The following is a 56272-nucleotide window of genomic DNA, read 5'->3' as shown; positions in this document are numbered from 1 at the left end:
CCGATCACCACAACGCTATCGCCTTTGGAAAAAGAAAACTGCCCCGAAAATAGATACTTAGCCAACAATTGGATGCTCCTCTGGATAGCGATAGGGCATGCGGTGCTCGCCCAGGGCCAGTGACGCCGCAAACGTGATGGTGCCGACCCGCCCGACATACATCAGCAGAGTCAGCATCAATTGGCTCGACTCAGGTAGATCGCCAGTGATTCCGGTGGAAAGGCCGACCGTACCAAACGCAGAGATGACTTCGAATATGACCTGGTCGGTAGGGAAACCAGTGTCGCGCAAGATAAACAGCGTCCCCAACACAATCATGGCGCTGCCAAGCACGAGCACCGTGATGGCTTGGCGTTGTGCTGAGGCGCCAACTCTGCGGCCAAATGCGTCACTGTCACTGTGGCCTCGAATTTCAGCAATAATCAGTATGGCCAGGATGGCGGCGGTACCGACTTTGACACCACCAGCGGTTCCCGCACTGCCGCCCCCCACAAACATCAGGAAGTAGTGAATTGCCCAACTCTCTTGGGTCAGCGCGCCGATATCAATCGAGTTAAACCCGGCTGTACGTGCAGAAACAGAAGCAAATGCCGCCGAGAGAATTTTATCGGCAAACGGCATGGGGCCGAGTGTTGCCGAGTTGGACCACTCAAACACCAGCAAAGTGAAAAAACCGCCCAGCAGCAGTATTGCCGTGCCCATCAGAGTGAGCTTGGTATGCAGTGACCAATGGCGGGGATCGTTGAATCTGCTACGCAAGTCATGCAGGACGGGAAAGCCGATGCCACCGATAACAATCGCGGCCATGATTGGTAGCAAGATAGATGCATCGGTGGCAAAGCGCGTCAGACTGTCCGGATAGATGGAGAAGCCCGCGTTATTGAATGCCGATACGGCATGAAACACACCGCTCCACGCTGCTTCAGCCCATGACAGGTCATAGGCCAGGTGTAATCGGAGGGTGAGCGACAGGGCAATAATGAGCTCCAGGGCAAATGTCACCACAAACACGAGTTTGGCCACGCTGGCAATGTTGCCCAACCCCAATGAGCGTGACTCGAACTGCGCGACCATTTTGGTGCGCAAACGAAAGGAGCTATTGACCATCAAGCCCAGCAAGGTCGCCACAGTCATCATGCCGAAGCCGCCTAGCTGGAACAGCAGCAGAATCACCGACTGACCAAAAATTGACCAGTAAGTACCGGTGTCCACCACTACCAGCCCGGTAACGCATACGGCCGATACCGCTGTAAAGAATGCAGTCACCCAGGGCGCAGTACTACCTTGGGCGTGGGATATCGGGAGCATCAGAAGAGCGGTGCCGACAAGTATTGCGGCCAGAAAAACCAAAGCGACAGCTCTGGCTGGATGAAGCAATGATTTCATTTAATGGTCGCCAGCAAGGTCGGGAGGCATGGACGAGAGCTGACGCGCATCGAGGGCCGCTTCTCAAAACAGGTATATCGGTAGCTCACAGGCACGGTAAGTTCAACTGTATTCCAGAACATAACCCTGCATGCCGGGCGCACCCCGGGAGCAAGTGGCTCTCTTATGCGAGAGCCGAGTCAAGTTCTGGATGCTACCCCAGATTCAATATCTACATGCCTTGCATGGCTGGCTGTGGGGTACAAATTTACTATTTTTTTACGCGTCGCCGGCCCCTTTGTTTCGAAGCTTTATGCTAATCACTCAAAAAAGGTGATATCCATGTGGGAGGCCGGTTGCCGGTGGGTAAGCGCGGTGTTTAGTCCTGAAATAGATTTGCACCAACGCCCATTTGCACTCGATTTGACAACCAATCGCATCAAAGCTGACCAGCTTGATGCTTTCCAAGCTGGAAACCACTTAATCAAATCCGACTGGATACGCAACAATAAAACGCCAGGATGGATAGGCGCTATCTACAGACTTAACGCCCATAGCAATAGTCTTATCAATGACAAAACCCAGCCAAAAATAAAATCAATCTCTCGCCCTGAAGTTCAGGCATTCCCAAAAAAAATATACAACTAATGATATTGAGCAATTACTACTTTTGATTTTATTGCTGCTCTGCCTGGTGACTCTTGTAACCTTATCAAAAACTTAGTGTGCTGCCCGCCGGACAAAACAAAGCCCTCGTAGAATTACGAGGGCTTTGTTGTTTCTCGGGTTTGATTTTCTATTACGACGAACATTTCGATCAGTCGAACTCCGTCGACCCGGAAAGATGCTCCCAAGCATCAATCTCCGCCTGAAGGCCCGCGATCTTTTCGCGCACCAACCTCACCGCATCCTTACCCAGCAACAGATGAACCGGTGGCTTCTCAGCAGCGACCAATGCCAACAATGCCAGCGCTGCTTTATGCGGATCGCCGGCCTGCTTGCCACTCTTCTCTTCACGCGCCTTGCGGACCGGATCGAACACCGGGTCGTAGTCACTCAAGGTGCGGCCCGACCGAATCATCGAGCGCCCCGCCCATTCAGTACGAAACGATCCCGGCGCCACGGCCGTCACGTGGATACCCAGGCTTTCCACTTCTTTAGCCAGCGCTTCGCTGACACCTTCGAGGGCGAATTTGCTGCCGCTGTAGTAGGCGATGCCCGGCAAGGTGATGAAGCCCGCCATGGAGGTGATGTTGATGATGTGCCCGCTACGCCGCTCGCGCATGCCGGGCAGAACCGCCTTGATCATGGCCACCGCGCCAAACACGTTAACGTCGAACTGGCGCTGCATTTCCGTCAGCGGTGACTCTTCGAGAATGCCTTCATGGCCATAACCGGCGTTGTTCACTAACACGTCGATCCGGCCCACTTCGCGCAGGATCTCGGCCACCAGCGGTTCGATTGCCGGGTAATCGGTGACGTCGAGCACGAACGCTTTGGCGCGATCGGCGTCCAGCGCTTCGAACGCGGCTCGCTCGGATTCGCGTCGCACCGTGCCCACCACCATGTGCCCCGCCGCCAGCGCTGCTTGCGAAAAAGCCAGGCCGAAGCCTGAACTGACTCCAGTAATCAGGAAAACCTTGTGAACGTCGACGATCATGTGCGCTCTCCAAATGAAAACGCCGTCGACATGGGTCGACGGCGCTGTGGACAGGTCAAGTCAAGTCTTAGTGACCGGCGCTCTGACCACCATCAACGTGCAGGATTTCGCCGGTGACGAAGTTGGCGTTGTCCAGGTACACGACCGCTTGCGCAATGTCGCTGATTTCGCCCATGTGCCCGACCGGGTGCAGGTTCCCCAGTGCTTCATGGGTTTCTTCGCCGTGCATCGGCGTCTTGATGATGCCTGGGGACACCGCGTTTACGCGGATGCCGCGCTTGGCGTATTCGATGGCCAGGGATTTGGTCGCGGCGTTCAGGCCACCTTTGGTCAGCGAAGCCAGTACCGACGGCACACCATCGATCGCGTGGTCCACCAGGCTGGTGGTGATGTTGACGACGTGGCCGCTGCCTTGTTTTTCCATCTCGGCGATGGCGAGTTGGGTGATGTAGAAGAAGCCATTCAGGTTGACCGACAGCACGGCGGCATAGTCTTCCTGTGTGTAAGCGGTGAACGGTTTGGCGACGAAGATCCCGGCGTTGTTGACCAGGGAATCGATGCGGCCGAAACGGGCGATGGTTTCACGGATGACTTGTTGGGCGACCGCCGGGTCGCCGATGTCGCCGGCCACGGTGAGGATGTCCGGGTCGGTGGACGGTTTGATCGAACGCGAAGTGGCGACAACTTTGTAATCCAGGTCACGGAAAGCCTTGACCATGCCTGCGCCGAGACCTTGGGATGCGCCGGTGATAACGATGACTTTTTTCGAATTGCTCATGATGAACCTCTACTAATAAATGATGGTTTGAAAAAGTAAGTAATCAGGCTTCAGCGGGGGCCGTCGCCATTTGTCGCAACATCTGTTCGTAGTACGCGACCGACTGCGAACCGGACACCAGGTGACGACCGTTCAGGACCATGGCCGGTACCGAGTTGATGCCGTGCTGGCGGTAAAACGCCTCAAGTTCACGCACTTCCTTGGCAAACGCTCCGGACGCCAACACCTCTTGCGCAGCCGCCGCATTCAATCCCGCGTCTGCAGCCAGACGAACCAGCGTCTCGCGATCACTTGGGTTCTGGCCTTCGCTGAAGTAAGCCCGCAGCAGGATCTTCTTCAGCTCGACTTGCCGACCTTCCTGCAACGCCCACAGCAACAGCCGGTGAGCGTCAAAGGTGTTGTAGAAGTGAGTGCGCTTCTCCAGATCAAACGTGAAACCGAGGGCCGCGCCGCGTTCGATCTGCATGGCTTTACCGGCAGCGACGTCCTCGGCAGTCCGTCCATATTTGCGCATCAAGTGCTCGACCGCTTTTTCGCCGACTGCCGGCATGTCCGGGTTCAACTCGAAGGGCTTGTAGGTCAACTCCACCGACACTTCACCGGCTACGTTCGCAATCGCTTGCTCCAGCGCCGTCGCGCCCAACGCGCACCACGGGCACACCACATCGGAGACAAAATCGATAGTGACGGTGGAAGTCATGACTTCCCCTCCGCCTCAGCCAGTTGCTTGCGGTACTGGGTGGTGGTGATGCCGGCGTAGCCCCAGTTATCGGTGTCGACTTCTTCGATCACGATGTGGGTCAGGTGCGGATCCTTTTTGAGGACGCGTTCCAGCGTTTCAGTGATTTCGGCGATCACCTGAGCTTTCTGCTCAGAGGTAACGCCATCGCGGGTGATGCGTACGCTTACGAAAGGCATGAGGAATCTCCAGTGACCTTCCCTTCGGAATGAATGGGTCGGCGTTGGAGCTCAATGTATGGGGTTGGTTGGAGGGGATAAAGGTGGGGGCGGGAACATCATTAGTTACGTTGTGTAATGAAAGGAAGTCGCCAGTAAAATGGCACTAAAAATGGAGCTATCAATCTTCATCACCGACTGCATCAAAAAGCTGGGGCTCAAACAAAGTGAAGCTGCCGCCAGGTTGAACGTGACCCAATCACGCGTATCCGAGTTAACCACCGGCAAGATCGAGAAATTTACGATCGATGCAATGATGGACATGCTGGATAGACTCGGCTTCCGCACCACGTTTACGTTGCCGTCCGACGATGACGGCGCGTTGCCGCAGATTGTCATTTCACAAGCACGTGCCTGCTAGACGTTGAAACCCATCTTTCGAAGCTCTCTTTTCAGCTCCTTCAACCGATCTTCCGCAACCGCCATTGCGTGACGATCGGTTCGATTCGTCGTTTTGACGAACGAGTGAAGAACGAAAATGGTATCCGCATACTTCGCAATGTAGATGCATCGGTATGCCGGGCTGCCATTGATGATCAACTCAATAACGCCCACCCCCACTGTGCTCGGCTGCTTTACGCATCAAAAGCCCCACAATCAATTGAGGACATTGTAGGAGCGAGCTATATTTCGAGGGAAACGCAATCAGCCAACGTCCACCGTTTCTACGGTGATTTGCTTGAGGGCATAAAACGGCGCAAGCGCCGCCTCATCCGCCGTAGCACCCGTAATCAACCGCCACTCCCGCTCAATCGGTGTCCAGTGCTGTTGCCTTGCACGGCCCAATTTATCGGTGTCGGCAAGAACGACAATCTGCGCCGCCCGTTTGATGATGCATTCCTTCAAATACGCCTGCTGCGCACTCGCCTCACACAATCCAAACTCCGCAACCACGCCATCCGCACCGAGGAAGGCTTTGTCGACGCTCAACCGGCTCAATGTCAGCTCCGCCAACGGTCCCAACGTGCTCATGCTTGAACCGCGCAGGTCGCCGCCGATCAAGGTCAGGCGCACGCCCGGTGCATTGGCCAGGGTCATCACTGCGAGCAGGTTGTTGGTGACCACGTGCACGTCTTGTCGCGAGCACAAATGATGAGCGAGCGCGGCGCAGGTGGTGCCGCCATCGAGTAGGACAGTATCGCCATCCTGAACGTGGGCCGCCGCCGCTTGGGCGATGGCGTCTTTCTGCTCCCACTGCGACGTCTTGCGTTCTTCCAGTGAAGCTTCCGGTTCGTGGACGCCGACCACGGCAGTGGCGCCGCCGTAGGTGCGCACCAGGTGCCGCTGTTTGGCGAGCATGGTCAGGTCGCGTCGCACCGTCGCTTCCGAGACCCCGAGCGCCGCGCTCAATTGCTCGACGTTGGCATCGCCAATGCGTACGAGATCGAGGATGGCGCGGTGGCGTTCGGAGGCTTTCATGGCGGGTCTCGGGCTGTGGGCGGTGGTCGATCTTACACGACAGCGCCCGTGCGCCTCATCCCCGTCGCGTGGCAAGCTCCGCACCCTGGCGCAATGCTTCGAGCAGGCTGCGTTCATCGGCGATGCCCTTGCCGGCGATGTCGAAGGCGGTGCCGTGGTCGACCGAGGTGCGGATCACGTCCAGGCCGACGGTCACGTTTACGCCGGCTTCAAGCCCCAGCACTTTGACCGGGCCGTGGCCCTGGTCGTGATACATCGCGACCACCAGATCGAAGTCGCCGCGACCGGCACGGAAAAACAGCGTGTCGGCGGGCAACGGACCAGTGACGTCGAGGCCGCGTTCCTGCAACAGCTTCACCGCCGGGATGATTTTTTCTTCCTCTTCGCCATACCCGAACAAACCGTTTTCACCGGCATGCGGATTGATCCCGCACACGCCAATGCGCGGCTTGGCGATACCAGCCTTGATCAAAGTCGCGTTGCCGCGTTCGATGGTGCGCTGGACCAGGCCCGGCTCGATCTTGCGGATCGCGTCGATGATGCCGATGTGGGTCGTGACGTGGATCACCCGCAGTTGCGGCGCCACCAGCATCATCGACACTTCGTCGACGTTGGTCAGGTGCGCGAGCATTTCGGTGTGGCCGGGGTACTTGTGCCCGCCGGCGTGCAGCGCTTCCTTGTTCAGCGGCGCGGTGCAGATCGCGTCGATCTGGCTAGCCTCGGCGAGTTGCACGGCACGGGCGATGTATTGATAAGCCGCGTCACCGGCGATGGGCGACAGCTCGCCGAACGGCAGGTCCTCGGGAATCAAATCGAGGTCGATGCAATCAATGGTGCCGGCCTCGTATTGCGCCTCGGAGGCGTCCTTGATGCGGCGCACTTTGGCGCTGCCACCGACGATGACATTGGCCTGCTCAAGACGACGGGCATCGCCGATCACCAGCGGCCGGCATTGTTGGTAGACGACGTCGTGAGTCAGGCTCTTGACGATGATTTCCGGGCCGACACCTGTAGCGTCGCCCATGGTGATGCCGATGATGGGAAGGTAGTTGCTCATAATGTTCATTCGAGTCCTTGGATTCGTGTGCGTTTGGGCGGGGAGCGATCGGCGCTATCGCTCAGGTGTTGCCAAGCCGCATACAACGCGTGATCGGTGCCGAACGCGCCTGCCTTGGTAACAATGCCGGGACGATGGCCCTGGCGGGAAACGGTCGGGCGGGCGTAGGCCACGCCGGCTTCGATTTCTGTCAGCAGTTGCAGGCTGTCGATCCCGACGGTGGTCAATATGGCCCGCGCCGTCTCGCCGCCCGTGGCGATGAGACCGCCGACCTTGGCGAAGTGCGGTTCCACCAGCGCGGCCAGCAGGGTCGAAAGTTGCGCGCCCTCCTGGGGATCGAACGCCTCGTCGCGGCCGATGCGCAGCAGCAGGTCACTCCAGCCGTCCAGTTGCTCGCCGATGCGCGCTTGCCAGAGCGTCCAATCGCTATGTGTTGTGCCTTGGCGCAGGACTTCTGGCGGGATGACCAATTCGCTGACCCCGCCACGTTCCTTGAGCAGTGCGCACTGACGCTCGCAGACACCGGACAGGCTGCCCACGAGTATCAAAATCGGCGCCTGACTTTTTTCGATGGCCTCGGAATCGAGGGTCGAGAACCGTGCTTCGGAGAAATCAGCAAGACTGGCAATTTCTCGCGCCAGGCCACCGGAACCGATCCAGAACAGCGGTTGATCCAGCGACGCGGTCATCCGCGCCAGCGTCATTAAGTCATCTTCAGTTTGCGCATCGACGATCAACGCTTGCGTGCCGCTGCGGGCGACCTCGGCAATGCGCCGTGCGAGGGCTTTTTCATTGCCGCGCAAGGTGTCGAGGTCAAGCTTCGCGGTACTCAGGCCGGCGTCGACGAGCATCGCTTCGACGTCGGCCGGGCGGTCGGCGTTTTCGAGTTTCCAGGTGTCGGTGGTTTCCAGCGGCTGACCGTTCACGAACACCCGACCACCGCGCAGCGTACGCCCGGTGGCAGGGAACGCCGGGGCGACGATGGCCAGGCCTGCCAACGGTTGCAGGGCAGCGACTTCCGCCGCCCAGTTACCGCGCAGGGTCGAATCGATTTTCTTGTACAGCCGCTGCCCCGGTTGGTGCAGCGCCTTGAACGCGGCGACGGTGCGCTCGGCGGCGTGCGCTGGTGAGAGGCGCCGGGTGTCCGTATCGGCGGCGATCACTTGCGCGTCAGCCTTGTCATTCAACGGGTCGAGCGTGACCACCGTTTGCAGCCCTGCCGTCGCAAAACCGATGGCGCAATCCGCCGCGCCCGACAGGTCGTCTGCGATGATCAGAATCCTCATCGCAAGGCCTCCTGCTTTTGCGGCTCGATCTCCGGGTCCGGTATGACGACGGGATTACGCTGCTGCACACGCTTGGCGACGGCGGCGGTGAGCAGCGGTGCGAGGATCGCAGTCACCACGACGCACGCCGCTACCAGAATGGTCGCACTCTTGGCGGCTTCGGCGTACACCGGGTTGGCCGCCGCGATCAGCGCGGGCACAGCTGCGGCATTACCGGCGGTGGTGGCCGCAGCAACACCGGCAACGCCAGTGCCACCGGTCAAACGGTCGGCAAAGAACAGCGGGATACCGGTCAGTACAACCACCGCAACACCCATGCCGAGACCGAGCAAACCGGCTTGCCAGACGTTATGCAAATCCAGGCTGGCGCCGAGTGCCAGGGCGAAGAACGGGATCATCACCGGAACGGCCTTGGCCAGAAAGTCGCGCATGTCACGGTCGAGATTGCCCAGCAGCATGCCGAGCGCCAGCGGCAGGATGCTGCCCACCAGCGTCGGCCAAGGGAATGCCGACAGGCCGGCGATGCCCAGCGTCACCATCGTCAGAAAAGGACCCGACTCCAGCGACATGACCGAGTACGCACCCACATCTTCAGAGCGACCGTATTGCCCCATCAGCGCCATGTACAAGCCGCCGTTGGTGTCGTTCATCGCAGCGACCACCGCCAGCGTTGAAATGCCGGCGAAGAGACCCGAGGAAATCGGCTGCTCGCCCAGAAAGTGCCCAAGCACAATACCAATCAGCACGGCGATGCCGACCTTTGTCGCCAGCAGCGTTCCGCCCTTTTTGAGCAGGTAAGGCGTGGATTTGATGTTGATGCTCGCGCCCATGCAAACGTAGAACACCGCGAGGATCGGTAACGCCCCGGTGAACAGTGCATTGGTGAATGAGCCGAAAAACTTCGGCGTGTCAGGCAGGAATGTTGCCACCAGCGAACCGATCAGCAGGGGCACGATCATCATGCCGCCCGGAATGCGTTCAATGGTGCGCTTGATAGGGATCTGGGCCACGAGGGTCTCCTTTTATAATTGTTGGGTAAGACGTGCTTCACCTCGAAACTGACTGAACCGATCACTCAATGATCATTTCAGTCAAATTTATCTTAGGGTATGGGTTTAGTTTGCGCAAACCAATCATTCAAATGATCGTTTCGATCATCCTTGGCGGAAAATCTGGCTTGGCTGGGCTACTCGAATGTTCTGTGGGCGCAGGCTAGAGCCTTGCAGCGCGCATAAAAAAGCCCCGAACCAGTCGGGGCTTCAGCCTTGAATCAGGCCTCGATGCTGCAACCGATCATCAGAAAATGTTGATCGGGTAATCCACGAACACGCGCACTTCGTTACCGCTGACGTTGTATTCGCTCGACTTCTGCGACACGCGCAGGATCGAGCTGCGCAGTTTCACGCTCAGGTCTTTGGCCGGGCCGCTTTGCACGACGTACTTGAACTGGTTGAAGATTTCGCGCTCGGTACCGCCTTCGCTGGTGGACGTGGTGATGTTGTCACCGCGCACGTAGGCGAAGTTATAGCTCAGGCCTGGCACACCGAAGGTGCTGAAGTCGAGGCCGTAGCCCAGCTGCCAGCTGCGTTCGTCTTCGGCGTTGAAGTCGGACCAGTAGGAGTTGGCCAGGTAGATGGTGTTGCCGCCGTCGCCGACGCGGTTTTGATCTTTCTGATAGCCGCCGTAGGCGTAGCCCAGGTTGCTGTCGCCGGTGCTGCGCTGGTGTGCGAGCGTGAACGAGTGCGGGCCGGTGGCGAAGGTGGCGGCCAGGCTCCAGATCTTGTTGTCGTCGCCGGTGATACCGTTGTCGCGCACGTAGGAATCGTCCAGCTTGGTGCGGTAGCCGTTGAAGTCCAGGGTCAGGGACTGATCCTTGTCGATCGGGAACACGTAGTTGGCGTTCACGTATTGTTTCTTCAGCACGTCTTCGACATCGGACGCATAAACGGCAGCCTTGAACTGTTCGGTGAACTGGTAGCTACCGCCCAAGACGTTGATCGACTTCAAGCCACCGCTGTCACGGCCTTCAGCGCTTTTACGCGATTCGGCGGTGAAGCGACCGGCGTTCAGTTCCAGGCCTTTGATCTCTTTGGAGGTGATCAGGGTGCCGGTGTAGCTTTCCGGCAGCAGTCGCACGTTGTCGTAGCTCAATACCGGTAAGACCGGCATTTGGTCGCCGTAGGTCAGCGTGGTGCTGGACAGGCGGAATTTGACTGCCGCGCCAGCCTTGGCCAGGTCATCTGCCGGTTCGCCGCTCGCGCCTTTTTTGAAAAAGTCGATGCCTTGCGCGCCGCTACGGTCTTCACTGCGCTCCAGATTGAGTGCGTACAGGCCGAAAGCATCCACGCCCACACCCACGGTGCCCTGGGTGAAACCGGACGAGAACGTACCGATGGCCGCTTGGCCCCACTCGGAACGATCCGGGTTGCCATCTTTGTAGTCGCGGTTCATATAGGCATTGCGCAACAGCACTTTGAGGCTGCTGTCTTCAACAAATCCCTTGGATTCGGCCTGGTCGTTAGCCATGGCCTGTGTAGCGCTCAATATCCCCAGAGCGATCAGGCTGATTCGCTTGTTCAACATTTTGTTTTTTTCCTTATTACCGGTTGATACGCGCTGTGTCGAACGGCTGAAACGGCGCTATCGCACTCTTTTTTCACCCCAAACAAAAAGGCCCGCCCACGAGGAAATCGTGGCGGGCCTTTTTCTTATTTTATGAGTCATGGCGGTTAGCCACAGGCGTAGGTCGGAATCGTAGCCGTGCCTTTAACGATGTGTCAATTTCATGAATCGTCTGTGAATAGGCGAAAATCGTCTAAGAAAATACTTGTTCAATGGAATCGATTGACGAATCGGTCGAAGGACCTTCCGCTCCTCTGTAATAACCTAGACATAATTGGAAACAATCCATGCGCGGAACTTCTCAAGAATAATTAACGGAAGTAAATAGCAAGCATTACCATTCGCAACCTACACGCTACAGCCTAAAATTCCTACGGATGCGTTCTTCAATGCCTGCCCCTTTTCGTCTTACGCCCTTCAGTCTTGGGCTTTCTGCTCTGCTGTCTGCCGGTTTTTCCTACGCTTCGCCCACCACTTTACCGGCCACGTCCATCAGCGCCGAAGCCGAAGCCGATGACCCTCGCGTCAAAGAAACCAGCACCGCGACGCGCACCGCCACCCCCGTGCGCTACGTGCCACAAGCCATCGACTCAATCAAAACCGCGAACGTCATGGATTACGGCACCAACGATCTGGGCACCGCGCTGAGTGGGATCCCCAACGTCAGCAGCGGCGCCGACACTCGCTTCGACAGCTTGCGCATCCGTGGCTTCGACGCCAGCAACGACTTCTACCTCGATGGCATTCGTGACGACAGCCAATACGTGCGCGACTTGCACAACATCGAACGTATCGAAGTCCTCAAGGGGCCGGCCGCCGTACTGTACGGCCGGGGCAGCCAGGGCGGGATCGTCAATCGGGTGAGCAAACTGCCGGAGTTCGGCCGTCGCTCGACCGTCGAAGCCCAGGGCGGCAGCGAAGATTTGCGCAGCCTTTACGCTGACCTGAGCACCGACCCGAGCGAAAACATCAGCCTGCGTCTGAACATGGGCAACATGGATGAGAACAGCTTCCGCGACGGCGTGAGCGGCAATCGCCAACTGTTCGCACCGTCGATGAGCTGGCAACTGACGCCGGACCTGAACTGGCTGGTGCAGTACGAATACAGCCGTTACAACCGTACGCCGGATCGCGGTATTCCTGGGGTCAACGGACGCCCCGCAGACGTAGGACGCGATACCACCTACGGCAGCGAGCACGATTTCATCGACGACAAGTCGCAATCCCTGCGCTCGAAACTCAGCTACGAACTCAGCGACAACTGGCAGCTGCGCCATACCCTCGGCGTATTCAAGCTCGACAGCGATTTCGACAACACTTACCTGACCGGCTACACCCCAGCGACCAACCAGGTCACACGCCAGCACTGGCAGCAGGACCTGACCACCCGCAACGTCTACAACAACGTTGAGCTGGAAGGCGGTTTCGACACCTTCGGCCTTGAGCATCGCCTGCTGACCGGCATCGAAATCGGTAGCCAGCGCCGCGATCCCACGTTGTACAACGCCGCCACGTCCGGGCCGGGCAGCTCACCGGTGCCGTCGCTGGACCTGAACAACCCGAATCGCGATTTGCGCCACACCGGACGCATGCAGGTGTCCAGCGACAACCACACCGAAGTCGAAAGCCGCGCGGTGTATGTGCAGGATCAATTGCGCCTGAACGATCAATGGCAACTGTTGGCCGGCCTGCGTTACGACACGTTCGACATCGAGTCGACCAACAAGCTGCGGGGCATTTCCGAAGACCGCGACAGCCATAGCACCAGCCCACGTGTAGGACTGGTCTGGACACCGCTGCAGAATCATTCCTTCTACGCCTCCTGGACCAAGACCTTTTCCCCGGTCGGTGGCGGCTTGATCGGCATCACCCCAGGCGCTGCCGGCAACAGCAACGACCTGAGTCCCGAGTTGACCAAGCAGAAAGAAATCGGCGTGAAGAGCGACTGGCTGGATGATCGCCTGAGCACCACGCTGGCGATCTACGAACTGGAACTCTACAACCGCCGCACCAGTGATCCGAACGATCCCACCGTGACCTTGCTCAGTGGTCTGCAACGTTCCCGTGGGATCGAGTTGACCGGCACCGGCAAGATTGCCGGCAACTGGTACGTACGCGGGGGCGTGGGTGTACAGGACGCAACCGTGGAAAAGGACAACAACGGCTTTGAAGGCAAACGCATCAGCGACGTGGCCAAGCACAACGGCAGCCTGTTCCTGACCTGGAAACCGGAAATGGGCTGGTACGCCGAAACCGGCTTGACCCTGGTGGGCCAGCGTTATGCCGACAACCTCAACACCACCGTCCTGCCGGGTTATGGCCGATGGGATGCATTGGCCGGGTTCCGACAGAAGGATTGGGATTTGCGCGCGGCGCTGAACAACATCAGCGACAAGACCTATTACTCGTCAGCCACCAGTGCGGCGCAGATTCAGCCGGGTGCGCCGCGTAGCCTGGTCGTGACGGGAACCTACAGTTTCTGAATTCACTGCGATTAGTGTGGGAGCAAGCCCGCTCCCACATTTGATCTTCGGTGGCCACGAAAAAACACACGCACAAAAAAAAGCGCCGCCATCCCGGCAGCGCTTTTATCAATCCGTTGTTTTTCTTCTTATCCTTCCATCACATCCCACAACGCTTCCAGCTCCGCCTCGCTGAATAGACCAGCGGGGTAACGCTCGATCATCGTCCGGCGCGGATCACTTTCTGTGATCTGACGCGTTCCTTTGGACTTGAACCAATGCGCCAGGACCTGGAGCGATTCGCTGTTTACTGCCAGGGGATGCAACGCCCGCTCGCTCACTGCATTCATTTCGGCGTTCATTTCCGCGCTCTCTCCTGGTACGTGAGCGGCTAACTTATCCAAGGTTTATGACAGAACATCGCAGTTCTCCCCCTCCCTGTTTTGCACCAAGAGAGATACAAGAGCTGTGCCAAGGTGTCGCGACCGTCGACGAGCGGGTACAAAAAAGCCCGCAGTCCTGACGGGCCGCGGGCTTCTCGAGAAGCGAGGATGAAAAACTTTTGCCTGATCGATTTTGCAATCAACTCAAGCTGTTACAACCTCACTCACTCCTTGTGCGGTGCTGGCTGTTGTTGGGTAAGGCAGTGGATGTTGCCGCCGCCCAGTAACAGTTCGCGGCCCGGCACCATCACCACTTCGTGCTGCGGGAACAGCGCCTGCAAAATCTCTTTGGCCGGACCGTCCAGCGGATCGTCGAAGCTCGGTGCGATGATGCCGCCGTTGACGATCAGAAAGTTCACGTAGGAACCGGCCAGACGTACGGTCGGATTTCGTTCCTGAGTACCGTCCACCGGATCAACACCGGCGCATTCTTCTTCGGTCGCATACAGCGGCCCCGGAATCGGCATCTTGTGCACCGTGAATGGGCGACCCTTGGCGTCAGTGCTGCTTTCGAGCACTTTCATCGCTGCCTGGCAGCGCGGGTAGTTCGGGTCTTGCGGATCATCGGTCCAGGCCAACAGCACTTCACCCGGTCGCACGTAGCAGCAGAAGTTATCCACATGGCCGTCGGTTTCGTCGTTGAACAAACCGTCCGGCAGCCAGATGATTTTATCCACAGCCAACTGTGCGCTGAGCACCGCTTCGATTTCTGCACGGTTCATGTGCGGATTGCGATTGCGATTCAGCAGGCATTCCTCGGTGGTGATCAGCGTACCTTCGCCATCGACGTGGATCGAACCGCCTTCGAGCACAAAGCCTTCGGTGCGATAGCGCTGGCTGCGCTCGATCTCAAGGATCTTGCCGCCCACCTGCGAGTCACGGTTCCACGGCGAATACAGCCCGCCGTCGAAACCGCCCCACGCGTTGAAATCCCAGTTCACACCACGGACTTCACCACTGTTATTGATGACGAACGTCGGGCCGGTGTCCCGCACCCACGCGTCATCGCTGGACATCTCGACGACGCGAATATTCGGTACATCGAGACGCGCACGGGCGTTCTCGTACTGGCCAGCGGAAACGGCCACGGTCACCGGTTCAAAACGGGCGATGGCCTTGGCCACGGCAACGTGCGCGGCTTGCGCTGGTTTGCCACCCAGGCGCCAGTTGTCCGGGCGCTCGGGCCAGATCATCCAGGCCTGTGTTTGGGGTGCCCACTCGGCTGGCATGTAGAAGCCATCGGCGCGAGGGGTGCTGTTCAAAGTGGTCATAGCAATCAGGACTCCAGGGAACCGTCGAGGGTTTTCAGCGCGCCGTACAGGTTCGGGCGACGATCACGGAACGAGCCCCACGCGCTGCGAATGTGCTCCAGCTCGTCGAGGTCGAAACTGTGCACCAGAATACCTTCTTCGGTTTTGTCGAGCTCCTGAACTTTGTCACCAAACTGGTTGGCGATGAACGACGAGCCGTAGAAGGTGATGTCGTAGCCGTCCTGTTCCTCGTTGCCGATGCGGTTGCTGGCGATCAGCGGCATCAGGTTGGCGCCGGCATGGCCCTGTTGCACGCGCTGCCAGTGGTCACGGGAAGAAATGGTTTTGTCGTGTGGCTCGCTGCCGATGGCGGTCGGGTAGAACAGGATTTCCGCGCCGAGCAACGCCATGCTGCGCGCGCACTCAGGGAACCACTGATCCCAGCAGATACCCACGCCGATTTTAGCGTAACGGGTGTTCCAGACTTTGAAGCCGGTGTCGCCCGGGTTGAAGTAGTACTTTTCGTGGTAGCCAGGGCCGTCCGGGATGTGGCTTTTACGATAAATCCCGAGGTTGGAGCCGTCGGCATCGATGATCGCGATGCTGTTGAAACGCGCGCGGCCTGCCAGTTCATAGAAGCTGATCGGCAGTACGACTTGCAGTTCCTTGGCGACTTTCTGGAAGTGCTTGATGGCGACGTTGTCTTCAACCGTCGTGGCCAGTTGCAGGTAATCCGGGTTCGGCTTCTGGCAGAAGTACGGCGCCTCGAACAATTCCTGGATCAGGATGATCTGCGCGCCTTTGGCCGCGGCCTCACGGACCAGCTTTTCAGCGGTCTCGATGTTGGCTTCAAGGTCCCAGGAACAGGCCATCTGGGTAGCGGCGACGGTAACGATACGGCTCATGAATCATCTCCGGGTAAACGCTGGTGGGTCGAATGTGGCCTCGACCGATGACAGAAAGAGGAAGCGCCGGGCGTGGTGAGACACGCCGTGGGTATGGGCGACTTTATAGCCGATAAAAATCGGCTTTTAAAGCTTAAAATATTCTTTCTGTCGAAAATGGCGCGATTAAACCCGATAACAATCGATATTTTTCGGTGTGTTTTGACGCCTTCGCGGGCAAGCCTCGCTCCTACAGGTGCGGAGAACGACCCGGATTTGTAGGAGCGAGGCTTGCCCGCGAAGGCGATATCAAATTTTACAAACCTTCGTGCAACACCTTCGAAAGCATATCGACAAAGAAATCCACGCTCCGGCGCGAGGTGACCATTGGCGGTTTGATCTTGAGGACGTTCAGATAATCGCCGGTCGGCTGCATGAAAATCCCCAACTCACGCAGGCGATCGCACAGCGCCGTGGTTTCTTCGGTCGCCGGCTCCAGGGTTTCGCGGTTGCGGATCAGCTCGACGCCCAGGTAGAAGCCAGAACCATGCACCGCGCCCACCAGCGGATGCCTATCGATCAGCGCCTCAAGCCGTTCCTTGAAATACCCGCCCACGACCTGGGCGTTTTCCCAGAGCTTTTCTTCTTCCATCACATCCAGCACGGCCATGCCGATCTGGCAGCTGACCGGGCTGCCGCCCGCCGACGAGAAGAAGTAACCCTCGGCCTCCAGCGCTTCGGCTATTTCCCGGCGCGTGATCACCGCGCCCAGCGGCTGACCGTTGCCCATGCCCTTGGCCATGGTGATGATGTCCGGCACCACGCCCTGCTCTTCGAAGCCCCAGAAGAAATGGCCCATGCGCCCGTACCCGACCTGCACTTCGTCGGCGATGCACACGCCGCCCTGGGCGCGGACCAGTGCATACACCTGCTTCAAGTAGCCCGGCGGCAGCGAAATACCGCCGGCATTGCCATACACCGGCTCGCAGATGAAACCGGCTAACTGGCGTTTCTGCTCGGCGATTTTCGCCAGGTTGTGTTCGACGCTGCGTACGTAATCCGGTGTGCTGTCCAGACCACGGAATTCACCGCGATAGGTGTTCGGCGCGACGACCGGGTGCACCCAATCGGGACGACTGCTCAAGGCCTTGGGGTTGTCGGCAATCGAGGTCGATACCGCGTCCGCGCCCACCGTCCAGCCGTGATAGGCCTCGAGCACGCTGAGCATGTCGCGCCCGCCGCTGTAGGCCCACGCCAGACGGATCGCCAGATCGTTGGCCTCGCTGCCGCTGTTGACCAGGAACACCCGGTCCATGGAGTCCGGCGCCAGCTTCAGCAAGCGCTCGGAGAACTCGGCCACGGCTGCGTAGTTGAACCGCGAATTGGTGTTGAGCAGCGACCACTGGCGGCTGGCGACTTCGGCCATGCGCGGGTGACCGTGACCGAGCACCGCAACGTTGTTGAGCATGTCGAGGTAGGAACGGCCCTGCATGTCGATCAGGTGATTGCGCCAGCCACGCTCGATGCGCGGCGGGTCGACGTAATAGTGTTTTTGCGTACGGGCGAAACTGGCGTCGCGGCGGGCCAGCAAGGTCTGCGAATCGAGTTCTTCTTCCGCATCGCAAGCCAGCCCCAGCAGCATCGCCGGTGACGGGCACAACGCTTGCCAGGCGGCCGCGCGTGAAGGCGTGCAAAACAGTGGCGCATTCAACGATGCGCCTCGGCTCAGCTGCACGATCAGCGGCCCGCTGACCGCACCCAGCACCTGGCCTTTGACCAGCGCCGCGCCGGTATGCAGCGACGGCGTCACGCCCCACAGCCGCACGCTCAATTGCGGGCCATCCAGCTGCAGCACACCAGACGCCGGCTGGTGGACAACGCCGGCAAACGGCGACTCGACCGCCGTGCCGTGGGGCACGCGCAACTCGACGTGCAATGGGCAAGTGTCGGGTTCGGTGGCGATGTCCGGCCGGGTGCGAGACAAGCGATATTGCCCATAACGACTGGCGGCCAGCCCATGAGCCGCCGCCGCTTCGGTCAGCAACCGCTGATCGATCCCTTCCTGCTCCCAGTTTCCGGCCTCGAAATGCGCGCTGAGTACGCCCAGATCGATCAAGGCAAATTCACGGCCGACCAGGCTCGGCAACAGCGGCGCAAAACCTTCGCTGCCGATGCTCGGCAGGCTCTGGCCGACGGCGGTCAGAATCGCCGCCTCCATCAACTCCAACGGCACCGAGGTGGCCACGCGGAAAATTTCCCACTCGTGGGTGAGGTTGTCGCGGCTGTATTCGTTGCCCGGATCGATGCTGACCTGCTGCTCGCCACTGAGCACCAGCACCGCCGCACGGGCGACGATCAGCGGCCACAGCGCCAGCAGTTCTTCATGGGTGAGCGGGTTGACCACGTGATAGGCCTGGACCGCCGGCAAGATGCAGAATGGATCGCCATCGGCGTGATGCAGCAATGCCGCGCACGTCACCGACAAATCGGTGATGCGCCAGGTGCGAACCAGATCGCCGAAATCGATCACGCCCTGCAATTGCCACTGACGTTGCGAATCCCGCTGCCACACCACGTTGTCGTCGGTGATGTCCATGTGAATGGCCTGCACCGGCAGCTTATCCACCAGCGCCTGCAAATGGCGCTCGGCGCGCTCCGCCGCATCGGCGATCAACCGGCGTTGCTGATCATCCTTGATCACCGGCAGCAAATGCGCGATCAACGCGTTGGCGTGGCGCGCATCCCATTGCAGCGTTCGCTCCAAACCTGGGTGGTCGAAACTGGCCAGGGCCAGGTCCATTTCGCCACAGAGCCGACCGAAGCCAGCCACCACGGAACCCGGCAGATGATCGAGGTGCGTGAGTGACGTGCCTTCGATGTAATCGAGCAGGCGCACATGCACTGCTTGGCCGTCGACGTCCAGGGTCAGCAAGTCTGCGCCGTTTTTCGCGGGGATCACGCGCGGCACCTGCACGCCGGGGTGTTCGCCCAAATGCTTGAGCCCGGCATGCTGGGCCAGCAGTTCCAGCGCCGAGTAATCGCCACGGCAGATTTTCAGGACAAAACGGCCCTGGTCGCTGTCGACGCGATAGTTGAGATCCTGCTGACTGCCGAGGGCCTGCAAGCGTCCGCTCAACCCGTAATGCGCTTTGAGCAGCTCTAGTGCTTGCTCCGCAGACACTTGCGGGCTGGGCAAACTGGCGCGATGAATCAACGTGGCGAGCGGCATACAACAACCCCTGAAATGTTATTAGGCGCTTATATCGCCACTGCTTGGGGCGATACGCAACCCCTCTTCCACGGCTGGCGACGATCAAATGTGGGGGCGGGCTTGTTCGCGAAGGCGCCGGGCCAGTCGCTATCAATGTCGAATGACACACCGCCTTCGCGAGCAAGCCCGCTCCCACAAGGGGATTTGTGGTGTTGCTGGAAGGGCATTCAACAGTACAAACCGTTATGCTCTTCCCCATTAATTGCCATGCGCATCCTCAACACCTATTGCTGGAGACAAGCATGAATGTAGTGACCACCGAACTGCCCGGCGTCCTGATCTTCGAACCCGAGGTATTTGGTGACGAACGCGGTTTTTTATACGAGAGCTTCAACGCCAAGGCGTTCGAAGACGCAACGGGCCTTAACACGACGTTCGTTCAAGACAACCATTCCCGATCCCAGAAAGGCGTGCTGCGCGGCCTGCATTACCAACTGCAAAACACCCAGGGCAAACTGGTTCGCGTCGCGGTTGGCGAGGTGCTCGATGTGGCCGTGGACATCCGCCGCAGCTCGCCGCACTTCGGCCAATGGGTGGCGGTGCGTTTGTCTGCCGACAACCGACGCCAGCTCTGGGTGCCGGAAGGTTTCGCCCATGGTTACCGGGTAGTGAGCGATGTCGCCGAGGTCCTCTACAAAACCACTGACTACTACACCCCGGCCGCCGAGCGCAGCCTTCGTTGGGACGACCCGGACCTGGCTATCGATTGGCAACTGGACAAGGCGCCGCACATATCGGCCAAGGATCAAGCCGCGCGCTTCTTGAAAGATGCCGACGTCTTTTCCTGAAACGCTGTGTGAAGCTTCGGCGCAAAACGCGCCCGCTAAAGGGTGCGCAGACTGCGCCCGCAAGCCTAGGCATAATGCGCCTGTACCCACAGGCGCCCGATGCTCATGACTCCGACCCTCCCACGCAGACCCCGCTGGCGCAGCCTGGCCCTGCTCGCACTGTGCCTGGCGCCGTTGCTGTGGCCGCTGGAGCATCTGGCCGAGCGTTATTACCGCAGCGAACTGGCCGGGCAGAACCGGCAGACCCTCGACCTCTACGTCGCCAACCTGCTGGGCACCCTGCACCGCTACGAAGTGTTGCCGCAGATCCTCGGCGAATTACCCGCCCTGCGCGCGACACTGGCCGCACCGGATGACGGCGTGACCCAAGGAAACGCCAACCGCCTGCTGAAGAACATCAGCGCCCAGACCGGCGCCGAAGTCATGTACTTGATGGACACCACAGGCAAGACGCTGGCGGCGTCCAACTGGGACAAACACGACAGCTTCGTCGGCCGCAATTTCGCCTTTCGCCCTTATTTCAGCGAAGCCATGGCCGGGCGCCTGGGGCGCTTCTTCGGCCTCGGCACCACCTCGGCCAAACGCGGTTATTTCTTTGCGGCGGCGGTACGTGATCGAGAAAAAATCATCGGCGTGCTGGTGGTCAAGGTCGACCTGGACCACACCGAAAGCCTCTGGGGCAAAACCCCGGAACAGCTGTTGGTCACCGACCACAACGGCGTGGTCATTCTCACCTCGCGGCCGGAGTGGCGATTCCGTTCGACCCGCCCGCTGAGCGACGTAGAGAGCCAGGCCATCACCGCGATTCAACCCTATCCGACTCGTGATCCCAAGCCGCTGAATCTGATCCCCGACGCCTGGCTGACCCAGACCCGGCAGATCGACGAAACCGGCTGGAGCGTCAGCATTCTTGCGCCGCGCACGCTGATCGATCGCCCTGTGCGTACGGTCGTTGCCATCGGTGGCGCGACGCTGCTGGTGTTGATGCTGTTGCTCGGTTTGATGATGCAGCGTCGCCGCCATTACCTCGAACGGATCGCCTTCGAAGCCAAGGCCCGTCGCGAACTTGAAGGTCGGGTGGCTGAGCGCACCAGTGATCTCGAAGGCCTCAACCGTCGCCTGAAACAGGAAGTGCTGGAGCGCGAGCATGCCCAACAAGAACTGGTGCGCGCTCAGGATGATCTGGTGCAGGCCGGCAAACTGTCGGCGTTGGGCACCATGTCGGCGAGCATCAGCCACGAACTGAATCAACCGCTGGCAGCGATCCGCAGTTACGCGGAAAACGCCGAAGTGCTGCTCGATCATCAACGCACCGACGACGCGCGCGGCAACCTCAAGTTGATCAGCGAACTGACCGGGCGCATGGCGTCGATCATTGCGCATTTGCGCGCCTTTGCCCGCCGTGATCGCCACGCTCCGGAAAGCGTCGCGCTGCAACCGGCACTGGACGATGCCCTGGCCTTGCTGGCCAAGCGCCGACGCAGCATGGAAGTCGAGTTGATCCGCGATTTGCCGGCCGCCACCTTATGGGTCGAGGCCGGGGAAACCCGTCTGCGTCAGGTGCTGGGCAATCTGCTGGCCAACGCCCTCGATGCCCTGACGGAAAAAGGCCCGCCGCGTAAACTCTGGTTGAGTGCCCAATCCACCGCCGACGGCGTCACTCTGTACATTCGCGACAACGGCCCAGGCTTTTGTATGGAAGCCCTCGGCCGCGCCAGCGAGCCCTTCTACACCACCAAGACCCGCACGCAAGGCCTTGGTTTGGGATTGGCCATCTGCGAAACCCTGATGCGCGCCTTCGGGGGTGAACTGTCGTTCTCCAACCACAAGGAAGGTGGCGCCCTGATTACCCTGAAGTTGCGCGCAGGCGCACCGGGTGTGAGCCTGCAACCGTCCGAGGACCGAAGTGCATGACCATCGATAACCGTGTTCAGGTCGTGTTGATCGACGATGATCCCCACCTGCGTCAGGCCCTGAGCCAGACGCTCGACCTCGCCGGCCTGAAAATCCTCCCGCTGGCTGAAGCCAAGGGTCTGGCCGGGCAACTGGAGCGCGACTGGCCCGGCGTGGTGGTCAGCGACATCCGCATGCCAGGCATGGACGGCCTCGAATTGCTGACTGAACTGCACGCCCAGGACCCGGAGCTGCCGGTGCTGCTGATCACCGGTCACGGCGACGTGCCGCTGGCAGTGCAAGCCATGCGCGCCGGGGCGTATGACTTTCTGGAAAAACCCTTTGCCAGCGACGCCCTGCTCGACAGCGTGCGCCGCGCATTGGCCTTGCGCCGACTGGTGCTGGACAACCGCAGCCTGCGACTGGCCCTCAGCGATCGCAACGAGCTGAGCACGCGCCTGGTCGGGCAATCGGCGCCGATGCTGCGCCTGCGCGAGCAGATCGGCGCATTGGCGGCGACCAAGGCCGACGTGCTGATCCTCGGCGAAACCGGAGCCGGCAAAGAAGTCGTGGCCCGGGCGCTGCACGATTTGTCGAGTCGGCGTAACGGTCCGTTCGTGGCGATCAATGCCGGCGCCCTGGCCGAATCGGTGGTGGAAAGCGAGCTGTTCGGTCACGAGCCGGGCGCCTTCACTGGCGCGCAGAAGCGTCGCATCGGCAAGTTCGAATTCGCCAATGGCGGCACGTTGTTCCTCGATGAAATCGAAAGCATGAGCCTGGATGTGCAGGTGAAATTGCTGCGCTTGCTGCAAGAGCGGGTGGTCGAGCGCTTGGGCGGCAATCAGTTGATCCCGCTGGACATCCGCATCATCGCCGCGACCAAGGAAGACCTGCGCCAGGCCGCCGATCAGGGGCGCTTCCGCGCCGACTTGTATTACCGCCTGAACGTCGCGCCGCTGCGCATTCCTCCACTGCGCGAGCGCGGCGAAGATGCGCTGATGCTGTTCCAGCATTTCGCCGACGAAGCCAGCGCTCGCCACGGTTTGCCGCCCCATGAGTTGCAACCGGGGCAACGCGCCCTGCTGCTGCGCCACACCTGGCCAGGCAACGTACGCGAACTGCAGAACGCCGCCGAGCGCTTTGCGTTGGGCCTGGAACTGGCTTTGGACAACAGCGCACCGGACGGCGCGAGCGGAACACTGGTCGAGATGGTGTCCGGCGGGCTCAGCGAGCAAGTGGAAAACTTCGAAAAAACCTTGATCGCCGCCGAACTGGCGCGCGCTCACAGCTCCGTGCGCAGCCTCGCCGAAGCCCTCGGCATACCGCGTAAGACCTTGCACGACAAACTGCGCAAGCACGGGCTGAACTTCGCTGACAGCGGCGCCCACCCTCACACCGACGAACTCGATTGAGCTACCGTCAACCCATCATCTGCATGCAAGAGGCCCGTGAATGAACCGCGACAGTCGTCACCTGGAATCCGTCCTCCATCGCGACATTCCTCTCACGAAGGACATGGGCGTCAAGGTGCTCGACTGGCACGACCAGCATCTGCGCCTGTACTTGCCGCTGGAAGCCAACGTCAATCACAAGAGCACCATGTTCGGTGGCAGCCTGTATTGCGGCGCGGTGCTGGCGGGTTGGGGTTGGTTGCATTTGCGTTTGCGCGAGGAAGGCATCGAGGACGGACACATCGTGATTCACGAAGGACACATCAGCTATCCGCTGCCGGTGACCACCGACGCGACGGCCATTTGCCACGCGCCGAGTGCGGCGGTGTGGAAGAAGTTTTTGGCGACGTATGAGCGCTATGGCAGGGCGCGTTTGACCCTGCATACGCGGGTGGTGAATGCGGGGAGTGAGGAGGATGCGGTGAAGTTTACCGGGCAGTATGTGTTGCACCGATAGGCCCCTTCGCGAGCAAGCCCGCTCCCACAGTTGATTTACGTCGCGCACACAGTTTGTGGCCACTCGAGATCAAATGTGGGAGCGGGCTTGCTCGCGAAGAGGCTGCACAGCAGCCGCCAATCAGACAATGTGATTTAACGTATTGAATCCAGGTTTAAAGCTCAGGAGCGCGCGAGTTCCAACAACTTCTCCCGCCACGCCGCCTTCGCCGGCAACGCCAGAAAAAACTCATTCAGCAGCGATTCCCGCGCCGGATAACAAAACGGCTGACCGCTCAAATCCAGCACCTCGCCACCGGCGCCTTCGAGCACGCCTTGTGCCGCCGCCGTGTCCCACTGCGAAGTCGGCGCCAACCGCGGATAACAATCCGCCGCCCCTTCCGCCAGCAAACAAAACTTCAGCGAACTGCCAATGTTGGCCAAATGCAGTTCACCCAGACTGTCGCTCAGCCCGGCCAACAAACGCTCCTGCTCAGGGCTGGAATGCCGACGACTGGCAACGACGGTGAACGCCTCGCCCGCTGCCGGCACGTTGCGCACCTGAATCGGCGACGGCTGCGCATCTTTATCGCCACGCCACGCGCCCAGGCCCGCGCCACCGACGTAGAATCGCCCGTTGGTCGGCATCGACACCACGCCAAACACCACGCGCCCCTGCTCGATCAGCGCAATGTTGACGGTGAATTCTTCACTGCCGGAGATGAACTCCTTCGTCCCGTCCAGCGGGTCTACCAGCCACCAACGCTGCCACCCGGCGCGCACGCTCTGGGGAATGTTGGCGTCTTCTTCGGACAGGACCGGGATGCTTGGGTCCAGCGCTGTCAGCCCGGCCAGAATCAAGTGGTGAGCGGCCAGGTCTGCGGCGGTCACCGGCGAATCATCGGCCTTGGTGGTCACTGCCGTGCCGGTGCGCCAGAACGGCAGGATCGCGTCGCCAGCCTTCAAGGCCAGTTCCACCACCGGCGCCATCAACGGATGAGGGAAATTCATGGCAGGAACACCCCACGCTGAGTCAGCAGATCACGGGCCAGGTACAGCGCCGCCAAGGCACGACCCTCAGTGAATCGCGGGTTCTGCGCCAGGGCGGACAGCTCACGCAGGTTGATCTTGTCCACGCCCATCGGCTCCGGCTCGTCGCCTTCAAGGCGCTCCTCGTACAAGTCGGTGGCCAGCACCACCTGGATCTTCTGGCTCATGTAACCGGGCGACAACGACAACTCGGTCAGATGCTCCAGTTGCCGCGCGCCATACCCGGCCTCTTCCTTGAGTTCACGCTCGGCCGCCGCCAGCACGTCTTCGCCCGGTTCGATCAGGCCTTTGGGCAGGGACAATTCATACTCATCAGTGCCGCCGCAATACTCTTCGACCAGCACCGCGTGGTCCGCGTCGAGCATCGCCACGATCATCACCGCGCCATACCCGGCGCCTTTGCCGACCAACCGCTCGTAAGTGCGCTCTACGCCATTGGAAAAGCGCAGCTTCAGCTCTTCGACGCAGAACAAACGGCTGGTGGCGACGATCTCGCGGGCGAGTATGGTGGGTTTCTGGCGCATGAGCGGCTCCTTGGCGATAGCGGGTTACTATACCCGGCCTATCCTGATTGTTGACCTCGGATATCTTTTTTACCGCTGGAGAAGTTTTTTATGTCCCTGCTGCCCTGGCGCGACATCGACACCGTTTTGCTGGACATGGACGGCACGTTGCTGGACCTGCACTACGACAACCATTTCTGGATGGAGCACCTGCCCCAGCGTTATGCCGAGTTGCACGGGGTGAGTCGGGCGATGGCCGAAATGGAGTTGCAGCCGCTGTTCGAACGTAATGCCGGTCAGTTGCAATGGTATTGCCTGGACTTCTGGAGCGCCGAGCTGAAACTGCCGGTGCGTGAACTGAAACTGGAAACCGCGCACCTGATCGCCCTGCGCCCGGATGCCGATACCTTTCTGGCGGCGATCAAACAGGCCGGCAAGCGCGTGGTGCTGATCACCAATGCCCACCGTGATTCGCTGTCGTTGAAGCTGGAAAGAATCGAACTGGCGCCGTACTTCGAGCGCTTGATCAGCTCGCATGACTACGGGTTCGCCAAGGAGAATCCGCAATTCTGGGATGCCTTGCAGGCGGATATCGGTTTTGACCCGGCGCGTAGCCTGTTTATCGACGACACCTTGCCGATTCTGCGCAGTGCGCGGAATTTTGGCGTGGCGCATTTGTTGGCGGTGAGCGAGCCGGACAGCCGCAAAGGGCCGAAGGACACGGCGGAGTTTGCGGCGGTTGGCGATTACCGGGAATTGATTGCAGGGCTTTGAGACCGAGTCGGCTGCTTCGCGGGCAAGTCGGATCGCCGCCCGCGAAGGCCATCACACGGTCTTGAACCTTACTCAGGAATCCGCAACGACTGCCCCGGATAGATCTTGTTCACATCCTTGAGCATCGGTTTGTTCGCCTCAAAGATCTTTTGATACTTGTTGGCATCGCCATACACACGCAGGGAAATCGCGCTAAGCGTGTCACCCTTCACCACTGTCACAAACACCGCAGCCTTCGCAACCGGTCCGGTCACCGTGATCTGGTCATCCACGCTACCGACACCGGCGATATTGCCCACGGCCAGCAGGATTTTTTCCTTCTCTTCCTGGCTTGCCACTTCACCCGTCACGGTGACCTTGTCGCCATCCACCGTGGCCTGCACATTCGGGCTACCCAGGCCGACCTTGCTGATGTGTTCCTTCAACTGCTCGCTGGCATTAGCATTGCCAGGCGTCAGCAGATCGATAAGCTTTTCGCCTGCTTCTTTCACAAAGCTAAAAATACTCATGGTGCATTCTCCTTGGGAATTGGGTTCCAGACGCAAAAGCCTAGACCACGCCTGCCACTCAAGGTTACGAGCCGACCAATGACGCCGCCTATCCCCAGGCGCTAGAATCCGGGCCTTCACGCGCCCTGGAGCGAAGATGGACATCAAGCAGCTGAAATTCCTCATCGCGCTCGACGAAACCCGACATTTCGGCCAGGCCGCCGCGCGCTGTCACATCACCCAACCGACCCTGTCCATGCGCCTGCGCAGCCTCGAAGAAGAACTCGAACTGCCTCTGGTCAACCGTGGTCAGCGCTTTGAAGGTTTCACCGCGCCGGGTGAACGGGTGCTGGCCTGGGCCCGCACCGTGCTGGCGGCTTACGACGGTTTGTACGCCGAGGCGGCCGCCTGCCGGGGCAATCTGGTCGGTACGTTGCGCCTGGGCGTGGTGCCGCTGTCGAGTTTCGATCCGCTGCCGCTGATGCAAAGGCTGCACGCCGAGCACCCAAACTTGCGCTTCGAACTTTCGGCCCTGAGTTCCGAGCAGATCCTCGAACAACTGGCGAACAATCGCCTGGACCTCGGCGTGTCGTACCTTGAGCGCCTGGACGGCGAACGTTTCGATTCCCTGTCTTTCAGCGAAACCCGCATGGGCCTGCTCTACGATCAGCGCTTTTTCAGTTTCGGCGAAGCGCCGCTCAGTTGGGAGTCGCTGATCGAACTGCCGCTGGGCATGCTCACCAGCGGCATGCATTTTCGCCAGTCCATCGACCACAACTTCCACAGCCGCGGCCTCACCCCACAGCCGTTGTTGCAGACCGATGCCGTCCACCAATTGTTACAAGCGGTGCATGGCGGACTCTGCTGCGCAGTGATGCCGCTCAACGGCGGCCTGGAAAACCTCACCGATCATTTACGCCTGCAACCCATCGAAAACGCCCAGACCCTCGCCCGGCTGGGGCTGATCATGCGGCGCAGCGCTCCGCGTTCGGCGCTCGCGGAAGCCTGTTTCGCGATTTTTCAACAATCGCTGCCGGAGTCTTGATCGACGGCATCTATCGGCAGATCAGTAATAGCGATTAGACGCGACATGTTGACGCGCCTAGGCTTAGAGCTAATCAAACCGTCGGTGATGCCATGAACGCCAAGCGCCCAGCCTGCGCGGCGCCTGCCCTCCAAACGCCAGCGCCCGCCGCCAGCCAAACGTACAGCTACAGCAACCTCCCACACAGCGCATCGGACAGCACCGCGCTGGCCGAGGAAGTCGCGCTGGCGATTGCCTATAACGGCATCAGCCAGGCGGTGATGCTGGTGACACCGTCGGACCTGGAAGACTTCATTGTCGGTTTCAGCCTCGGCAGCGGCATCATCGAAGACGCCGCCGACATCTATGACCTGCAACTCAGCGGCTCGGGTTCGGCGCAGTACGCGCAAGTGACCATCGCCAACCGCGCCTTCTGGAACCTCAAGCAGCAGCGTCGGCAAATGGCCGGCACCAGCGGTTGCGGGCTCTGCGGCGTGGAAGCGGTGGAACAGGCATTGCCCGACCTCAAAGTGTTGCCCGGCGCCCCCTTGCCGCCCGCCGAATGGCTCGATGGCCTGCGCCAGCGCATCGGTGCGTTCCAGCCACTTGGCCAGTACTCCGGCGCGGTGCACGCGGCGGTGTTCATGAACGCTCAGGGCGAATTGCTGCTGGGTCGCGAAGACATCGGCCGACACAACGCGCTCGACAAACTGATCGGCGGGTTGATCCGGCAAAAGATCCCGATGACCGGCGGATTGGTGATTGTCACCAGCCGTTGCAGCCTGGAATTGATCCAGAAAGTCTTGCGCGCAGGCATCCAGACACTCGTCAGCCTGTCGTCGCCCACGGGCCTTGCCGTGCAATGGGCCCGTCGTCACAACCTCAACCTCATCCATCTGCCCCAGAAGAATGCACCGCGGGTTTACAGCCCAACGTTGGAGAACCAAGCGTGAGTCAACACCGTCAAGCCGACCAGACACCCGTCCCTCGCTATAAGCCCTACAAAGGCCCAGCCGGTGGCTGGGGCGCACTGATCAGCGTCGCCCAGGCGTGGCTGACCAGCGACAATGCGCTGAAAAACCTGCGCATGATGCTCAAGACCAACAAGAACGGCGGCTTCGACTGCCCCGGTTGCGCCTGGGGCGATTCCAACGAAGCCGGCATGGTAGCGTTCTGCGAGAACGGCGCCAAAGCGGTGAACTGGGAAGCGACCAAACGCCGTGTCGACGGCAAGTTCTTTGCCAAACACAGCGTCACTCAGCTGCTGGAGCAGAGCGACTATTGGCTTGAATATCAGGGCCGCCTGACCGAGCCATTGAAGTACAACGCCGAAACCGATCGCTATCAACCGATCAGCTGGGACGATGCGTTTACCCTGATCGCCAAGCATCTGCGCGGCTTGTCGAGCCCGGATCAGGCCGAGTTCTACACCTCGGGGCGGGCCAGCAACGAAGCGGCGTTTCTCTATCAATTGTTCGTGCGCGCCTATGGCACCAATAATTTCCCCGATTGCTCGAACATGTGCCACGAGGCCAGCGGCGTGGCGTTGGCGCAGAGCGTCGGCGTCGGCAAAGGCACCGTGACCTTCGACGACTTCGAACACGCTGACGCGATTTTCGTCTGGGGCCAGAACCCCGGCACCAACCACCCACGGATGCTCGAACCGTTGCGCGAAGCGGTGAAACGCGGTGCGCAGGTGGTGTGCATCAACCCGCTGAAAGAGCGCGGCCTGGAACGCTTCCAGCACCCGCAACACCCGCTCGAAATGCTCACCAACGGCGATAAACCGACCAACACCGCGTATTTCCGCCCGGCATTGGGCGGCGACATGGCGATCATGCGCGGCATGGCCAAGTTCCTGCTGCAATGGGAGCGCGATGCGCAGAAAGCGGGTGAGCCGGCCGTGTTCGACCACGACTTCCTCAATGAACACAGCGTCAACGTGCTGGAATACTTGGGCATCGTCGATGACACCTCGTGGGAGCAGATCGTCGAGCAATCCGGCCTGCCCCTTGTCGAGATCGAGCAAGCCGCGCGGATGTATGCCAAGGGCAAGAACGTGATCATGTGCTGGGCGATGGGCATTACCCAGCATCGCCATTCGGTGGCGACCATCCAGGAAATCGCCAACCTGATGCTGCTGCGCGGCAACATCGGCCGGCCAGGCGCCGGCCTTTGCCCGGTGCGCGGCCACAGTAACGTGCAGGGCGACCGCACAATGGGCATCAACGAGCGTCCGCCAGTGGCGTTCCTCGATGCCCTGGAGCGTCGCTTCCAGTTCAAGGTGCCGCGCGAAAACGGCCATAACGTGGTCGAGGCGATCCATGCCATGGCCGAAGGCCGGGCAAAAGTGTTTATCGCCTTGGGCGGCAACTTCGCACAGGCCACGCCGGACAGTCCGCGCACCTTCCAGGCCTTGAGCAATTGCGACTTGACCGTACAGATCAGCACCAAGCTCAACCGCAGCCACCTGGCACACGGTAAAGACGCGCTGATCCTGCCGTGCCTGGGTCGGACCGACATTGACCGGCAAACCGAAGGCCCTCAAGCGGTGACCGTCGAAGACTCGTTCAGCATGGTCCACGCCTCCAACGGCCAGTTGGAGCCGCTGTCGAACCAGATGCGCTCGGAGCCAGCGATTCTTGCCGGCATCGCGGCCGCCACGCTGGGCAGCCATCCGGTGGATTGGAACTGGCTGGTGGCCGACTATCGCCGTATCCGCGACCTGATTGCCGACACGATCCCCAACTTCAAGGACTTCAACGAGAAGATCAAGAATCCGGGTGGCTTTTACCTCGGCAACAGCGCCGGCGCGCGCAAGTGGAACACCCCGTCAGGCCGGGCCAATTTCCGCCCGAACCAATTGCCCAAGCACCTGGTACACGAGCGCACTCGCGCCACGGGCGTATTGCCGGACCTGATCATGCAATCGATGCGTTCCCACGATCAGTACAACACCACAATCTATGGCCTCAATGACCGCTATCGCGGCGTGAAAGGTCAGCGAGATGTGTTGTTTGTGAACGAGGCGGACATCATTCGTTTGGGCTTCAAGCCTGGGCAGAAGGCGGACATCGTGTCGATCTGGGACGATGGCGTAGAGCGCCGCGTGAAGGGCTTCACGCTGCTGGCATTTGATATTCCTGCGGGGCAAGCGGCGGCTTACTATCCCGAGGTGAATCCGCTGGTGCCGCTTGAGAGCACTGGGGATGGCAGCCATACGCCGACGTCGAAGTTTGTGGCGATTCGGTTGGAAATGGCGAGTGCGACGGGGTTGATCATGGCCAAGTCGGCTTAACGCGGCAGCGGGTCTGGCCTCTTCGCGGGCTTGCTCGCGAAAGCGGTGGCTCATTCAACGAAACTTCCGAATCCAGAACTTTCCAATCGCCCACAAAAAAGGCCGTTTTCTAACAAAAACGGCCTATCCGAAGTAGCTAAAGACCGGCGAAAAACACTTAAGTTCCGCCCAAAAAACAGCAACTTATAGAAATGTGCTCAAGTCGTGTTACTCGTCGGATTTCGATTGTCAGCACCCTGACACAGCCTCAGGATCGCGCCGTCATCCCCTTGAGGTTCCTCTATGAAGTTCTCCTCGATTCTCTTGTTGTCCCTTGGCCTTGTCAGTGGCTTCGCTTCTGCCGGCGGCACCACCGAAGCAGGTGTGGGCGGCGCATTGGGCGGGGTTCTGGGCTCGGTCGTCGGTCAGTCACTAGGCGGCAATACAGGTTCCACCATTGGCGCGGCCCTGGGCGGCGCGGGTGGTAGTGCCGTCGGCGCAGACAAACGCAGCCGTGGCGAAGCCGCCATTGGCGGTGCGTTGGGCGCAGCGGGCGGTAACGTGGTTGGCCGTAGCGTGGGCGGCACCACCGGCAGCCTGATCGGCTCCGCAGCAGGCGGCGGCGCCGGTGGCGCGCTGGGTAACTACATGGGCAACAAGAGCGATGACGACGATGATCGTCGCTCCTATCGTGGTGGCCGTGATGATCGTCGCTACTACCGTGACGGCCACCCGGGCCGTGGCCATGCCTATGGCCACCGCAAGCATAAACATCGCTATCGCGACTGAGGCTTGATCGCCTCGTGTACCGGTAGATCAAAAAATCGCAGCCCCAGGGCTGCGATTTTTTTTGCCTGTCAAACCACCAACCGCTCCAACGCCCCGCGTAGCCCGGCAGGAATGGCCACCGGCTGATTCGATAAACGATCCACAAACACATGGACGAACCGCCCCGCAGCGCAGGCTTCGTCATCCCCTTGCTTGAACACGGCCAGTTCATATTGAACGGAGCTGTTACCCAACTTGCCCACCCGCAGACCAATCTCGATGCGATCCGGAAAAGCGATCGACGCAAAGTAATCGCAGGCCGAACTCACCACGAAACCCACGACTTCACCGTCATGAATATCCAGCCCGCCCACTTCGATCAGGTAGGTGTTCACCGCCGTGTCGAAAAAGCTGTAGTAGGTGACGTTGTTGACGTGCCCGTAGGCGTCGTTGTCGTGCCAGCGGGTGGTGATGGGCTGGAAGTGCGGGTAGTCGGTGCGTTGGGGCATCGGGTTGGACATCAGTGTCGATTCCTGGAGTTGGATTGCCAGTCTAAGGCGTAAACCGCGTCATCGTTCATCGCGAGCAGGCTCGCTCCCACATTGGTCTCGGTCGAGCACAAACTCTGTGCCCACTGAAGATCAACTGTGGGAGCGAGCCTGCTCGCGATGAGGCCCTCACAGGCACCCTAGAAATCACATGTCAGCAAACCCCTTTCCGGCTGCCGCCAACTCGCCAATCAACCGCGCCGGTTTCCACTGATCACCCTGCCTCGTCTCCAGCGCCAGCAAGCGCTGATGAATATCCGCCAACCCCTGCTGATCCGCCCAGGCCATCGGCCCGCCCTTGTCCGCCGGAAAGCCGTATCCATTCAGGTAAACCAGATCGATGTCATGGGCCGACCCGGCAATCCCTTCCTCGAGGATCTTCGCCCCTTCATTGACCAGCGCCAGCAAACAACGCTCTAGAATCTCCTCAGGCCCGATCTCGCGGCGCTGGAAGCCCAACCCTTCGCTGACCTGCAGCACCAGCGCATCGACCTCTACATCGTGCTCAGCCTGGCGACTGCCCGGTTCATAGTGGTAATAGCCGTTGCCACTCTTCTGGCCGAAACGCCCCAGTTCGCACAGACGGTTATCTACCTGCACTTCCGGCGCATCCTGACCTTTGCCGGCCAACTCCCGAGCACGCCATCCCAGATCGACGCCGACCACGTCGTACATACGGAACGGCCCCATGGCAAAGCCAAAACCTTGCAGCGCCGCATCAACCTGATAGGGATAAGCACCTTCAAGCAGCATCTTGCGCGCTTCGAGCACATACGGTTCCAGCATGCGGTTGCCGATAAAACCGTGACAATTGCCCGCCACCACGCTGACCTTGCCCATGCGTTTGCCCAGCTCCAGCGCGGCATCAAGCACCGCTGGGGCGGTTTGCGCACCGCGAACGATTTCCAGCAGTTTCATGATGTGCGCCGGGCTGAAAAAGTGCAGGCCCAGCACCTGCTGTGGACGGCGAGTGGCCGCAGCGATGGCGTCGATATCCAGCGCCGAGGTGTTGCTGGCCAGAATCGCCTCAGGCTTAAGCAAACCATCCAGTTCACGGAAGATTTTCTGCTTGAGCTCAAGGTTTTCGTACACCGCTTCAATCACCAGATCGACCTCGCGGATCGCCGCGTAGTCGGCAGTCGCCGTTACCCGCGCAACACGCGCATCAGCCTCGACCTGATCGATCCGCCCCTGCTTTACGTTGTGGGCATAAGTCTCGGCCACGGTGGCCAATGCCTGCTCAAGCATCTGCGGATTGTTATCGACCCATTGCACCGGCACCCCGGCGTTGGCCAGGCACATGACAATGCCACGGCCCATGGTGCCCGCGCCGATCACGGCGGCGCGCTGAATGTTGAACGGTGTCTGGCTCATGTTGTGTTCTCTTGTTGGCGATCCAAAGACAGCCCTCACCATAGTCAGCCACCGGGCTTTTTTGAAATTTATTCCTGTGATGAGCGACATTCAGCGGATGGATGTAGCCGCAGGATCATCGCAAATCCCTGTGGGAGCGAGCCTGCTCGCGAAAGAAGTCGATCAGCCGACATCCCTGTTGAATGACACGCCGCCATCGCGAGCAGGCTCGCTCCCACAGGGCACCCTTTCAGCCTGAGAGAGGGTCTTCAGCCCATGCTCGGACTTCACCGTATGGATACCCCTCCAACGCCGCAAACCCCGGAATCAACCGCGCCTTGAGCTTGGTGAACAACGGCACACTGATCCCGCACAAGAAACGCGTCACGCGCTCAGTCGAAGGAACACTGCCAGTGTGCTGTTCGTGCCTGTGGATAAAGTCACCGCACAACGCCTCAAAGTTTTTATCCACAAGCGCCGGCAATTCCGGTGGCGCGGGCAGTCGCGCCACATCCCCGTGACACACCGAACAATGCCCGCATTGCTGCGGCGCGTTCTCATCGCCGAAGTACGCGGCCAGGCGATAACCCAGGCACTGCTCGGTGGCGAACAGATCAAGCATGGCGTGTATCCGCGCGATCTCGGTTTGCTCGTGGCGGGTGAAGTAGGCGTGAAGTTCTTCGCTCAGGACTTTGGCATCAAAGTCGGTTTGCAGCAGGCTGTAGACCTCGGTCATCAGCTTGCTTTCAAGTTCGACCCAACCCTTCTCCTGAAAGTAATCCAGCGCCTTGACCACCCGATCACGCTCGGCTTGATGCTGCTCGTACAGCGCGTCAAAGTTCACCGTGGCCCAGGTCCGCGCGCGGCTGGACGTCTGGATGATGGCCGCGACGAAGTCCTTTCGCTCGCCTTCGAAACGGGCCAGCAAGGCTTCGGGCTCCTGCAAATATTTGAAGCGGTACTCGGCGTAATAGGCGTAACGCGGCGCGATGATCCCGCGCAGTTCCAGTTGCACCAGCAAGGTCTTGAGCGGTAACAGGCGGATGTTGCTCTGGTCCGCCAGCGGCCCCAGTAGAAACTCCCACTGCCCGTCGGGCGCGGCGGCTTGCAACTCGTCGAGCACGCAACGAATGCCGTCCAGTTCCGGCGTGTCGCCGTAGACGAAGTTTTCCAGCACGTTGAGGCTGTCGCGGTTGGCCAGTACCAGGCAGTCGGACGGCTGCCCGTCACGCCCGGCGCGACCGATTTCCTGGCTGTAGTTTTCGATGGATTTTGGCAGGTCGAAATGCACCACGTTGCGGATGTCACTTTTGTCGATGCCCATGCCGAAGGCGATGGTGGCAACGATGCAATTGGACTGCCCGCCCATGAAGCGCTTCTGAATTGCTTCGCGTTGTTCGTGGGGCAACCCGGCGTGATAGGCCTCGGCCTGAATGCCGTTTCGGCCCAGGTGTTCGGCAATGTGCTCGGCGGTTTTCTGCAGGGTGACGTAGACGATGCTTGGCTGATTGGGGCGCTGACTCATCCATTCGACAAGGCGTCGGCGCTTGTCCTGACCGCGTACCGGTTCCACTAGCAGATTGAGGTTCGGTCGATAGAAACCGGTGGTTACCACGTCCTCAGGAGCGATGGCGAACTTGGCCTCCATGTCGGCGATCACCTTTGGCGTCGCGGTAGCGGTCAGCAGCAAGGCCTGCGGAATGTTGAACTGGCGCTGATAGTCGGGGAGCTTGAGGTAGTCGGGGCGGAAGTTATGGCCCCACTCAGAGATGCAGTGCGCTTCATCCACCACCAGCAGCGAGATCGGCACCTGCTGCAAGAAATTACGGAAGCGCTCGTTCTTCAGGCGCTCCACGGAAATCATCAGAATCTTCAACTCGCCCGACTTTGCACGAGCCATCACGTCGCTGGCGTCATCGCGGCTCTGGGCCGAATCGATGCTGCCCGCCGAGATACCGTGGCGCTGCAAGAACAGCAACTGATCCTGCATCAACGCCAACAACGGCGAGACTACCAGGGTCAGGTGCGGCAGCAACAGGGCCGACAGTTGATAGCAAAGGGACTTGCCCGAGCCGGTGGGGAAAATAGCCGCCGCCGAGCGCCCGGCCAACACCGCGCTGACCGCCGCTTCCTGGCCGGGTCGAAACTGTGAAAAACCAAAAACCTGTTCCAGGGTGTTGTGCATAAGCTGTCACTCCGTTGACCGCTGCGAAGCCCAAAGCCTAGCTGGCGATCGCAGCGAGTCGAGAAAAGGTCGGGGGCAAAACGATACGGGATGATACAGCGGATGGCTCGACGGGATTGCAGGGCTTGAGGAATTGGGCGGCTGGCAGATCGCCTTCGCGAGCAGGCTCGCTCCCACATTGAACTGCGCGGAACGCAGATTTTTTGTACGGCCGAGAACCACTGTGGGAGCGAGCCTGCTCGCGAAGAGGCCAGCACAATCACCGCAAACTGAGAAATGCCCTACAAATTCTGACGCGCCCCGTCCCGAGAAATACCGCAAAGCGCCCGACAACCCCGTAGGCCTTTTCACCAACAGCCATTCCCCAGCAAAAAACCTCCACCAACGCGTAGGCCCATTCCCAAAATGACGGTAAACCCCCTACAAACCCTGTCCATCACCGCCGTCTTGTCGCACAACAACGCACCCTTCTATAGTTTCCGGCGCGGCTGAAACAGTGTGTCGGCCTGCCGGCGAGACTGCCGATCCCCCAAAGGACTGACCTCGATGAACAACCCCGATCCATCAAACGAACGCTATCGCCCACTCAAATCCCGCTACAGCGAAACCCCGGTGCTGGTCATCGACACCGAAGCCGATCCCTTCGAGATCCTCGACGCCGCCCGCCAACGCATCCGCGCCGCCAGCGATCTGCTCGAAACGCTGTATTGCCTGTGCTTCAAACAGTCCGACGCAAGCGACATCCCCAACATCGTCAGCGCGCTGTACCTGCTGACCCAGGACGGCAACGAACTGCTCGAAATCGCCCGGCAACGCCTACCAAAACCCACCGCGATTTAAAGCCGAACCACAATCCCTGTAGGAGCGAGGCTTGCCCGCGAAGAACGATAACGCGGTCCCCCTGAGGGCATTCAAACCACAGAGTTTTTACAGTGGATAAATCCGTCAGCAACGCCCTATCAAAGCTTCGGCACGGTCCTACAAGAGAAGACTCCTTGTCGACTATCGCTGCCCAGCAACGAACATTTACTGTCTCTGCATCGCTGCAAATTCAGCGATCAGGTTTGGTCACCTGAGAACAACGCACACATGTGTGCCATCATTCGCGCCGCGGACATCTATGTCCCCGTAGTGCATTGCTATGGCGGCTGTGTGCGGGACGCCTTCGGGCGAGCCGATTTGTTGTTTTCGGTTGACCAAGCCTGCGCACAGTCCGCCTCCCATCGTTTGGTCACGGTGCGGGCGGTTACTAAACAACAAACCGAGTAATTCATATGCCAACGCTGAATCCATTTCCAAACCGCTACCGCCCACTCAAAACCAACCTCACCGATTCCCCGCCCCTGATCATCGACACAGAAGCCGCCCCCCAAGACATCCTCGAGGCCGCTCTCCAGCGCATCCGAGCCTCAAGCGAACTACTCCGAACCTTGCACTGCCAAAGCTTCCTCGACGGTGACATCGAAGACATCCCCCACATCACCCACGCGCTCTACCTGCTGACCCAAGACGGCTGCGACCTGCTCAAAGTCGCCCAGCAACGCCTAATGGGCTGGAAAGCCCCAGTCTGACATCGCGTACTCACAGGCAAGTCAAACTCTTATAGAGATGGCTTGCCTGTCATGAACCACCGCCTACAAATGAACGTCGATCCAAGTAACGTCATCGTCAACATCGGTGATTGAAAACTCAGGCGTTCTTAAGGCATCCGCCTGGCGATCCTCACTCATGTCGGCCCAGAAGCCGTCAGTCGCAAACACCAGTCGCTCACCTGTCTGCGCAGCTCTAATCACAAACTCCGGATCAGGCGCTCTAGCCGCCTTGAAGCTTCGCGTAATCCGGTTGCGGGCAGGATCGCAAGCAAGCTCTCGGTGCGTACGATTGCGTTTCCAGTTAGCGACGCAATGGGGCGTAGTGATCCAGCTGACCCTGCCTTCGGCATCAACCACCCCACAACCGCAGTCACCTTCATAAGCGATCGTCAACGCACCCTTTGCAACAACAGCCACCAGATAGCTTGTTGATCCAGATCGCTCGGAAAATAGTGGGGCGTGCAGATCAGTGAGCACCGACCGAATCAACTGTGTAGCCAAGTCGTGTGTATGGTCACCAGTACCCTGCTCGACTTTCGACAAATACGCGTCCATTAGCCCTTGGACTAACGCTTGGGCCAGCAGGCCGCTACCGGGCTTGGACGTGCCATCGACAATAACGAACAAGCCTCTGATCCCATCAAACAACGCGCCAGCGTAATCGCGATTTTCTTCCCTGGCCTGTCCTTTCACGGATCTGGTCGCGTAGATCATCCTAATTGGCTCAACTCTTTCATGCGTTGAAAAATGAGCTTGCCGCGGTCCGGGTTGGCTCTTACAGAGCTTGAGCTTTGAATCGCATAGTCAATGCCATTCAGTTGGGTCAGGTCCCCAACGCCACTGGCAATAAATTGCACTAATTCAGCATCAGCACTCAAAACCTCTTCCAATAACTCTGGCCGACCATCGATCAATATGACGATATCCTCCACGTCCTTGTGATACGGATCTCCTTCACCACGGCCACTAAAGGCTTCAAGTTTGGTAGCAAGGAAATAGGGCGGCTGGAAAATCTTGATTTCAGTTCCGCCGGGTAATGCGAACTTCACTGCGTGAGCAAGCCCTTCTACGAACCAGCGGTTGGCATAACCAAGCACAGCCGCATCTGACGGCATCACATCAACGATGATGTCGTTGAACCGGAATCGGCAATTGACCTCATCCTCTCCTGTGATCTTGAAGCCCTTCGCAGACAAGCGTTGCGTCAACCTCTCCCACGCGGGAATACCCGCAAGCTCGATCACCAAATCAACATCATCGGTGAAACGGATGTCGTCGAGTACAGCTTCATCGGTGACCAGCATCGCGGTTGTACACCCACCGACGAAGGCCACCTCCGATAAAAACTCATCCCCCAATCCCTGCGCAACGAACTCAATCATCTCGTAGTTGTGGTCAGCATTAGCACTCATAAACCCATACCTGCCTTCAGCAAATTAATAGCCACTTTGCTCTCCCTTGGCCCCCCAACCCTTACCGCATCAGCAAGCGCCAGATAGTGATAAAGAGTCCGATCCTTCTTGACGGCATCAGGAACGGACTTGTACAGAGGTTCAATGGCTTGACCTCTCTCACTGCCAATAGGGTCAGGCCAGACAGGAATAAGATCACCTGCGCTTTTAAGATGCTTGGACAACGCTGGCGCGGCAAAGCCTGTAGGGATGCCACGGACAATCGCGCCCAATTTCACAGGGAAAAAGTATTTGAGCGCATGCTCTGAAATCCCCAAAAGCGCACGACGATTGACCTTCGGCAGGGAGGTTTCAAAATCGTTGGTCAGAAGCCCAGCTTCGCGGCAACGAGCAATCGAGTTTGATACCTCACTCTTGCTTAGCCCCAGTGAGGATGAAAGCGCTCTAAGTGAGTAGCACTCGGCCCAACTGGTGATAGGAGTTTCTGGTTCAGGATCATCCCACCCTTCCCAACCTGCTAACGACTGCTTGCCCCATTCATCCGTATTCGAACCGAACAATCCCCAATCCGGGTATTGCTCTTGCTGTCCTATTGATGCTCCGGGAGAAGTAACTTCGAATTTTGGATCAGCGAAGGTTCCGTGCCCTATTCCAGAAACATTCAAAGAGAAAGCTGCCTCAGGTGTCGGCGAACCACCGATGATTGGCGGCGAAGCCGCACCCACCATTTGGAAGCCTTCTTCCTGAGCATGGAGACTGGTCATCTTGAACAGTAGAAAAATATCTTGACTCTTCATGAACGCCCTCGCTCCAAGTGTCCACATTCCATAAAACGTGGACACTTGTCGCATGCACAAACTTTTATTGTCAAGGGCTTTTAGATCGCGTGATCTTCTACAAGAAATCGCCAACCAAATAGCGGAAGCTCATTCGAATGCCGTAATGCTCAACCTCATGCAATCATCCATATCCCAACCGCACATATCCTGCAGACTTGCATCATGAACCTCGCCCCTAACTTCCCCGACGACCACACCATGCATCTGCTCATGCAGCTGCTGCACGAAGAACTCGGCCTGCCCGAACGCAAAACCATCAGCCTCAGCACCTCGATCAACTTCGACCTGGGCTGCGACGGTGCCGATGCGCGAAGCCTGATGGAAGCGCTGGAAGAACAGTTCGCCATCGACTTCATCGACTACGACGCCTATCGCTACTTCCAACCAGAAGGCTACGATGTGTTCCTCAAACGAAGGGCCAAAGGACGTGGCGATAAAATGCCGCTGACTATCGGAATGCTCTACCAGGCCATCAAGGCCCAACGCTGGGACACTCAGACGCTGGAAGGCCTCTAACGTCCGCAGCGAACACCTATAAGGACATAGCGTGGACGTACTGATGGGTTTACTCGCTGCCTTGCTGTGGGGCGGTACGGATTTTCTGGTGGGTTTGAATGCCCGTGCGGTGGGCGTCAAACGAGCCGTGTATTTCGGTCAGGCACTCGGTTTCATCATCATGAGCCTGCTGCTGATAGCCTTCCCCATTTTCATTCTCAGGTCCATGGCCGCTCCGCTCGAAACGTGGTTGATCGGCACCGTCGCGGCCGTGTTGACTGTGTCGGGCGCCTTGGCCCTGTCGAAAGCCTTTGCCCTCGGCAAAGCCTCCATCGTTGCGCCGCTGGTGACCTCTTATGGCGTGGTGACCACGCTGTTGTCCTGGGCGGGCGGTGAACAGATCAGTCTGATTCAATTGCTGTGCATCGCCGTCTGCGTGATCGGCGTCGTTCTTTCCAGCATTCACTCCGCCCCGAACATCCCACACACCACCCAGGCCAGTCGTTCCATTGCTTACGCGCTGCTGGCGGCGGTGTTCTATGGCACCAGCTTCTGGCTGCAGGGCCACTTCGTCCTGCCGGTGCTTGGACCGGTGACGATGCTTTGGCTGGCCTATCTTGTTGGGCTGGTGGTGTTGGTTGTGATGGTGTTGAAGATCAAAGACGGTTTGAAAATTCCGCCGCTGAAAAACTGCATGACGCTGACGGGCGCCAGCCTGATGAACCTTGGCGGGTTCTCATCATTCGCTTGGGGCGCGGTGGCGGGATCGGTTTCGGTGGTGACGGTGATCAGCACGCTATCTGGAGGAATCGCCGCGATTCTGGGGTATGTGTTTTTCAAGGAGCGGCTGGGGAAGATACAAGTGCTGGGTGTCGTTTTGGTGTTGCTCGGCGCGTTCGTTTTACACCTGAAAACGTAAACCAGACGCCCAAAAAAAAGCCGCCCCAAAGGGCGGCTTTTTCATTACATCAAACCAACACTTACAACTTAGGCCCAGCAGCCTTGATCGCGTCGCTCACTTCGAACTTCTTGAAGTTCTCGACAAACAACCCGGCCAGTGCTTTAGCCGCTTCATCGTAAGCAGCCTTGTCAGCCCAGGTGTTACGTGGGTTCAACAGGCCGGTTTCAACGCCCGGTACGGCCAATGGCACGTCGAGGTTGATGGTGTCGAGGTGTTCGGTTTCAGCACCGATCAACGCGCCGCTCTGGATCGCTGCGATGACGCCGCGAGTGGTCGGGATGTTGAAGCGTTTGCCGACGCCGTAGCCGCCGCCGGTCCAGCCGGTGTTGACCAGGTAGACCTTGGAGCCGAAGCCGCGGATGCGCTTGATCAGCAGTTCGGCGTATTCGCCAGCCGGACGCGGGAAGAACGGTGCGCCGAAGCAGGTGGAGAAGGTCGACTTGATGCCGCTGCCGGAACCCATTTCGGTCGAGCCCACCAGTGCGGTGTAGCCGGACAGGAAGTGGTAGGCCGCTTGTTCTTCGCTGAGGATCGACACTGGCGGCAGGACGCCGGTCAGGTCGCAGGTCAGGAAGATCACAGCGTTTGGCTCGCCACCGAGGTTCTTCTCGGAACGCTTGGCAACGTGTTCCAGCGGGTAGGCGGCACGGCTGTTCTGGGTCAGGCTGACATCGGTGTAGTCGGCGTGCTTGGCGTCGTCGATGACGACGTTTTCCAGGACGGCGCCGTGCTTGATGGCTTTCCAGATGACGGGTTCGTTCTTCTCGGACAGGTCGATGCACTTGGCATAGCAACCGCCTTCGATGTTGAACACCACGCCCTCGCCCCAGCCGTGTTCGTCGTCACCGATCAGGTAACGGCTTTCGTCAGCCGACAGGGTGGTTTTACCGGTGCCCGACAGACCGAAGAACAGGGTCACGTCGCCTGCTTCACCGATGTTGGCGGCGCAGTGCATGGGCAGCACGTCAGCGGCCGGCAGCAGGTAGTTCTGCACGGAGAACATGGCTTTCTTCATTTCGCCGGCGTAACGCATGCCAGCGATCAGCACTTTTTTCTGTGCGAAGTTGAGGATCACGCAACCGTCGGAGTTGGTGCCGTCACGCTCTGGCACGCACTCGAAGTTGGCAACGTTGAGGACTTGCCACTCGTCACGGCCAGCCGGGTTGTACTGAGCCGGGTTGATGAACAGGCAACGGCCAAACAGGTTCTGCCAGGCAGTCTGGGTGGTCATCTTCACGGGCAGGTAGTGGTCGGCGGACGCACCTACATGGACGTGGGAAACGAAGTGCTCTTGCGCGTTGTTGAACGCTTCAACGCGGTCCCACAGGGCATCGAACTTGTCGGCCGGGAACTTGCGGTTGATCGGGCCCCAGGCGATGGAAGCCGAAGTGGACGGCTCGTCAACGATGAAACGATCGACTGGCGAGCGGCCAGTGCGGTGACCGGTGCGAACAGTCAGCGCGCCGGTATCGGCAAGCTCGCCCTCACCGCGACTCAGAGCTTCTTTTACCAGATCATCAACACTCAGATCGGTGTACACGGCGTTATTGGCTTGCGTCATGAGATTCCCCGTCGGCCAGTGGCCGAGTGTGCTCCAAACGTTTTGTAGTAGAAAGTCGTGCACTACTACCGCGACAAAAAGTGGGCCGGATTATGCCAGAAACGCCCAAAAATAGTAGGGCCCTCCCGTCGTAACGGCGTTATTCCGGCGCTAAGCAGTGAATTTACCTGCGCTGAACCGTTTTAGTGACGGGTATCTGACGGTGTATCAACACCCGCTCCAGCGAATAATTGAACGATATCGGCAGCGTCAAACAGGTAGCGCTGGTTGCAAAACTGGCAGTCGATTTCGATGTTTCCACCGTGCTCGATGACCAAATTCTGCGCATCTTCAAGTCCCAAACTGACCAGCGCATTGGCAGAACGTTCGCGCGAGCAGCTGCAACGGAAACGCAATTTCTGCACATCGAACAGGCGAACCTGCTCCTCATGGTAAAGCCTGTGAAGCACGGTTTCATTGTCCAGGCTCAGCAATTCGTCCGCGGTCAGGGTGCTGGCCAGCGCCGTGACGTGCTGCCAACTGGCGGCGCGTTCTTCCTCGTCTTTCAGACGGTCGGCGGGCAATTGCTGCAGCAACAGGCCACGGGCGCGACGACCATCGGCGTACAACCAGAAGCGCGTGCCGACCTGCTGGGACATGACGAAGTAGTTAGTGAAGCACTCCGACAGCGTTTCGCCATCGAGGTCGACGATGCCTTGATAACGCTGGCCTTGAGTCGGGTCTACAGTGAGTGCCAGTACACCGTTCGGCATCAGGTCGGCGAGGGTCGCGTCCGGGGCGATCTGGTCAGCCTCGTAACGGGCCAGGCCACGGATTTCGCGCTCGCTGGAGCACTCGATCATCAACAACGGCACCGGGCCGTCGGAACGGGCCTGGAGAATCAGCAGACCATCGAACTTCAAGGTGCCGACCAGCAACGACGCGGCGGCCATCAGTTCGCCGAGCAGTTGTTTGACCGGCTCTGGATAGGCGTGCTTGGCAAGGACTTCAGCGTAGCTACGCTCCAACGAAACCAGCTCGCCGCGGGTGTCGCTGTCATCGAAGATGAAGCGTTGGGTGTAGTCGGTATCCGTTAGATCGGTCATAGATTTGGGTATCTGAAGTAATGTCAAAAAAGGGTACTAATGTTAAAAATTGTCTTGCAGTTCCATCCTGGTGCGCAAGGTTCAGCCATGGGAGGCATTTTATGAACAATCCGGATTTGTTCCAAGCAAGGTGGAACCTGCGCCGGTTGGCTTTGTGCAATGTTGTGCCGCTGATGCTGCTGGCCTTCTGGTTATGGCCTACCGGTCAAATGGTGTGTGCGATTTTCGACGAGTGGTTTTTCCACCAACTCAACGCACCCCTGGCGACGGACCCGATATGGCTGCACTTCTGGGCAATTGCAAGTCTGCGCCCCTTCGATGCGGTGGTTGGGGTGATTTTGCTGACACTTTTGATCAAGGGCGACTGGGTGTTCGAGGCCGCTGAAGTGCGACAGGCGTTTTTCGGCTTTCTCTCGATTCTGCTGATGCTGCTGTTTATCCGCCTGCTGTTTTCCCAGTTCGCCGTCTACATGGACTGGCAGCACAGCAGTCCGTCGATGACGCTCGATAGCGCCGTCCGGATGAGCCACTACTTGCCAGGGTTCGAGAAGGCTTGGGAATTGAAGGATCGATCGAGCCAGAGCTTCCCGGGCGACCATGCTTCGGTGTTACTGGTCTGGGCGATGTTCATGACCGTGTTCAGCCGTACTTCCTGGCAGGCCATTGTGATCTGGGGCCTGGCGCTGCTGTTCATGATGCCGCGCCTGGTGGCGGGCGCAAACTGGGCGCAGGACGATTACATTGGCGGCGTGCTGCTGGCGGTGTGGGCGTTGGGTTGGGGTTATTACACGCCTTTTGCCTATTATGTTTCGGGATTTTTCATGCGGGTGACGGCGCCGCTGTTTGATTGGCTGGGGAGATTGCCGGTGGTTTCGCGGATGAGTGTGGTGCGTAGTGACTGATCATCGGGGGATGGCCGGCGAGTGCTGCGCACTCGATCGCGAGCAAGCCCGCTCCCACAGTTGACCGCGATTCAATGTGGGAGCGGGCTTGCTCGCGAAGGCGGTTTAACAGACGACACAGAAACAACGGCCCTACTCGTCGTTGCTGCTCCCACGAAACTTAAACAAATCTCGCCGCTGCTTCTTGCTCGGCTTGCCTTCGGTGCTCACCCCCAGCGAACCCGCCTTGCGCATGGCCGCTGCCGCTTCGCGCTTGGCGATGCTGGCGTCGGTTTCGGCGTATAGCGTCTGCGCTTCCGGCGCGCCACGACGCACAATCGATAGCGCCTGAACCACCACCGTGCGTTCCTCGAAGCCCATGCGAATCTGAAACTCGTCGCCGATCCTCGGTTCCTTGCCTGGCTTGCAACGCTCGCCCCGGCAATGCACCTTGCCACTCTCGATTGCCGCCTTGGCCAAGGCACGTGTTTTGTAAAACCGCGCAGCCCACAACCACTTATCGAGACGGACCTTGTCGTCCTCTTCCTGTTTTTGTGCCACTGCAATTCCTCTTTTAGCCCATAGTCGGAACTGTACTACCGTTTCTGTCGGGCGCAAGAACCCGGCCCTCCAGATAAACTGTGATCGTGGCCGGCTCCCCGGCATGGAGTGATCGAGTGACTATATTTCCGTCTGAACTGACCTCGCCTCAAAGCGGTTGCAAGGGCTGTCAGCAAAGCGAGCCGCTGGGCTTCGATTTTGCCTTCGCCTACCAACCGATCGTCGATTTGCGCGACCAGTCGATTTTCGCTCACGAAGCGCTGGTGCGTGGTCTGGCCGGCGAAGGTGCGCTGACCGTGCTCGATCAGATCACCGAGGCCAACCGTTACCGCTTCGACCAGCTCTGCCGGACCCGAGCCATTGAAGGTGCGGCGAACTTAAATATGCAGACACACTTGTCGATCAACTTCATGCCCAACGCCGTGTACCGCCCGGAGCTGTGTATTCGCAGCACCCTGGAGGCTGCGAAAAAGCACAACTTCCCGATCGACCGGCTGATTTTCGAAACCCTGGAAAGCCAGCATGTAGATAACTATCGCCATTTGACTAATATTCTGCGTGAATACCGCGAATTCGGCTTCATGACCGCCATCGATGATTTCGGGGCGGGCTACTCGGGGCTCAATCTGCTCGCTGATTTCCAACCGGACCTGATCAAACTCGACATGGCACTGATCCGCGATGTCGATCACGATCGCGCTCGTCAGGCTATCGTTCGAGGGGTTGTCACAATGTGTGCGGAGTTGAACGTTACAGTCATTGCCGAAGGCATCGAAAGCGCCGGAGAACGGGATTTCCTGGCGGACTGTGGAATTTTTCTGATGCAGGGCTACTGGTTCGCCAAACCTGCATTCAAAGCGTTGCCCCAGGTAGCACCTGGGGCCTGGACGCGTTAATCGCGGTTTTTCCTATTGAAGACATTTGACCATTTGACCGTTGTCGGTCTGCGCGAGTGGGTGGCGCTCCCGGATTTGGGAGTCGCGGGCCTGCGGGCAAAAATCGACACCGGCGCCAGCACCTCCAGCCTGCATGCCACCGACATCGAGACGTTCGAGCGCGACGGTGAGCAGTGGGTGCGCTTTACTGCTCACCTGGGCACGGTGGTGCAATTGCGCCACCGACGCTGCGAAGCACCGCTGGTGACGCGCAAAACCATTAAAAGCTCCAACGGCCACGCGCAGATGCGCTACGTGGTCAGCACCACCCTGGCCCTCGGTGATCGGGTCTGGCGGGTCGAGTTCACCCTCGCCTGCCGCAAGTCCATGCGTTATCGCCTGTTACTCGGTTCCAAAGCCCTGATCGACGGCCAGCTGGTGGTCAATCCGGGCATTAAATACATACAAGACAAGCCGGTGTTCCCGGTATCTACCTCCTCCACAGGTGTTGCATGAAGATCGCTGTGCTGTCGCGGAACCCGCGTCTGTATTCCACTCGTCGTCTGGTTGAAGCCGGTACCGAGCGTGGCCATGAAATGGTGGTGATCGACACCCTGCGCGCCTACATGAACATCGCCAGTCACAAACCGCAGATCCACTACCGCGGCAAACCGCTGGAAGGTTTTGATGCAGTGATCCCGCGGATCGGTGCGTCGGTGACGTTTTATGGCTGCGCGGTGTTGCGTCAGTTCGAAATGATGGGGGTGTTTCCGCTCAATGAATCGGTGGCCATCGCCCGTTCGCGGGACAAATTGCGCTCGTTGCAATTGCTCTCGCGTCGTGGGATCGGTTTGCCGGTCACCGGTTTTGCCCACTCCCCGGACGACATTCCCGATTTGATCGACATGGTCAACGGCGCGCCGCTGGTGATCAAGGTGCTGGAAGGCACCCAGGGCATTGGCGTGGTGCTGTGTGAAACGGCGACGGCGGCGGAGTCGGTGATCGAGGCGTTCATGGGCCTCAAGCAAAACATCATGGTGCAGGAATACATCAAGGAAGCCGGCGGTGCGGACATTCGCTGCTTCGTGGTCGGCGACAAGGTGATTGCGGCGATGAAGCGCCAGGCCAAGCCTGGGGAGTTTCGCTCCAACCTGCATCGGGGCGGCAGTGCCAGCCTGATCAAGATCACCCCGGAAGAACGTATGACCGCGTTGCGTGCAGCGAAGGTCATGGGGTTGGCGGTGGCCGGCGTGGATATCCTGCGTTCCAATCATGGTCCGCTGGTGATGGAAGTGAACTCGTCGCCGGGGCTGGAAGGGATCGAAACCACCACCAGCAAGAACGTGGCGGGGATCATCATTGAGCATCTTGAGAAAAATGGTGGGCCGAATATGACTCGGACCAAGGGCAAGGGTTGAACCCTGAGATTGATGGCGGCTGGAAGGCCGCCTTCGCGGGCAAGCCCGCTCCCACAGGGTTATTGGTTGGCCGCAAAATTCTGGTCAACACATAACCACTGTGGGAGCGGGCTTGCCCGCGAAGGGGCCATCAGCCCCACCGAAAATGCCAGCGCTTAAACCGCGTCCCGCGGCAACATCAACCCCAACGGCAACCGCACCCGCGCCTCCAGTCCACCACCGGAGCGGTTACGCAGTTCAACATTGCCGCCATGCATCGAAGCAATCCGCTTGACGATCGCCAAGCCCAACCCGGTGCCCTTGCCACCCCGTGCCCGATCGCCACGGGTGAACGGGTTGAAGATCGCCTCCAGCTCCGACGGATCAATCCCCGCCCCACGGTCCATCACACTCAGCACCACGTACGGCGCGCTGGTGTCCCCGGACACATAAGCCGCCACCTCGACACCGCTGCCAGCATGGTTCAAGGCGTTCCCGATCAGGTTGTTCAATAACCGTTTCATCGACACCCGACGCAACGGAAAGGGCTGGATCGGCTCCAGGCGCAGGCGCACCTTCTCTTCGTTCTGGTTGTACGGCGCGGCGACTTCACGCACCAGATCGATCAGGTCGACCTCTTCAACCGACTCATCACGGCCATCGCGGATGAACGCCAGGAACTGATCGAGAATCGCGTCCATGTCCTCAATGTCGCGGACCATGTCGTCGGTCAGGTCGTTGTGGTCGCCCATCAGCTCCAGAGACAGGCGCAAACGGGTCAACGGCGTGCGCAAGTCATGGGACACCCCGGCCAGCATCAGCTCACGCTCGCGGCCGGCCTGTTCGACGTCTTCGGCCATCTGGTTGAAGGCCCGGTACACCTCGGTCATCTCACTCGGCGTGTCGCTGATCGGCAGGCGCACGCTGCGGCCCTGACCCAATTGCCTGGCGGCATAGACCAGGCGCTTCAACGGTTGATTGAGCTGACTGACGAAGATCCACGCCGACGCGGTGGACAGTAAACCGATGGCGAGGAACCAACCGAGCACGTTCCAGATTTTCTGACCGCGCAACGGGTGTGGATACAGCGGCACTTTCAACCAGCCATCGCCCAGGCTTGGCGCCCGGACCCACAGCGCGGGTGGCGAGTGCATGCGTAATCGGACTTCGGTATCGGCGCCCAGCTCCGCCTGCATCTGCCGCTGGTAGATCTCGCTGTAAGGCCAGTGTTGTTCGCCTTCCGGCACGCCAGCGCCCACGACCCGGATCAGCGTGGCCGCTTCGGCGATCTTGTCGCGATTGTTTTCATCGGCCGCCCAATAGGCGCGCAGCGTCAGGGCCACGCCGTGGCTGTATTGGCGGTCCACCAGCACGTCTTCGTTCATCAGCAGATAAACCAGGGTCAGTGCCTTGGAGAACAGGACGACGATCAGCACCAGCCACAGGGTGCGGGAGAAGAAACTCTGGGGGAACCAAACGGGGGTTTTCATGGATAACCGCTACACACTTGCAGGAGCGAGCGATGCTCGCATATTGCGGATCGCGAGTCTGCGGACAACTTCATCCGCATGACCCGCTCCTACAAATCGCCGATCACTTGGTGGCGGCGCCATCCGGAACGAACACGTAACCCACGCCCCAAACGGTCTGGATGTAACGCGGCTTGGACGGATCGGGTTCGATCATCCGGCGCAGACGGGAAATCTGCACGTCGATGGAACGCTCCAGGGCATCCCACTCGCGGCCACGGGCCAGGTTCATCAGCTTGTCGCGAGTCAGTGGCTGACGCGCGTTCATCACCAGGGCCTTGAGCACCGCAAACTCACCGGTGGTGAGCATGTGCACTTCGTCGCCGCGCTTGAGTTCGCGGGTAGCCAGGGACAGTTCGTAGTCACCGAAGGTCACGCTTTCGTCTTCGCTGCCCGGTGCGCCCGGCACTGGCGCCGACTGGCGACGCAGGACCGCTTTGACGCGAGCCATCAGCTCGTCAGGGTTGAACGGCTTGGCCAGGTAATCGTCGGCGCCCAGTTCCAGGCCCTTGATACGGCTGAGCTCGTCACCCTTGGCGGTGAGCATGATGATCGGAATCTGGTTGTTCGCTGTGCGCAGGCGGCGGCAAGCGGTCAGACCGTCTTCGCCGGGCAGCATCAGGTCGAGGACGACCAGGTTGAACACTTCACGCGCCAGCAGGCGGTCCATTTGTTCAGTGTTCGGTACGGCGCGGGCACGGTAGCCCTTGCTGACGAAAAAACGTTCCAGCAGGCTGCTGAGCCCCGGATCGTCGTCAACAATAAGAATTTTTTCGCCTTCAGCAGTGTTTGCAGTGCTGCTCATTGGAAGCTCCTTTGATCTCGGCGCGCATTATGGCGTAGCTGCCGTTATACGCACCGTGTGCATTGTTAGCAGATTTTTCCTTGATCGCCAGGAAACCGGTGATTGTGCCTACAGCCTGCGATGCCCCCGAAAGACTGAACGCTGGTTATAATGCGCGGCCTTTTGTGTCAGGCAACGTCTGATCATTACGCCGGGCAGCCGCTTTTTATTTTCATGGCGCCGGCAGTAATTGTTCGATTTCACGGGTCAACGGGATGCCTGTTGATCCAGGTAGCGGCGCAGGCCAGGCCGCTCAACCAGACTCGTCGAGGCCTTATCCCTGCGCCTGCGAGCCTGCTTTCACAATTTGTCAGGTGGTTTTATGGACAGCATCAACAGCCGCATCGCCGAGGAACTCGGTGTACGCCCACAACAGGTCGAAGCGGCCGTCGCGCTACTCGATGAAGGCTCCACGGTGCCCTTCATCGCCCGTTACCGGAAAGAAGTGACCGGCAGCCTCGATGACATCCAGTTGCGTCATCTGGAAGAGCGTCTGCGCTACCTGCGAGAACTCGACGAACGGCGCATCAGCATCCTGGCCAGCATCCAGGAACAAGGCAAGCTGACCCCGCAATTGGAGCGGGACATCAAGCTCGCCGACACCAAGACCCGCCTCGAAGACTTGTACCTGCCGTACAAGCAGAAGCGCCGCACCAAGGGCCAGATTGCCCTGGAAGCCGGCCTCGGCGACCTGGCCGACGGCCTGTTCAACGACCCGAGCCTGACGCCGGACGTCGAAGCCGCGCGCTTCGTCGATGCCGAAAAAGGCGTGGCCGACGTGAAGGCCGCCCTCGAAGGCGCCAAGTACATCCTCATGGAGCGCTTCGCCGAAGACGCCGGCCTGCTGGACAAGCTGCGCAGCTACCTCAAGCAGGAAGCCATCCTCAGTGCCCGCGTCATCGCCGGCAAGGAAGAGGAAGGCGCCAAGTTCCGTGACTATTTCGAACACGATGAACCGCTGAAAAGCATGCCGTCGCACCGCGCGCTGGCGATTTTCCGTGGCCGCAACGAAGGCATTCTCAGCTCCGCGCTGAAAGTCGGCGACGAGCTGCCGGGCACCATGCACCCATGCGAAGGCATGATCGGCCAGCAATTCGGCATCCAGAACCAGAACCGCGCCGCCGACAAATGGCTGGGCGAAGTGGTGCGCTGGACCTGGAAGGTCAAGCTCTACACCCACCTCGAAACCGACCTGCTGGGCGAGCTGCGCGATGGCGCGGAAACCGAAGCGATCAACGTCTTCGCCCACAACCTGCACGATTTGCTGCTGTCGGCACCGGCCGGCCCACGCGCCACCCTGGGCCTCGACCCGGGCCTGCGTACCGGTTGCAAGGTCGCCGTGGTCGACTCCACCGGCAAGCTGCTGGATCACGCCACGGTGTACCCGCACGTGCCGCACAACAAGTGGGACCAGACCATCGCGATCCTTGCCGCTCTGTGCGCCAAGCACGCGGTGGACCTGATCGCCATCGGCAACGGCACCGCCAGCCGTGAAACCGACAAGCTGGCCGCTGAGCTGATCAAAAAATACCCAGCGATGAAGATGACCAAAGTCATGGTCTCCGAGGCCGGCGCATCGGTTTACTCGGCGTCGGAACTGGCTTCCAAGGAATTCCCGGACCTCGACGTGTCGATCCGTGGCGCGGTGTCCATCGCCCGTCGCCTGCAAGATCCACTGGCTGAGCTGGTGAAGATCGATCCGAAATCCATCGGTGTCGGCCAGTACCAGCACGACGTATCGCAGCTGAAACTGGCGCGCGGTCTGGACGCGGTGGTTGAAGACTGCGTAAACGCCGTGGGCGTGGACGTGAACACGGCTTCCGTGGCGCTGCTGGCCCGCATCTCCGGCCTCAACGCGACCCTGGCACAGAACATCGTCAGCCACCGCGACGAGCACGGCGCGTTCAAAACCCGCGCGGCGTTGAAGAAAGTTGCGCGTCTGGGCGAGAAAACCTTCGAACAGGCCGCCGGTTTCCTGCGTGTCATGAACGGCGACAACCCACTGGATTCTTCGGCAGTTCACCCGGAAGCCTATCCGCTGGTGCAGCGCATTGCCGCTGAAACCGACCGCGATATCCGCTCGCTGATCGGCGACGCGAGCTTCCTCAAGCGCCTCGATCCGAAGAAGTACACCGACGAAACGTTCGGTCTGCCGACGGTCACCGACATTCTGCAAGAACTGGAAAAACCCGGCCGCGACCCGCGTCCCGAGTTCAAGACCGCCGAGTTCCAGGAAGGCGTCGAAGACCTCAAGGACCTGCAACTGGGGATGATCCTCGAAGGCGTGGTGACCAACGTGACCAACTTCGGCGCGTTCGTCGACATCGGCGTGCATCAGGACGGTTTGGTGCACATCTCTGCGCTTTCGGAGAAGTTCATCAAGGACCCGCGTGAAGCGGTGAAGGCCGGTGACGTGGTGAAAGTGAAGGTCATGGAAGTCGACATCCCGCGCAAACGCGTTGGCCTGTCGATGCGCATGAGCGACACCCCGGGCGAGAAAATCGACGGTGCCCGTGGTGCGCGTCCGGGTTCGGCCTCGCGCCAGTCCCAAAACAGCGCACCGCGCAAGGAAACCACGGCGGCGGCCCCGGCCAACAACGCCATGGCTTCGCTGTTCGCCAACGCCAAGCAGTTGAAGAAACGCTGATGGATATTCCTGCCGGGCTGACCGAAAGCGCGTTTTTCAAGCTGCTGGGGTGCCGCTTGCACAGCCTGGAGACCGGGGTGGCGCAAGTCGCCCTCGGGCTCGCGCCAGAGCTGCGCAATCGCGGCGGCAAGCTGCACGGCGGGGCCTTGTTCAGTCTGGTGGACATTGCCATGGGGCTGGCCTGTTCCAGCACCCACGGCTTTGACCAGCAGAGTGCGACCATCGAATGCAAGATCAACTACATTCGCGCCGTCGCCGACGGTGAGGTGATGTGCACGGCGCGGGTGATCCACCCGGGCCGCCGCACGCTGGTGGTCGAAGCGGATGTGATGCAGGGCGACAAACTCGTCGCAAAAGCACAAGGCACGTTCGCTGTCCTGTAGCTACCTACCCTCGACTTGAGTTAATTTCAGCGCAGAGCAACCTGTGGGAGCGGGCTTGCCCGCGATGGCGGTGTGTCAGACGGCATAAATGGTGACTGACACTCCCTCATCGCGGGCAAGCCCGCTCCCACAGGGATCGTGCAGTTCTTGAAAATCGGCATATGGCCTGTCAGGCTCAAAAACCAGGCGAAAACGCCAGTTTTAACTTCACCCTTGTAGACCGTCTTGCCCACCCCCATATTGGGGCGACTGACGCGTGAAGGAATCCAACTTGAGCGAACTTCTCAACCGCCGCCTGGCTCTGCTCGGCGAGCGCGCTAACCTCTCTCTGCTCGAACAGTGCCTTCACGGCATCGAACGTGAATGCCTGCGCGTGACCGGCGAAGGTCGCCTGGCGCAAACGCCGCACCCGGAAGAATTGGGTTCCGCGCTGACGAACGAACAAATCACCACCGACTATTCCGAGTCGCTGCTGGAGTTCATCACGCCCGCCCTGCCCGACCCGGCGGATACGCTGGCGAGCCTGGACAGGATTCACCGTTTTGCCTACAGCAAGCTCGGCAACGAGTTTCTGTGGAGTCCATCGATGCCCTGCCCGTTGCCGGCCGAGGAAGACATCCCGATCGCCTATTACGGCACGTCCAACATCGGTCAGCTCAAGTACGTCTATCGCAAGGGCCTGGCCCTGCGCTACGGCAAGACCATGCAGTGCATCGCCGGGATTCACTACAACTTTTCCCTGCCGGAAAAGCTCTGGCCGCTGCTTAAAGAGGCTGAAGGCTTTGTCGGCACCGACCGCGACTATCAGTCGTCGGCCTACATCGCGCTGATCCGTAATTTCCGCCGCTACAGCTGGCTGCTGATGTACCTCTTCGGTGCGTCGCCAGCGCTGGATGCCGGCTTCCTGCGCGGTCGCTCCCATCAACTGGAGCAACTGGACCCCGACACTTTGTACCTGCCGTACGCCACCAGCCTGCGCATGAGCGATCTGGGTTACCAGAGCAATGCCCAAGCCGGTTTGACGCCGTGCTACAACGACCTGGCCAGCTACACCGACAGCCTGCGCAAGGCAGTCGCCACGCCGTATGCGCCGTATGTCGAAATCGGTACGCACCAGGACGGTGAGTGGGTCCAACTCAACACCAACATCCTGCAGATCGAAAACGAGTACTACTCCAACATCCGTCCGAAACGCGTGACCTACACCGGCGAGCGGCCGATCCAGGCGCTGGTCGCCCGTGGCATTCAGTACGTCGAAGTGCGTTGCCTGGACATCAACCCGTTCCTGCCGATGGGTATCGACCTCACCGAGTCGCGATTCCTCGACGCGTTCCTGCTGTACTGCGCGCTGAACGACAGCCCGCTGCTGACCAACACCTTTTGTGGCAACGCGACCTCGAACTTCCTCAGCGTGGTCAAGGAAGGTCGTCGTCCTGGCTTGCAACTGCAGCGTGACGGTCATCCGGTGGACTTGAAGGAATGGGCCAGCGAGCTGCTGGAAAAAATTGCGCCGTTGGCAGCGATGCTCGATGAGAGCCATGACGGCGATGCCCACAGCAAGGCACTGGATGCGCAACTGGCCAAGGTCAAGGATTCGTCCCTGACGCCTTCGGCCCAGGTGCTGGCGGCAATGGCCGAGCACAAGGACAGCTTCAGCCAGTTCTCCCTGCGTCAAAGCCGGGCGCATGCGGAGTATTTCCGCAGCGAGCCGCTTTCAAACGAAGATCAGGCGAAGTTTGAAGAGCGGGCGCGTTCGTCGCTGGCTGAACAGGTTGAGCTTGAGCAGAACGAAGTCGGCGATTTCGATGTGTTTGTCGGGTCGTATCAGGCGAGCATTCTGGCGATCAGCAACTGATCCTGAAAGTTCCTGCGGACCTTATCGCTAGCAGGGCTAACTCCCACAGTGGATATTCAGTGTTGGCACAATTGTGTGAACACCCTTGACCTCTGTGGGAGCTAGCCTGCTAGCGATCGACCGCGAAGCGGGCGTCCTTAGAATTTTCCGCTCATAAGCTCATTCGAAAAAGTTATTTATTTTCGGTTTCTTAGATCATTTAGTCTCCTTTCACGCCGACACTCGGTCGCCTGACAAGGAGCTTCCCAATGAAACTGAATTTCCCTCTTCGCCTGCTGGCGGCCGCGTCTCTGGCGGCGGCGAGTTTCTTTGCCCAGGCCGCCGACGTTACGGTCGCCTACCAAACCACCGTTGACCCGGCGAAAGTCGCCCAGGCCGACGGCGCGTACGAAAAAGCCACCAACGCCAAGATCGACTGGCGCAAATTCGATAACGGTGCCGACATCATCGCCGCCATCGCCTCCGGTGACGTGCAGATCGGCTACCTCGGTTCCAGCCCCCTGACCGCTGCAATCACCCGTAAAGTCCCGGTTGAAACCTTCCTCATCGCCACCCAGATCGGCGCCGCCGAAGCCCTGGTCGCTCGCGACGGTTCCGGGATCAAGACGCCGCAGGACCTGATCGGCAAGAAAATCGCCGTGCCATTCGTTTCCACCGGCCACTACAGCCTGCTGGCCGCGCTGAAGCACTGGAACATCGACCCCTCGAAAGTCACCGTCCTCAACCTCGCCCCGCCCGCCATCATCGCGGCGTGGAAACGCGGTGACATCGACGCCACTTACGTGTGGGACCCAGCGCTGGGCGTGGCCAAGGAAAACGGCAAAGTGCTGATCACCTCCGGCGAACTGGCCAAGTTCGGCGCGCCAACCTTCGATGCCTGGATCGTGCGTAAAGACTTCGCCGAGAAGCACCCGGAAATCGTCACCGCGTTCGCCAAAGTGACCCTGGATGCCTACGCCGATTACCGCAAAGACCCGAAAGCCTGGCTCGCCGACCAAAGCAACGTCGACAAACTGGTGAAGCTGTCCGGTGCCAAGGCCAGCGACATTCCGCTGCTGCTGCAAGGCAACGTTTACCCACTGGCGGCTGATCAAGTGATCACCCTCGGCGCGCCGACCACCAAGGCCATCACCGACACCGCCGCGTTCTTGAAAGAACAAGGCAAGGTCGACGCCGTGCTGCCGGACTACGCCCCGTATGTCAGCGCCAAATACATCACCCACTGATCGGAGTTAATTGCGATGGCTTTGCTACAGCTGGAGCGCATCAGCGCACAGTACCCAGGCAGCCCGGAACCGGTACTGGCGGATATTTCCTTGAGCCTTGGTCCCCAGCAATTGCTGGTGGCCCTCGGCCCGTCCGGC

Annotated in this window: 55 protein-coding genes (2 of these 55 only partly in view); 25 read left to right on the top strand and 30 right to left on the bottom strand. The window is 59.6% G+C overall.

The features are described 5' to 3' along the window. Together ACA057_RS01360 and ACA057_RS01355 are read right to left on the bottom strand one after the other, a co-directional pair. On the bottom strand, positions 1-68 hold the 5' portion of the coding sequence (locus ACA057_RS01360; RefSeq protein WP_497345375.1) for a potassium channel family protein. 628 nt of this gene lie to the left of the window's left edge; only the first 68 of its 696 coding nucleotides appear in the window; its start codon is at positions 66-68; its stop codon lies beyond the left edge, outside the window. Then, positions 58-1386, bottom strand: coding sequence for a TrkH family potassium uptake protein (locus ACA057_RS01355; protein WP_497345373.1), 1329 nt, complete (start codon positions 1384-1386; stop codon positions 58-60). The genes ACA057_RS01360 and ACA057_RS01355 overlap by 11 nt, the downstream gene beginning before the upstream one ends. 321 nt (positions 1387-1707) lie before the next feature. On the opposite strand from ACA057_RS01355, the gene ACA057_RS01350 reads away from it, so the two are divergent. Further along, positions 1708-2013, top strand: coding sequence for a hypothetical protein (locus tag ACA057_RS01350; protein WP_497345371.1), 306 nt, complete (start codon positions 1708-1710; stop codon positions 2011-2013). A gap of 169 nt (positions 2014-2182) precedes the next feature. On the opposite strand, the gene ACA057_RS01345 is transcribed toward ACA057_RS01350, so the two are convergent. The 4 genes from ACA057_RS01345 to ACA057_RS01330 form a co-directional block, all read right to left on the bottom strand. After that, a complete protein-coding gene (locus ACA057_RS01345; protein WP_497345369.1) occupies positions 2183-3025 on the bottom strand; it encodes an oxidoreductase in 843 nt (280 codons plus the stop codon). 67 nt (positions 3026-3092) lie between these two features. Continuing rightward, positions 3093-3803: an SDR family NAD(P)-dependent oxidoreductase gene (locus tag ACA057_RS01340; protein WP_059406390.1), complete on the bottom strand. Its 711-nt coding sequence runs from the start codon at positions 3801-3803 to the stop codon at positions 3093-3095. A 43-nt stretch (positions 3804-3846) separates the two neighbouring features. Then, positions 3847-4503, bottom strand: a complete 657-nt coding sequence (locus tag ACA057_RS01335; protein ID WP_497345367.1) for a DsbA family oxidoreductase — start codon at positions 4501-4503, stop codon at positions 3847-3849. Beyond that, entirely contained in the window at positions 4500-4721 is a 222-nt protein-coding gene (locus tag ACA057_RS01330) for a tautomerase family protein (RefSeq protein ID WP_059406388.1), read from the bottom strand. The genes ACA057_RS01335 and ACA057_RS01330 overlap by 4 nt, the downstream gene beginning before the upstream one ends. Before the next feature lie 139 nt (positions 4722-4860). Here ACA057_RS01330 and ACA057_RS01325 point away from each other — a divergent pair, with 139 nt between their 5' ends. Next, positions 4861-5121 (top strand): helix-turn-helix domain-containing protein, encoded by a 261-nt coding sequence (locus ACA057_RS01325; protein ID WP_497345365.1) that lies wholly within the window; start codon positions 4861-4863, stop codon positions 5119-5121. Here the strand turns inward: ACA057_RS01325 and ACA057_RS01320 are convergent. The 6 genes from ACA057_RS01320 to ACA057_RS01295 all read right to left on the bottom strand — a co-directional run bounded on the left by ACA057_RS01320 (position 5118) and on the right by ACA057_RS01295 (position 11105). Further along, a complete protein-coding gene (locus ACA057_RS01320; RefSeq protein WP_497345363.1) occupies positions 5118-5315 on the bottom strand; it encodes a type II toxin-antitoxin system RelE/ParE family toxin in 198 nt (65 codons plus the stop codon). The genes ACA057_RS01325 and ACA057_RS01320 overlap by 4 nt on opposite strands. Positions 5316-5405: 90 nt before the next feature. Next, positions 5406-6179 (bottom strand): DeoR/GlpR family DNA-binding transcription regulator, encoded by a 774-nt coding sequence (locus ACA057_RS01315; RefSeq protein ID WP_401356744.1) that lies wholly within the window; start codon positions 6177-6179, stop codon positions 5406-5408. 55 nt (positions 6180-6234) lie between these two features. Further along, the gene (gene pdxA / locus ACA057_RS01310; protein ID WP_401357043.1) at positions 6235-7236 is read right to left on the bottom strand and encodes a 4-hydroxythreonine-4-phosphate dehydrogenase PdxA; all 1002 of its coding nucleotides are present in this window, start codon (positions 7234-7236) and stop codon (positions 6235-6237) included. 5 nt (positions 7237-7241) lie between these two features. Then, positions 7242-8522 carry a four-carbon acid sugar kinase family protein gene (locus tag ACA057_RS01305; protein ID WP_497345361.1) on the bottom strand — a complete coding sequence of 427 codons (1281 nt, stop codon included), beginning with the start codon at positions 8520-8522 and terminating at the stop codon, positions 7242-7244. Then, on the bottom strand, positions 8519-9532 hold the full coding sequence (locus ACA057_RS01300) for a 2-keto-3-deoxygluconate permease (RefSeq protein ID WP_059406381.1): 1014 nt from the start codon (positions 9530-9532) through the stop codon (positions 8519-8521). The genes ACA057_RS01305 and ACA057_RS01300 overlap by 4 nt, the downstream gene beginning before the upstream one ends. A 286-nt stretch (positions 9533-9818) precedes the next feature. Continuing rightward, on the bottom strand, positions 9819-11105 hold the full coding sequence (locus ACA057_RS01295) for an OprD family porin (RefSeq protein ID WP_497345359.1): 1287 nt from the start codon (positions 11103-11105) through the stop codon (positions 9819-9821). 428 nt (positions 11106-11533) lie between these two features. Between ACA057_RS01295 and ACA057_RS01290 the strand changes: the two genes are divergently transcribed. Next, positions 11534-13627 carry a TonB-dependent receptor gene (locus tag ACA057_RS01290; protein ID WP_497345357.1) on the top strand — a complete coding sequence of 698 codons (2094 nt, stop codon included), beginning with the start codon at positions 11534-11536 and terminating at the stop codon, positions 13625-13627. Between the two features lie 128 nt (positions 13628-13755). Here ACA057_RS01290 and ACA057_RS01285 read toward each other — a convergent pair whose 3' ends face one another. The 4 genes from ACA057_RS01285 to ACA057_RS01270 all read right to left on the bottom strand — a co-directional run bounded on the left by ACA057_RS01285 (position 13756) and on the right by ACA057_RS01270 (position 19412). After that, the gene (locus ACA057_RS01285; protein WP_497345355.1) at positions 13756-13968 is read right to left on the bottom strand and encodes a hypothetical protein; all 213 of its coding nucleotides are present in this window, start codon (positions 13966-13968) and stop codon (positions 13756-13758) included. Between the two features lie 245 nt (positions 13969-14213). Next, positions 14214-15320 carry an agmatine deiminase gene (gene aguA / locus ACA057_RS01280; RefSeq protein ID WP_497345353.1) on the bottom strand — a complete coding sequence of 369 codons (1107 nt, stop codon included), beginning with the start codon at positions 15318-15320 and terminating at the stop codon, positions 14214-14216. 5 nt (positions 15321-15325) lie between these two features. Beyond that, on the bottom strand, positions 15326-16204 hold the full coding sequence (gene aguB / locus ACA057_RS01275; protein WP_497345351.1) for an N-carbamoylputrescine amidase: 879 nt from the start codon (positions 16202-16204) through the stop codon (positions 15326-15328). Between the two features lie 295 nt (positions 16205-16499). Next, on the bottom strand, positions 16500-19412 hold the full coding sequence (locus ACA057_RS01270; RefSeq protein ID WP_497345349.1) for an aminotransferase: 2913 nt from the start codon (positions 19410-19412) through the stop codon (positions 16500-16502). Positions 19413-19696: 284 nt separating this feature from the next. On the opposite strand from ACA057_RS01270, the gene rfbC reads away from it, so the two are divergent. The 4 genes from rfbC (at position 19697) to ACA057_RS01250 (ending at position 24043) form a co-directional block, all read left to right on the top strand. After that, positions 19697-20242 carry a dTDP-4-dehydrorhamnose 3,5-epimerase gene (gene rfbC, locus ACA057_RS01265; RefSeq protein WP_497345347.1) on the top strand — a complete coding sequence of 182 codons (546 nt, stop codon included), beginning with the start codon at positions 19697-19699 and terminating at the stop codon, positions 20240-20242. Between the two features lie 105 nt (positions 20243-20347). Continuing rightward, positions 20348-22156, top strand: a complete 1809-nt coding sequence (locus ACA057_RS01260; RefSeq protein WP_497345345.1) for a sensor histidine kinase — start codon at positions 20348-20350, stop codon at positions 22154-22156. Further along, positions 22153-23547 (top strand): sigma-54-dependent transcriptional regulator, encoded by a 1395-nt coding sequence (locus tag ACA057_RS01255; RefSeq protein ID WP_497345343.1) that lies wholly within the window; start codon positions 22153-22155, stop codon positions 23545-23547. Before ACA057_RS01260 ends, ACA057_RS01255 begins: the two co-directional genes overlap by 4 nt. A gap of 40 nt (positions 23548-23587) precedes the next feature. Beyond that, positions 23588-24043 (top strand): YiiD C-terminal domain-containing protein, encoded by a 456-nt coding sequence (locus tag ACA057_RS01250; RefSeq protein ID WP_497345341.1) that lies wholly within the window; start codon positions 23588-23590, stop codon positions 24041-24043. A 161-nt stretch (positions 24044-24204) separates the two neighbouring features. Here the strand turns inward: ACA057_RS01250 and cysQ are convergent, their stop codons facing one another. After that, positions 24205-25032: a 3'(2'),5'-bisphosphate nucleotidase CysQ gene (gene cysQ, locus ACA057_RS01245; RefSeq protein ID WP_497345339.1), complete on the bottom strand. Its 828-nt coding sequence runs from the start codon at positions 25030-25032 to the stop codon at positions 24205-24207. Beyond that, the gene (gene nudE / locus ACA057_RS01240) at positions 25029-25595 is read right to left on the bottom strand and encodes an ADP compounds hydrolase NudE (RefSeq protein ID WP_401356776.1); all 567 of its coding nucleotides are present in this window, start codon (positions 25593-25595) and stop codon (positions 25029-25031) included. The genes cysQ and nudE overlap by 4 nt, the downstream gene beginning before the upstream one ends. Positions 25596-25685: 90 nt before the next feature. Between nudE and yrfG the strand changes: the two genes are divergently transcribed. After that, positions 25686-26348, top strand: a complete 663-nt coding sequence (gene yrfG / locus ACA057_RS01235) for a GMP/IMP nucleotidase (protein ID WP_076029028.1) — start codon at positions 25686-25688, stop codon at positions 26346-26348. 68 nt (positions 26349-26416) lie between these two features. On the opposite strand, the gene lysM is transcribed toward yrfG, so the two are convergent. After that, entirely contained in the window at positions 26417-26857 is a 441-nt protein-coding gene (lysM, locus tag ACA057_RS01230; RefSeq protein ID WP_497345336.1) for a peptidoglycan-binding protein LysM, read from the bottom strand. 136 nt (positions 26858-26993) lie between these two features. On the opposite strand from lysM, the gene ACA057_RS01225 reads away from it, so the two are divergent. From ACA057_RS01225 to ACA057_RS01210, 4 genes are all read left to right on the top strand, one after another. Continuing rightward, complete coding sequence (locus tag ACA057_RS01225) at positions 26994-27881, top strand: LysR family transcriptional regulator (RefSeq protein WP_497345334.1); 888 nt, start codon at positions 26994-26996, stop codon at positions 27879-27881. A gap of 92 nt (positions 27882-27973) precedes the next feature. Beyond that, the gene (gene fdhD / locus ACA057_RS01220; RefSeq protein ID WP_497345332.1) at positions 27974-28813 is read left to right on the top strand and encodes a formate dehydrogenase accessory sulfurtransferase FdhD; all 840 of its coding nucleotides are present in this window, start codon (positions 27974-27976) and stop codon (positions 28811-28813) included. Continuing rightward, positions 28810-31158, top strand: a complete 2349-nt coding sequence (locus tag ACA057_RS01215) for an FdhF/YdeP family oxidoreductase (protein ID WP_497345330.1) — start codon at positions 28810-28812, stop codon at positions 31156-31158. The genes fdhD and ACA057_RS01215 overlap by 4 nt, the downstream gene beginning before the upstream one ends. Before the next feature lie 282 nt (positions 31159-31440). Then, entirely contained in the window at positions 31441-31926 is a 486-nt protein-coding gene (locus ACA057_RS01210; RefSeq protein WP_497345328.1) for a glycine zipper domain-containing protein, read from the top strand. A 68-nt stretch (positions 31927-31994) separates the two neighbouring features. Here ACA057_RS01210 and ACA057_RS01205 read toward each other — a convergent pair whose 3' ends face one another. The 3 genes from ACA057_RS01205 to ACA057_RS01195 form a co-directional block, all read right to left on the bottom strand. After that, entirely contained in the window at positions 31995-32426 is a 432-nt protein-coding gene (locus ACA057_RS01205; protein ID WP_497345326.1) for an acyl-CoA thioesterase, read from the bottom strand. 174 nt (positions 32427-32600) lie between these two features. After that, entirely contained in the window at positions 32601-33827 is a 1227-nt protein-coding gene (locus ACA057_RS01200; RefSeq protein ID WP_497345324.1) for a 3-hydroxyacyl-CoA dehydrogenase, read from the bottom strand. Positions 33828-34056: 229 nt separating this feature from the next. Beyond that, positions 34057-35991, bottom strand: coding sequence for a RecQ family ATP-dependent DNA helicase (locus ACA057_RS01195; protein WP_497345322.1), 1935 nt, complete (start codon positions 35989-35991; stop codon positions 34057-34059). Positions 35992-36537: 546 nt separating this feature from the next. On the opposite strand from ACA057_RS01195, the gene ACA057_RS01190 reads away from it, so the two are divergent. Both ACA057_RS01190 and ACA057_RS01185 read left to right on the top strand, forming a co-directional pair. Then, positions 36538-36831: a hypothetical protein gene (locus ACA057_RS01190; RefSeq protein WP_497345320.1), complete on the top strand. Its 294-nt coding sequence runs from the start codon at positions 36538-36540 to the stop codon at positions 36829-36831. Positions 36832-37265: 434 nt separating this feature from the next. Then, a complete protein-coding gene (locus ACA057_RS01185) occupies positions 37266-37562 on the top strand; it encodes a hypothetical protein (RefSeq protein ID WP_497345318.1) in 297 nt (98 codons plus the stop codon). A gap of 63 nt (positions 37563-37625) precedes the next feature. On the opposite strand, the gene ACA057_RS01180 is transcribed toward ACA057_RS01185, so the two are convergent. Genes ACA057_RS01180 through ACA057_RS01170 form a run of 3 tightly spaced genes read right to left on the bottom strand, consistent with a single transcriptional unit; the run spans position 37626 to position 39819 of the window. Then, the gene (locus ACA057_RS01180; protein WP_497345316.1) at positions 37626-38297 is read right to left on the bottom strand and encodes a PP2C family protein-serine/threonine phosphatase; all 672 of its coding nucleotides are present in this window, start codon (positions 38295-38297) and stop codon (positions 37626-37628) included. Beyond that, the gene (locus ACA057_RS01175; RefSeq protein ID WP_497345314.1) at positions 38294-38995 is read right to left on the bottom strand and encodes a nucleotidyl transferase AbiEii/AbiGii toxin family protein; all 702 of its coding nucleotides are present in this window, start codon (positions 38993-38995) and stop codon (positions 38294-38296) included. The genes ACA057_RS01180 and ACA057_RS01175 overlap by 4 nt, the downstream gene beginning before the upstream one ends. Continuing rightward, the gene (locus tag ACA057_RS01170) at positions 38992-39819 is read right to left on the bottom strand and encodes a MarR family transcriptional regulator (protein WP_497349770.1); all 828 of its coding nucleotides are present in this window, start codon (positions 39817-39819) and stop codon (positions 38992-38994) included. Before ACA057_RS01170 ends, ACA057_RS01175 begins: the two co-directional genes overlap by 4 nt. A 177-nt stretch (positions 39820-39996) precedes the next feature. Between ACA057_RS01170 and ACA057_RS01165 the strand changes: the two genes are divergently transcribed. Together ACA057_RS01165 and ACA057_RS01160 are read left to right on the top strand one after the other, a co-directional pair. Further along, the gene (locus ACA057_RS01165; protein WP_497345312.1) at positions 39997-40350 is read left to right on the top strand and encodes a DUF1493 family protein; all 354 of its coding nucleotides are present in this window, start codon (positions 39997-39999) and stop codon (positions 40348-40350) included. A gap of 43 nt (positions 40351-40393) precedes the next feature. Next, the gene (locus tag ACA057_RS01160; protein WP_497349768.1) at positions 40394-41248 is read left to right on the top strand and encodes an EamA family transporter; all 855 of its coding nucleotides are present in this window, start codon (positions 40394-40396) and stop codon (positions 41246-41248) included. Between the two features lie 61 nt (positions 41249-41309). Here the strand turns inward: ACA057_RS01160 and ACA057_RS01155 are convergent, their stop codons facing one another. Continuing rightward, positions 41310-42851 carry a phosphoenolpyruvate carboxykinase gene (locus ACA057_RS01155; protein ID WP_059404060.1) on the bottom strand — a complete coding sequence of 514 codons (1542 nt, stop codon included), beginning with the start codon at positions 42849-42851 and terminating at the stop codon, positions 41310-41312. 182 nt (positions 42852-43033) lie between these two features. Continuing rightward, positions 43034-43936, bottom strand: coding sequence for an Hsp33 family molecular chaperone HslO (hslO, locus tag ACA057_RS01150; RefSeq protein ID WP_497345310.1), 903 nt, complete (start codon positions 43934-43936; stop codon positions 43034-43036). Positions 43937-44037: 101 nt separating this feature from the next. Here hslO and ACA057_RS01145 point away from each other — a divergent pair, with 101 nt between their 5' ends. Then, positions 44038-44838 carry a phosphatase PAP2 family protein gene (locus ACA057_RS01145; RefSeq protein WP_497349766.1) on the top strand — a complete coding sequence of 267 codons (801 nt, stop codon included), beginning with the start codon at positions 44038-44040 and terminating at the stop codon, positions 44836-44838. Between the two features lie 132 nt (positions 44839-44970). Here ACA057_RS01145 and ACA057_RS01140 read toward each other — a convergent pair whose 3' ends face one another. Continuing rightward, positions 44971-45378 (bottom strand): RNA-binding S4 domain-containing protein, encoded by a 408-nt coding sequence (locus ACA057_RS01140; protein WP_497345308.1) that lies wholly within the window; start codon positions 45376-45378, stop codon positions 44971-44973. Between the two features lie 116 nt (positions 45379-45494). Here ACA057_RS01140 and rimA point away from each other — a divergent pair, with 116 nt between their 5' ends. From rimA to rimK, 3 genes are read left to right on the top strand one after another with little or no spacing between them, the layout of a single operon-like run. Then, positions 45495-46274, top strand: coding sequence for a S6 modification regulatory phosphodiesterase RimA (rimA, locus tag ACA057_RS01135; RefSeq protein ID WP_497345306.1), 780 nt, complete (start codon positions 45495-45497; stop codon positions 46272-46274). A gap of 15 nt (positions 46275-46289) precedes the next feature. After that, positions 46290-46769, top strand: coding sequence for a retropepsin-like aspartic endopeptidase RimB (gene rimB / locus ACA057_RS01130; protein WP_059404065.1), 480 nt, complete (start codon positions 46290-46292; stop codon positions 46767-46769). Then, complete coding sequence (rimK, locus tag ACA057_RS01125) at positions 46766-47671, top strand: 30S ribosomal protein S6--L-glutamate ligase (protein ID WP_497345304.1); 906 nt, start codon at positions 46766-46768, stop codon at positions 47669-47671. The genes rimB and rimK overlap by 4 nt, the downstream gene beginning before the upstream one ends. 155 nt (positions 47672-47826) lie before the next feature. Here rimK and ACA057_RS01120 read toward each other — a convergent pair whose 3' ends face one another. Both ACA057_RS01120 and ompR read right to left on the bottom strand, forming a co-directional pair. Continuing rightward, positions 47827-49140 (bottom strand): ATP-binding protein, encoded by a 1314-nt coding sequence (locus tag ACA057_RS01120; protein ID WP_497345303.1) that lies wholly within the window; start codon positions 49138-49140, stop codon positions 47827-47829. 103 nt (positions 49141-49243) lie between these two features. Next, complete coding sequence (ompR, locus tag ACA057_RS01115) at positions 49244-49984, bottom strand: osmolarity response regulator transcription factor OmpR (RefSeq protein ID WP_059404068.1); 741 nt, start codon at positions 49982-49984, stop codon at positions 49244-49246. 361 nt (positions 49985-50345) lie between these two features. Here ompR and ACA057_RS01110 point away from each other — a divergent pair, with 361 nt between their 5' ends. The 5 genes from ACA057_RS01110 to tauB form a co-directional block, all read left to right on the top strand. Next, on the top strand, positions 50346-52670 hold the full coding sequence (locus ACA057_RS01110) for a Tex family protein (RefSeq protein ID WP_497345301.1): 2325 nt from the start codon (positions 50346-50348) through the stop codon (positions 52668-52670). Next, complete coding sequence (locus tag ACA057_RS01105) at positions 52670-53053, top strand: PaaI family thioesterase (RefSeq protein WP_008149280.1); 384 nt, start codon at positions 52670-52672, stop codon at positions 53051-53053. The genes ACA057_RS01110 and ACA057_RS01105 overlap by 1 nt, the downstream gene beginning before the upstream one ends. A 271-nt stretch (positions 53054-53324) precedes the next feature. Next, positions 53325-54908: a glutamate--cysteine ligase gene (gene gshA / locus ACA057_RS01100; RefSeq protein ID WP_497345299.1), complete on the top strand. Its 1584-nt coding sequence runs from the start codon at positions 53325-53327 to the stop codon at positions 54906-54908. Positions 54909-55156: 248 nt separating this feature from the next. Continuing rightward, positions 55157-56134 (top strand): taurine ABC transporter substrate-binding protein, encoded by a 978-nt coding sequence (tauA, locus tag ACA057_RS01095; RefSeq protein ID WP_497345297.1) that lies wholly within the window; start codon positions 55157-55159, stop codon positions 56132-56134. Positions 56135-56149: 15 nt separating this feature from the next. After that, positions 56150-56272: the 5' portion of a taurine ABC transporter ATP-binding subunit gene (gene tauB / locus ACA057_RS01090; RefSeq protein ID WP_497345295.1), read on the top strand. The gene runs 672 nt beyond the window's last position; only the first 123 of its 795 coding nucleotides appear in the window; it begins with the start codon at positions 56150-56152; its stop codon lies off the right edge, out of view.

It is taken from the genome of Pseudomonas sp. LBUM1661 (assembly GCF_059695925.1).
The sequence above is the reverse complement of the archived record's forward strand: the minus strand, read 5'-3'. Positions and strand labels throughout refer to the sequence as shown.

Excerpts from the sequence above, each read along its gene's own strand:
- ACA057_RS01355 (WP_497345373.1), bottom strand. The coding sequence starts at position 1,386 with ATGAAATCATTGCTTCATCCAGCCAGAGCTGTCGCTTTGGTTTTTCTG.
- ACA057_RS01350 (WP_497345371.1), top strand. The coding sequence starts at position 1,708 with ATGTGGGAGGCCGGTTGCCGGTGGGTAAGCGCGGTGTTTAGTCCTGAA.
- ACA057_RS01345 (WP_497345369.1), bottom strand. The coding sequence starts at position 3,025 with ATGATCGTCGACGTTCACAAGGTTTTCCTGATTACTGGAGTCAGTTCA.
- ACA057_RS01340 (WP_059406390.1), bottom strand. The coding sequence starts at position 3,803 with ATGAGCAATTCGAAAAAAGTCATCGTTATCACCGGCGCATCCCAAGGT.
- ACA057_RS01335 (WP_497345367.1), bottom strand. The coding sequence starts at position 4,503 with ATGACTTCCACCGTCACTATCGATTTTGTCTCCGATGTGGTGTGCCCG.
- ACA057_RS01330 (WP_059406388.1), bottom strand. The coding sequence starts at position 4,721 with ATGCCTTTCGTAAGCGTACGCATCACCCGCGATGGCGTTACCTCTGAG.
- ACA057_RS01325 (WP_497345365.1), top strand. The coding sequence starts at position 4,861 with ATGGCACTAAAAATGGAGCTATCAATCTTCATCACCGACTGCATCAAA.
- ACA057_RS01315 (WP_401356744.1), bottom strand. The coding sequence starts at position 6,179 with ATGAAAGCCTCCGAACGCCACCGCGCCATCCTCGATCTCGTACGCATT.
- pdxA (WP_401357043.1), bottom strand. The coding sequence starts at position 7,236 with ATGAGCAACTACCTTCCCATCATCGGCATCACCATGGGCGACGCTACA.
- ACA057_RS01305 (WP_497345361.1), bottom strand. The coding sequence starts at position 8,522 with ATGAGGATTCTGATCATCGCAGACGACCTGTCGGGCGCGGCGGATTGC.
- ACA057_RS01295 (WP_497345359.1), bottom strand. The coding sequence starts at position 11,105 with ATGTTGAACAAGCGAATCAGCCTGATCGCTCTGGGGATATTGAGCGCT.
- ACA057_RS01290 (WP_497345357.1), top strand. The coding sequence starts at position 11,534 with ATGCCTGCCCCTTTTCGTCTTACGCCCTTCAGTCTTGGGCTTTCTGCT.
- ACA057_RS01285 (WP_497345355.1), bottom strand. The coding sequence starts at position 13,968 with ATGAACGCCGAAATGAATGCAGTGAGCGAGCGGGCGTTGCATCCCCTG.
- aguA (WP_497345353.1), bottom strand. The coding sequence starts at position 15,320 with ATGACCACTTTGAACAGCACCCCTCGCGCCGATGGCTTCTACATGCCA.
- aguB (WP_497345351.1), bottom strand. The coding sequence starts at position 16,204 with ATGAGCCGTATCGTTACCGTCGCCGCTACCCAGATGGCCTGTTCCTGG.
- ACA057_RS01270 (WP_497345349.1), bottom strand. The coding sequence starts at position 19,412 with ATGCCGCTCGCCACGTTGATTCATCGCGCCAGTTTGCCCAGCCCGCAA.
- rfbC (WP_497345347.1), top strand. The coding sequence starts at position 19,697 with ATGAATGTAGTGACCACCGAACTGCCCGGCGTCCTGATCTTCGAACCC.
- ACA057_RS01260 (WP_497345345.1), top strand. The coding sequence starts at position 20,348 with ATGACTCCGACCCTCCCACGCAGACCCCGCTGGCGCAGCCTGGCCCTG.
- ACA057_RS01255 (WP_497345343.1), top strand. The coding sequence starts at position 22,153 with ATGACCATCGATAACCGTGTTCAGGTCGTGTTGATCGACGATGATCCC.
- ACA057_RS01250 (WP_497345341.1), top strand. The coding sequence starts at position 23,588 with ATGAACCGCGACAGTCGTCACCTGGAATCCGTCCTCCATCGCGACATT.
- cysQ (WP_497345339.1), bottom strand. The coding sequence starts at position 25,032 with ATGAATTTCCCTCATCCGTTGATGGCGCCGGTGGTGGAACTGGCCTTG.
- nudE (WP_401356776.1), bottom strand. The coding sequence starts at position 25,595 with ATGCGCCAGAAACCCACCATACTCGCCCGCGAGATCGTCGCCACCAGC.
- yrfG (WP_076029028.1), top strand. The coding sequence starts at position 25,686 with ATGTCCCTGCTGCCCTGGCGCGACATCGACACCGTTTTGCTGGACATG.
- lysM (WP_497345336.1), bottom strand. The coding sequence starts at position 26,857 with ATGAGTATTTTTAGCTTTGTGAAAGAAGCAGGCGAAAAGCTTATCGAT.
- ACA057_RS01225 (WP_497345334.1), top strand. The coding sequence starts at position 26,994 with ATGGACATCAAGCAGCTGAAATTCCTCATCGCGCTCGACGAAACCCGA.
- fdhD (WP_497345332.1), top strand. The coding sequence starts at position 27,974 with ATGAACGCCAAGCGCCCAGCCTGCGCGGCGCCTGCCCTCCAAACGCCA.
- ACA057_RS01210 (WP_497345328.1), top strand. The coding sequence starts at position 31,441 with ATGAAGTTCTCCTCGATTCTCTTGTTGTCCCTTGGCCTTGTCAGTGGC.
- ACA057_RS01205 (WP_497345326.1), bottom strand. The coding sequence starts at position 32,426 with ATGTCCAACCCGATGCCCCAACGCACCGACTACCCGCACTTCCAGCCC.
- ACA057_RS01200 (WP_497345324.1), bottom strand. The coding sequence starts at position 33,827 with ATGAGCCAGACACCGTTCAACATTCAGCGCGCCGCCGTGATCGGCGCG.
- ACA057_RS01195 (WP_497345322.1), bottom strand. The coding sequence starts at position 35,991 with ATGCACAACACCCTGGAACAGGTTTTTGGTTTTTCACAGTTTCGACCC.
- ACA057_RS01190 (WP_497345320.1), top strand. The coding sequence starts at position 36,538 with ATGAACAACCCCGATCCATCAAACGAACGCTATCGCCCACTCAAATCC.
- ACA057_RS01185 (WP_497345318.1), top strand. The coding sequence starts at position 37,266 with ATGCCAACGCTGAATCCATTTCCAAACCGCTACCGCCCACTCAAAACC.
- ACA057_RS01180 (WP_497345316.1), bottom strand. The coding sequence starts at position 38,297 with ATGATCTACGCGACCAGATCCGTGAAAGGACAGGCCAGGGAAGAAAAT.
- ACA057_RS01175 (WP_497345314.1), bottom strand. The coding sequence starts at position 38,995 with ATGAGTGCTAATGCTGACCACAACTACGAGATGATTGAGTTCGTTGCG.
- ACA057_RS01170 (WP_497349770.1), bottom strand. The coding sequence starts at position 39,819 with ATGTGGACACTTGGAGCGAGGGCGTTCATGAAGAGTCAAGATATTTTT.
- ACA057_RS01165 (WP_497345312.1), top strand. The coding sequence starts at position 39,997 with ATGAACCTCGCCCCTAACTTCCCCGACGACCACACCATGCATCTGCTC.
- ACA057_RS01160 (WP_497349768.1), top strand. The coding sequence starts at position 40,394 with ATGGGTTTACTCGCTGCCTTGCTGTGGGGCGGTACGGATTTTCTGGTG.
- ACA057_RS01155 (WP_059404060.1), bottom strand. The coding sequence starts at position 42,851 with ATGACGCAAGCCAATAACGCCGTGTACACCGATCTGAGTGTTGATGAT.
- hslO (WP_497345310.1), bottom strand. The coding sequence starts at position 43,936 with ATGACCGATCTAACGGATACCGACTACACCCAACGCTTCATCTTCGAT.
- ACA057_RS01145 (WP_497349766.1), top strand. The coding sequence starts at position 44,038 with ATGAACAATCCGGATTTGTTCCAAGCAAGGTGGAACCTGCGCCGGTTG.
- rimK (WP_497345304.1), top strand. The coding sequence starts at position 46,766 with ATGAAGATCGCTGTGCTGTCGCGGAACCCGCGTCTGTATTCCACTCGT.
- ACA057_RS01120 (WP_497345303.1), bottom strand. The coding sequence starts at position 49,140 with ATGAAAACCCCCGTTTGGTTCCCCCAGAGTTTCTTCTCCCGCACCCTG.
- ompR (WP_059404068.1), bottom strand. The coding sequence starts at position 49,984 with ATGAGCAGCACTGCAAACACTGCTGAAGGCGAAAAAATTCTTATTGTT.
- ACA057_RS01110 (WP_497345301.1), top strand. The coding sequence starts at position 50,346 with ATGGACAGCATCAACAGCCGCATCGCCGAGGAACTCGGTGTACGCCCA.
- ACA057_RS01105 (WP_008149280.1), top strand. The coding sequence starts at position 52,670 with ATGGATATTCCTGCCGGGCTGACCGAAAGCGCGTTTTTCAAGCTGCTG.
- tauA (WP_497345297.1), top strand. The coding sequence starts at position 55,157 with ATGAAACTGAATTTCCCTCTTCGCCTGCTGGCGGCCGCGTCTCTGGCG.